The 56,804-nt window shown below is 69.0% G+C and carries 53 protein-coding genes (2 of these 53 running past the window's edge); 30 read left to right on the forward strand and 23 right to left on the reverse strand.

The annotated features are described in order from the left end of the window. The 3 genes from ACWCOV_RS08970 to ACWCOV_RS08980 all read left to right on the forward strand — a co-directional run. Positions 1–451: the 3' portion of an ArgE/DapE family deacylase gene (locus ACWCOV_RS08970; protein ID WP_449828676.1), read on the forward strand. It extends 788 nt beyond the left edge of the window; the window shows 451 of its 1,239 coding nt (coding positions 789–1,239); its start codon lies beyond the left edge, outside the window; it ends in the stop codon at positions 449–451. A 13-nt stretch (positions 452–464) separates the two neighbouring features. Then, a complete protein-coding gene (locus ACWCOV_RS08975; RefSeq protein WP_449828677.1) occupies positions 465–3,053 on the forward strand; it encodes an ATP-binding protein in 2,589 nt (862 codons plus the stop codon). 128 nt (positions 3,054–3,181) lie between these two features. After that, positions 3,182–3,886, forward strand: coding sequence for an alpha/beta fold hydrolase (locus ACWCOV_RS08980; RefSeq protein ID WP_449828678.1), 705 nt, complete (start codon positions 3,182–3,184; stop codon positions 3,884–3,886). A gap of 136 nt (positions 3,887–4,022) precedes the next feature. Here the strand turns inward: ACWCOV_RS08980 and ACWCOV_RS08985 are convergent, their stop codons facing one another. Further along, a complete protein-coding gene (locus tag ACWCOV_RS08985; RefSeq protein ID WP_449828679.1) occupies positions 4,023–4,865 on the reverse strand; it encodes an aminoglycoside phosphotransferase family protein in 843 nt (280 codons plus the stop codon). A gap of 69 nt (positions 4,866–4,934) precedes the next feature. Here ACWCOV_RS08985 and ACWCOV_RS08990 point away from each other — a divergent pair, with 69 nt between their 5' ends. From ACWCOV_RS08990 to rsgA, 4 genes are all read left to right on the forward strand, one after another. Then, positions 4,935–5,660 (forward strand): DsbA family oxidoreductase, encoded by a 726-nt coding sequence (locus ACWCOV_RS08990; protein WP_449828680.1) that lies wholly within the window; start codon positions 4,935–4,937, stop codon positions 5,658–5,660. Between the two features lie 60 nt (positions 5,661–5,720). Then, positions 5,721–6,293, forward strand: coding sequence for a DoxX family protein (locus ACWCOV_RS08995; protein WP_449828681.1), 573 nt, complete (start codon positions 5,721–5,723; stop codon positions 6,291–6,293). A 64-nt stretch (positions 6,294–6,357) separates the two neighbouring features. Continuing rightward, a complete protein-coding gene (aroA, locus tag ACWCOV_RS09000; RefSeq protein ID WP_449828682.1) occupies positions 6,358–7,632 on the forward strand; it encodes a 3-phosphoshikimate 1-carboxyvinyltransferase in 1,275 nt (424 codons plus the stop codon). Between the two features lie 162 nt (positions 7,633–7,794). Next, positions 7,795–8,796: a ribosome small subunit-dependent GTPase A gene (gene rsgA / locus ACWCOV_RS09005; protein WP_449828813.1), complete on the forward strand. Its 1,002-nt coding sequence runs from the start codon at positions 7,795–7,797 to the stop codon at positions 8,794–8,796. Positions 8,797–8,873: 77 nt separating this feature from the next. On the opposite strand, the gene ACWCOV_RS09010 is transcribed toward rsgA, so the two are convergent. After that, positions 8,874–9,365: a DUF2231 domain-containing protein gene (locus ACWCOV_RS09010; RefSeq protein WP_449828683.1), complete on the reverse strand. Its 492-nt coding sequence runs from the start codon at positions 9,363–9,365 to the stop codon at positions 8,874–8,876. Positions 9,366–9,509: 144 nt separating this feature from the next. Between ACWCOV_RS09010 and hisN the strand changes: the two genes are divergently transcribed. Then, on the forward strand, positions 9,510–10,289 hold the full coding sequence (gene hisN / locus ACWCOV_RS09015) for a histidinol-phosphatase (RefSeq protein WP_449828684.1): 780 nt from the start codon (positions 9,510–9,512) through the stop codon (positions 10,287–10,289). Here the strand turns inward: hisN and ACWCOV_RS09020 are convergent. Next, positions 10,273–11,505 (reverse strand): RNA polymerase sigma factor, encoded by a 1,233-nt coding sequence (locus tag ACWCOV_RS09020; protein WP_449828685.1) that lies wholly within the window; start codon positions 11,503–11,505, stop codon positions 10,273–10,275. The genes hisN and ACWCOV_RS09020 overlap by 17 nt on opposite strands. After that, the gene (locus ACWCOV_RS09025) at positions 11,498–11,845 is read right to left on the reverse strand and encodes a YciI family protein (protein WP_449828686.1); all 348 of its coding nucleotides are present in this window, start codon (positions 11,843–11,845) and stop codon (positions 11,498–11,500) included. Before ACWCOV_RS09025 ends, ACWCOV_RS09020 begins: the two co-directional genes overlap by 8 nt. Positions 11,846–11,959: 114 nt before the next feature. Here ACWCOV_RS09025 and ACWCOV_RS09030 point away from each other — a divergent pair, with 114 nt between their 5' ends. From ACWCOV_RS09030 to ACWCOV_RS09040, 3 genes are read left to right on the forward strand one after another with little or no spacing between them, the layout of a single operon-like run. Beyond that, positions 11,960–13,246, forward strand: coding sequence for a M16 family metallopeptidase (locus tag ACWCOV_RS09030; RefSeq protein WP_449828687.1), 1,287 nt, complete (start codon positions 11,960–11,962; stop codon positions 13,244–13,246). Continuing rightward, on the forward strand, positions 13,243–14,592 hold the full coding sequence (locus tag ACWCOV_RS09035; protein WP_449828688.1) for a M16 family metallopeptidase: 1,350 nt from the start codon (positions 13,243–13,245) through the stop codon (positions 14,590–14,592). The genes ACWCOV_RS09030 and ACWCOV_RS09035 overlap by 4 nt, the downstream gene beginning before the upstream one ends. A 53-nt stretch (positions 14,593–14,645) precedes the next feature. Beyond that, a complete protein-coding gene (locus ACWCOV_RS09040) occupies positions 14,646–15,008 on the forward strand; it encodes a DUF4190 domain-containing protein (protein ID WP_449828689.1) in 363 nt (120 codons plus the stop codon). On the opposite strand, the gene ACWCOV_RS09045 is transcribed toward ACWCOV_RS09040, so the two are convergent. Next, positions 15,005–15,430, reverse strand: coding sequence for a CBS domain-containing protein (locus ACWCOV_RS09045; protein ID WP_449828690.1), 426 nt, complete (start codon positions 15,428–15,430; stop codon positions 15,005–15,007). The two genes, ACWCOV_RS09040 and ACWCOV_RS09045, sit on opposite strands and share 4 nt — an antisense overlap. Positions 15,431–15,907: 477 nt before the next feature. Here ACWCOV_RS09045 and ACWCOV_RS09050 point away from each other — a divergent pair, with 477 nt between their 5' ends. After that, on the forward strand, positions 15,908–16,585 hold the full coding sequence (locus ACWCOV_RS09050; protein WP_449828691.1) for a hypothetical protein: 678 nt from the start codon (positions 15,908–15,910) through the stop codon (positions 16,583–16,585). 493 nt (positions 16,586–17,078) lie between these two features. On the opposite strand, the gene ACWCOV_RS09055 is transcribed toward ACWCOV_RS09050, so the two are convergent. The 4 genes from ACWCOV_RS09055 to ACWCOV_RS09070 form a co-directional block, all read right to left on the reverse strand. Further along, positions 17,079–17,906 (reverse strand): carbohydrate ABC transporter permease, encoded by an 828-nt coding sequence (locus ACWCOV_RS09055; protein ID WP_449828692.1) that lies wholly within the window; start codon positions 17,904–17,906, stop codon positions 17,079–17,081. A 115-nt stretch (positions 17,907–18,021) separates the two neighbouring features. Beyond that, positions 18,022–18,963 (reverse strand): carbohydrate ABC transporter permease, encoded by a 942-nt coding sequence (locus ACWCOV_RS09060; protein WP_449828693.1) that lies wholly within the window; start codon positions 18,961–18,963, stop codon positions 18,022–18,024. Positions 18,964–19,014: 51 nt separating this feature from the next. Further along, positions 19,015–20,409 carry an extracellular solute-binding protein gene (locus ACWCOV_RS09065; RefSeq protein ID WP_449828694.1) on the reverse strand — a complete coding sequence of 465 codons (1,395 nt, stop codon included), beginning with the start codon at positions 20,407–20,409 and terminating at the stop codon, positions 19,015–19,017. A gap of 185 nt (positions 20,410–20,594) precedes the next feature. Further along, positions 20,595–21,638, reverse strand: a complete 1,044-nt coding sequence (locus ACWCOV_RS09070) for a hypothetical protein (RefSeq protein WP_449828695.1) — start codon at positions 21,636–21,638, stop codon at positions 20,595–20,597. A gap of 103 nt (positions 21,639–21,741) precedes the next feature. Between ACWCOV_RS09070 and ACWCOV_RS09075 the strand changes: the two genes are divergently transcribed. From ACWCOV_RS09075 to ACWCOV_RS09085, 3 genes are all read left to right on the forward strand, one after another. Beyond that, entirely contained in the window at positions 21,742–22,338 is a 597-nt protein-coding gene (locus ACWCOV_RS09075) for a TetR/AcrR family transcriptional regulator (RefSeq protein WP_449828696.1), read from the forward strand. 74 nt (positions 22,339–22,412) lie between these two features. Further along, positions 22,413–23,204, forward strand: coding sequence for an ABC transporter ATP-binding protein (locus ACWCOV_RS09080; protein WP_449828697.1), 792 nt, complete (start codon positions 22,413–22,415; stop codon positions 23,202–23,204). After that, entirely contained in the window at positions 23,201–25,672 is a 2,472-nt protein-coding gene (locus ACWCOV_RS09085) for an FtsX-like permease family protein (RefSeq protein ID WP_449828698.1), read from the forward strand. The genes ACWCOV_RS09080 and ACWCOV_RS09085 overlap by 4 nt, the downstream gene beginning before the upstream one ends. A gap of 469 nt (positions 25,673–26,141) precedes the next feature. On the opposite strand, the gene ACWCOV_RS09090 is transcribed toward ACWCOV_RS09085, so the two are convergent. Then, a complete protein-coding gene (locus ACWCOV_RS09090; protein ID WP_449828699.1) occupies positions 26,142–26,756 on the reverse strand; it encodes an NADPH-dependent FMN reductase in 615 nt (204 codons plus the stop codon). Between the two features lie 58 nt (positions 26,757–26,814). Next, the gene (locus tag ACWCOV_RS09095; RefSeq protein ID WP_449828700.1) at positions 26,815–27,492 is read right to left on the reverse strand and encodes a DedA family protein; all 678 of its coding nucleotides are present in this window, start codon (positions 27,490–27,492) and stop codon (positions 26,815–26,817) included. A 133-nt stretch (positions 27,493–27,625) separates the two neighbouring features. Here ACWCOV_RS09095 and ACWCOV_RS09100 point away from each other — a divergent pair, with 133 nt between their 5' ends. Together ACWCOV_RS09100 and ACWCOV_RS09105 are read left to right on the forward strand one after the other, a co-directional pair. Beyond that, on the forward strand, positions 27,626–28,909 hold the full coding sequence (locus ACWCOV_RS09100; protein WP_449828701.1) for a sensor histidine kinase: 1,284 nt from the start codon (positions 27,626–27,628) through the stop codon (positions 28,907–28,909). Positions 28,910–29,009: 100 nt separating this feature from the next. Further along, positions 29,010–29,669: a response regulator transcription factor gene (locus tag ACWCOV_RS09105; RefSeq protein ID WP_449828702.1), complete on the forward strand. Its 660-nt coding sequence runs from the start codon at positions 29,010–29,012 to the stop codon at positions 29,667–29,669. A 329-nt stretch (positions 29,670–29,998) separates the two neighbouring features. Here the strand turns inward: ACWCOV_RS09105 and ACWCOV_RS09110 are convergent, their stop codons facing one another. Further along, entirely contained in the window at positions 29,999–30,760 is a 762-nt protein-coding gene (locus ACWCOV_RS09110; RefSeq protein WP_449828703.1) for an SDR family oxidoreductase, read from the reverse strand. Between the two features lie 18 nt (positions 30,761–30,778). Here ACWCOV_RS09110 and ACWCOV_RS09115 point away from each other — a divergent pair, with 18 nt between their 5' ends. Together ACWCOV_RS09115 and ACWCOV_RS09120 are read left to right on the forward strand one after the other, a co-directional pair. Continuing rightward, entirely contained in the window at positions 30,779–31,351 is a 573-nt protein-coding gene (locus tag ACWCOV_RS09115) for a TetR/AcrR family transcriptional regulator (protein WP_449828704.1), read from the forward strand. A gap of 25 nt (positions 31,352–31,376) precedes the next feature. After that, positions 31,377–31,682: an ArsR/SmtB family transcription factor gene (locus ACWCOV_RS09120; RefSeq protein WP_449828705.1), complete on the forward strand. Its 306-nt coding sequence runs from the start codon at positions 31,377–31,379 to the stop codon at positions 31,680–31,682. Positions 31,683–31,731: 49 nt separating this feature from the next. On the opposite strand, the gene ACWCOV_RS09125 is transcribed toward ACWCOV_RS09120, so the two are convergent. Next, on the reverse strand, positions 31,732–32,355 hold the full coding sequence (locus ACWCOV_RS09125) for an antibiotic biosynthesis monooxygenase family protein (RefSeq protein ID WP_449828706.1): 624 nt from the start codon (positions 32,353–32,355) through the stop codon (positions 31,732–31,734). 110 nt (positions 32,356–32,465) lie between these two features. On the opposite strand from ACWCOV_RS09125, the gene ACWCOV_RS09130 reads away from it, so the two are divergent. Then, complete coding sequence (locus tag ACWCOV_RS09130) at positions 32,466–33,224, forward strand: AlkZ-related protein (protein WP_449828707.1); 759 nt, start codon at positions 32,466–32,468, stop codon at positions 33,222–33,224. Here ACWCOV_RS09130 and ACWCOV_RS09135 read toward each other — a convergent pair. From ACWCOV_RS09135 to ACWCOV_RS09150, 4 genes are all read right to left on the reverse strand, one after another. After that, complete coding sequence (locus ACWCOV_RS09135) at positions 33,221–33,574, reverse strand: VOC family protein (protein WP_449828708.1); 354 nt, start codon at positions 33,572–33,574, stop codon at positions 33,221–33,223. The two genes, ACWCOV_RS09130 and ACWCOV_RS09135, sit on opposite strands and share 4 nt — an antisense overlap. A 3-nt stretch (positions 33,575–33,577) precedes the next feature. Continuing rightward, positions 33,578–34,399 (reverse strand): MerR family transcriptional regulator, encoded by an 822-nt coding sequence (locus tag ACWCOV_RS09140; protein ID WP_449828709.1) that lies wholly within the window; start codon positions 34,397–34,399, stop codon positions 33,578–33,580. Between the two features lie 138 nt (positions 34,400–34,537). Beyond that, positions 34,538–35,908, reverse strand: coding sequence for a ricin-type beta-trefoil lectin domain protein (locus ACWCOV_RS09145; RefSeq protein ID WP_449828710.1), 1,371 nt, complete (start codon positions 35,906–35,908; stop codon positions 34,538–34,540). Next, a complete protein-coding gene (locus ACWCOV_RS09150; RefSeq protein ID WP_449828711.1) occupies positions 35,908–37,800 on the reverse strand; it encodes a ricin-type beta-trefoil lectin domain protein in 1,893 nt (630 codons plus the stop codon). Before ACWCOV_RS09150 ends, ACWCOV_RS09145 begins: the two co-directional genes overlap by 1 nt. A gap of 214 nt (positions 37,801–38,014) precedes the next feature. Here ACWCOV_RS09150 and ACWCOV_RS09155 point away from each other — a divergent pair, with 214 nt between their 5' ends. Next, the gene (locus ACWCOV_RS09155) at positions 38,015–39,247 is read left to right on the forward strand and encodes a ricin-type beta-trefoil lectin domain protein (protein ID WP_449828712.1); all 1,233 of its coding nucleotides are present in this window, start codon (positions 38,015–38,017) and stop codon (positions 39,245–39,247) included. On the opposite strand, the gene ACWCOV_RS09160 is transcribed toward ACWCOV_RS09155, so the two are convergent. Next, positions 39,244–40,437: an ROK family transcriptional regulator gene (locus ACWCOV_RS09160; protein ID WP_449828713.1), complete on the reverse strand. Its 1,194-nt coding sequence runs from the start codon at positions 40,435–40,437 to the stop codon at positions 39,244–39,246. The genes ACWCOV_RS09155 and ACWCOV_RS09160 overlap by 4 nt on opposite strands. A 231-nt stretch (positions 40,438–40,668) precedes the next feature. On the opposite strand from ACWCOV_RS09160, the gene ACWCOV_RS09165 reads away from it, so the two are divergent. From ACWCOV_RS09165 to ACWCOV_RS09205, 9 genes are all read left to right on the forward strand, one after another. Further along, the gene (locus ACWCOV_RS09165; protein ID WP_449828714.1) at positions 40,669–41,718 is read left to right on the forward strand and encodes a LacI family DNA-binding transcriptional regulator; all 1,050 of its coding nucleotides are present in this window, start codon (positions 40,669–40,671) and stop codon (positions 41,716–41,718) included. A 163-nt stretch (positions 41,719–41,881) separates the two neighbouring features. Continuing rightward, entirely contained in the window at positions 41,882–43,564 is a 1,683-nt protein-coding gene (locus ACWCOV_RS09170) for an ABC transporter substrate-binding protein (RefSeq protein WP_449828715.1), read from the forward strand. 88 nt (positions 43,565–43,652) lie between these two features. Then, positions 43,653–44,690, forward strand: coding sequence for an ABC transporter ATP-binding protein (locus tag ACWCOV_RS09175; RefSeq protein WP_449828716.1), 1,038 nt, complete (start codon positions 43,653–43,655; stop codon positions 44,688–44,690). After that, positions 44,687–45,667 (forward strand): ABC transporter permease, encoded by a 981-nt coding sequence (locus ACWCOV_RS09180; protein WP_360538645.1) that lies wholly within the window; start codon positions 44,687–44,689, stop codon positions 45,665–45,667. The genes ACWCOV_RS09175 and ACWCOV_RS09180 overlap by 4 nt, the downstream gene beginning before the upstream one ends. A 1-nt stretch (position 45,668) precedes the next feature. Next, positions 45,669–46,700: an ABC transporter permease gene (locus ACWCOV_RS09185; RefSeq protein WP_449828717.1), complete on the forward strand. Its 1,032-nt coding sequence runs from the start codon at positions 45,669–45,671 to the stop codon at positions 46,698–46,700. Beyond that, positions 46,697–47,701 carry an ABC transporter ATP-binding protein gene (locus ACWCOV_RS09190; RefSeq protein ID WP_449828718.1) on the forward strand — a complete coding sequence of 335 codons (1,005 nt, stop codon included), beginning with the start codon at positions 46,697–46,699 and terminating at the stop codon, positions 47,699–47,701. Before ACWCOV_RS09185 ends, ACWCOV_RS09190 begins: the two co-directional genes overlap by 4 nt. A 10-nt stretch (positions 47,702–47,711) precedes the next feature. Next, entirely contained in the window at positions 47,712–49,109 is a 1,398-nt protein-coding gene (locus ACWCOV_RS09195) for a GH1 family beta-glucosidase (RefSeq protein WP_449828719.1), read from the forward strand. 478 nt (positions 49,110–49,587) lie between these two features. Next, positions 49,588–50,760, forward strand: a complete 1,173-nt coding sequence (locus ACWCOV_RS09200) for an NAD(P)/FAD-dependent oxidoreductase (RefSeq protein WP_449828720.1) — start codon at positions 49,588–49,590, stop codon at positions 50,758–50,760. Between the two features lie 13 nt (positions 50,761–50,773). Further along, positions 50,774–51,340, forward strand: coding sequence for an OsmC family protein (locus ACWCOV_RS09205; RefSeq protein WP_449828721.1), 567 nt, complete (start codon positions 50,774–50,776; stop codon positions 51,338–51,340). Here the strand turns inward: ACWCOV_RS09205 and ACWCOV_RS09210 are convergent, their stop codons facing one another. From ACWCOV_RS09210 to ACWCOV_RS09230, 5 genes are all read right to left on the reverse strand, one after another. Beyond that, a complete protein-coding gene (locus ACWCOV_RS09210; protein ID WP_449828722.1) occupies positions 51,341–52,876 on the reverse strand; it encodes an alpha/beta fold hydrolase in 1,536 nt (511 codons plus the stop codon). A 21-nt stretch (positions 52,877–52,897) separates the two neighbouring features. After that, a complete protein-coding gene (locus ACWCOV_RS09215) occupies positions 52,898–54,559 on the reverse strand; it encodes a bifunctional metallophosphatase/5'-nucleotidase (RefSeq protein WP_449828723.1) in 1,662 nt (553 codons plus the stop codon). A 113-nt stretch (positions 54,560–54,672) separates the two neighbouring features. Beyond that, a complete protein-coding gene (locus ACWCOV_RS09220; protein WP_449828724.1) occupies positions 54,673–55,365 on the reverse strand; it encodes an FG-GAP repeat domain-containing protein in 693 nt (230 codons plus the stop codon). Next, a complete protein-coding gene (locus tag ACWCOV_RS09225; RefSeq protein ID WP_449828725.1) occupies positions 55,296–56,069 on the reverse strand; it encodes an FG-GAP repeat domain-containing protein in 774 nt (257 codons plus the stop codon). The genes ACWCOV_RS09220 and ACWCOV_RS09225 overlap by 70 nt, the downstream gene beginning before the upstream one ends. Before the next feature lie 185 nt (positions 56,070–56,254). Then, positions 56,255–56,804, reverse strand: the 3' end of a protein-coding gene (locus ACWCOV_RS09230) for an NPCBM/NEW2 domain-containing protein (protein WP_449828726.1). 1,526 nt of this gene lie beyond the right edge of the window; the window shows 550 of its 2,076 coding nt (coding positions 1,527–2,076); its start codon lies beyond the right edge, outside the window — the gene reads right to left on this strand; it ends in the stop codon at positions 56,255–56,257.

Here is a 56,804-nt window from a genome sequence, read left to right on the forward strand (position 1 = left end):
CGGCACGATCCATTCCGGCGACTGGGCCAGCACCGTCCCCGACGTACTGGTCGCTGAAGGCAGGTACGGCGTACGCCTCGGCGAATCGCTTCCCGCTGCCCGCGCGGCCTTCGAGTCCGCAGTCGCCGAGGCGTGCGCCAAGGACGACTGGCTCCGCGACCACCCGGTCAAGGTCACCTGGCCCGGCGGCGCCTTCGCCTCCGGGCTGCTCCCGGCCGACGACCCACTCCTCACCGACACGCTCGCAGCGGCCGGTGATCCCGCGCCCGAGGTCAAGGGCGCGCCGTACGGCTCGGACCTCCGTCAGTACGCCGCCGCAGGCATCCCCACGCTGCAGTACGGCCCTGGCGACGTCCGCTACGCCCACGCGACCGACGAGCACGTCCGCCTCGACGAAGTCCTCCACGCGGCCCGCACTTACGCCCTCTTAGCCCTCCGGCGCTGCGGCTGATACAAAGTCGGCCATGGGACCGTTGCGGGGGCGTTCACAGGAGCTTGGACGGCTCCTGGAGGCGCTGCGCGCGGCCGGCGATGGGCAGGCGTCCCTGGCCGTCGTCACCGGCGAGCCAGGGATCGGCAAGTCCGCACTCCTGCGGGCAGCAGTCGAGCAGGCTGAGCGCCGCGGCTTCCTCGTTGCCACCGCGGCCGCACAGCAGACCGACAACATCAGCCCACTCGCCTCCCTCGCACCCGCCCTCCGCGCCGGCCAGCACCCACTGATCGACACAGAGCACTTCCTGGAGTTGGCCAGCCTCAACACGCAACCACTCTGGCTGGCTGAGCGCCTGGCCGACCTCATCGGCCGCCGCCTGGCGAGCAGCCCCGCGCTAATCGTGCTGGACGACGCTCAGTGGTCCGACCCGCTCACAGCCTTCGTGCTGCGCGTCGTCATCCCCCGCCTCTCCAGTGCGCACGTCCTCTGGCTCCTCGCGACCCGACCACACCCTGGCGGTGTGACGGACCAACTGATGGACGCCGTCCGCGCCCAGGTCCCCGTCCACGCCATCGATCTGACCCCACTGCCCCCGGAAGCCATCCAGGACATCGCGGCCGACCTGCTGAACGGCCCGGTCGATCCAGCTCTCGCTGTGCAGCTGGCCGGCGTCCACGGCATCCCGTTTCTCGCCGAGCAGCTCATCGCCGGCCTGTACCTCGACAACCCCGCAGCCCCGACCGGTCCGCTCCCGCCCGGTCTGGTCGACGGCGTACGGCGTCGTACCAGCGGACTGTCCGAGCAGAGCCGAGCGCTCGTCCGGGCAGCCGCGGTCTTCGGCAGCGAGTTCCGGCTGGAGGACGTCGCCGTACTCATGGCGGAGCCGGTGGCGAGGCTGACGGTGCCGCTGGACCAGGTGATCCAGGCCGGGTTGCTGACCGACACCGGCTCGGTACTGCGGTTCCGCCACGAGCTACTGCGGTCCGCTGCGTTGGCCGACGTACCGCCGTCCGCCCAGCGCGCGTTGCACGGCGCCATTGCCGACCAGCTGATCTCGGCCGGACGCGGAGCGGCTGCGGCGGCTCCGCACGTCATTGCGGTCGCCCAGCCCGGCGACGCCTCCGCTGTGGGCACCCTGCGCAAGGCAGCCCAGGACCTGCTCGCCACGATGTCGAGCACTGCCGCCGAGGTCATCCAGGAGGCCTTCGACCTCACCCTGGTCGACGAGCCGCTCCGGGCTGAGGTCGGCGCAGACGTGGTGGGCGTCCTGCTCGCAGCGCGCCAGTACGACCGGGCAAAGGCCTTCGCCGATGACCTGCTGAGCGGTACGGCGCTCTACCGCGGCCCGATCACCCCTGACCTCACCGCATCACTTCGTCTGTTGCTGGCACCCCACCAGTGGGCGACCGGCCGACTGGACCCTCAAGAGCTCACGGTCCGCAACGCTGCACCGCATCTCGCCGAGCGCCTGGCCGCCTACCGAGTCCTGGCCGGCGCAGAGGCTCCTGGCACAGCAGAGGACGCCGTAGCGCGTGCTGTCCTGCAGGTCGCCGCAGCCGAGCGTGCACGCGCTGAGGGCAGGTACGTCGAGGCCCGCGACCTGTACGCCGAAGCGCGGCAAGCCGGCACGGACCTGCCGGACACACTGGTCGAGGTGGGCGAGCTCTACTGCCGCGCCGAGACCGACGAGCTCCCGGCAGCGTTGGAGCGCGTACGGGAGCTGCTAAGCGCGGGCGACTCGTGGTCGGCGCCCCAGCTCGCCGTACTGCGGGCGCGGCTCGAGCTGGCCGCGGGCAACCTGCCACAAGCGGAGTCAGCCGCCAAGACCGGTCTGCGTTGGATGGCCGATCTGGGCGACTCGACCCAGGCGCCGGTGGCTCACCAGGTGCTCGCCTTGATCGCGCTGCTGCGTGGCCACCTGACCGAGGCCAGGGAGCTTGCGGGGCACGATCCGACGATCAGCGGGCTGCTCGCCATCGCCGACGGCGACACCAAGGCGGCTGCGCGGCTGCACGACGTACCGCTCGATTTTCCGGAGCGGACCGACGTGCTGCTGCAGGTTGACGCCGGGGAGCAGTTGGCAGCGCAGGCAGCTGCCACGCCGTCCGCCGCCTTCCGTGGCGCCGCTGAGCTGGTGGCGGCTGGCAACGACCGGCAGCGGTTGAAGGCCGCCACTGAGCTGTTGCGCGAGGCGCACCGACCGCTGCTGCTGGCCAGTGCCGAGGAGCGCTACGGCCGGGCTGAGCTCGAGGGTGGCGACCGCTCCACCGGCGTTGAGGTGCTGGAGCATGCACTCGACACGCTGACCGGGCTCGGCGCGACCGCGCCGGCTGGGCGGATCCAGGCGAGGCTGCAGGCGGCCGGAGTACGGCGACGTCGCTGGGCCGCCGTACCACCGCGGGCGCAGGAGGGGTGGGAGGCGCTCACTCCGATGGAGCGCCGGGTCGCGCTGCTGGTCGCCGAGGGGCACACGAACCGCTCGGCGGCGGAGGAGCTGGTGGTGTCCGCGAGCACGGTCGGCACGCATCTGCGGTCGGCGTTCGGCAAGCTGGGGGTCAACTCACGGGTCCAGCTGACCCGGCTCGTGCTGGAGAGGTTCACCCCTCCCCCAAACGCATGAGATTTGGGTGCAGGCACGTCCCGGCCGACCAGTTCGGGCGGTGAGAAGTTCAGCTGTTCGCTCGATACGGCGGATCGGCTTCAAGCGGTTTCCTTCTACACAAGCCAACCAGAAGGAGATCGAGAGCAATGACTGACAAGACCCCCACTGTCGTCCTGGTGCACGGCGCGTTTGCGGATGGGTCGGCGTGGGCCGAGGTGATCGCGGAGCTGACCAGCCGGGGTATCCCGGCCGTGGCCGTGGCGAACGAGCTGCGTGGCGCGGGGATCGACGGCAGCCGAGTGGCCGCGCAGGTCCGCGAGATCGACGGCCCGGTCGTCCTGGTCGGGCACTCGTACGGCGGCGCCGTGATCACCAACGCCGCGAACCAGGCCGACAACGTGACCGGGCTCGTGTACGTGGCCGCCTTCGCGCCCGACGAGGGCGAGAGTCTGCAGGACCTGATCGGCAGCTTCCCCGCCAACGACTTCGCGTCCGGGCTCGTCCCGCACACCCTGCCGACCGGGGACGGCGGCGAGGAGACGTTCCTGAGCATCTCGCTGGACAAGTTCCCGGCGCTGTTCGCGGCCGACGTGCCGAACGCCGAGCTGCTGGGCCGGTTCCAGCGGCCGATCGCGGCCGCGGCCTTCGAGGAGAAGTCCGGCGCGGCGAGCTGGAAGCGCCTGCCGGTCCACTTCCTGGTGGCCACCGGCGACCAGGCGATCCACCCGGACGGGCAGCGCAAGATGGCCGCCCGCGCCGACGCCACCACGATCGAGGTCGACGCCTCGCACGCCGTCTCGGTCTCCCAGCCGAAGGCCGTCGCCGACCTCATCGCCCAGGCAGTGCGCTGACGCTGAGTGCCGAACCGCCAGGCCACCACAATCGCGTTCCCAGCGCCCGCGTCACGCTCACGGGGCAGCTGGTCGCGAAGTTGTGATGGCCTGGCGCTCCGCACCCCGGCGGATCCGGATGGCCCGCACAACCCGCTTACAGCAATCGGTCGAGGGCCGCGTGCCCGGCCGGTCCCCAGTGCGGCTTGCCGCCGGGGAGGCCCTTGTCGCCGTTGATCCCCATCGCGATCAGGAACAGCGCCCGGGTCACCGCCCAGCCGCGAGCTCGCCGTACCGTCGCCTCGTCCACCGGGTAGAGCTCGAAGAACCGGCCGGCGGCGCCGTCCGGGAGCAGGATCCAGGCGGCCGCGAGGTCGGTCGCCGGATCGCCGGTGCCGATCTCCTCGAAGTCGACGACACCGGCAAGCGTGCCGTCGGCAACGACCACGTTCGCCGGGTGCAGGTCGCCGTGCAGCCACACCGGTGGCCCGTCCCAGGCCGGCGCCGCGATCGCGTCCTCCCAGACCGCACGGATCTCGTCGAGGCGGCCGACATACTCGTGGACATCTTCGAACCCCAAGCCGCGCGGCAGATCGGATCGGTCGCTCACGGGCGCGTCCGGCGGTGCCTCGGTGTGCAGTGCCTGCAGGAAGCCGGCCAGGACGTCGGCGGCGGCCGGGTCCGTGATCGGTGCGTGGTCCGCGGGCTCTCCGGCGACCCAGGTGGTGATCGTCCAGGTCCGCGGGAAGCGGTCCGACGGTTCGCTGAGGCGCAGTGGGGTCGGGACCTGGAGGGGAAGGCGGGCGGCGAGCTCGGGGACCCAACGGTGCTCTCTGCGGAGCGATTCGGGAGCCTGGTCGAAACGGGGCAGCCGGACCGCCAGGTCGTGGCCGAGCCGCCACATCTGGTTGCCCCAGCCGCCGTCGACCTCCTTCAACTCCAGGTGCGCCAGGTCGGGATGCTGCTCCTCCAGGAGGGTCCGTACGAAGTCTTCGTCCATGGAGCGTCAGACGCGTCACATCCGGAGCTGGTTGGGAATAGCCGCGGATCAGGTCAGGTTGCCTCGGGCATGCGTATCGATGTGTGGTCCGACGTGGTCTGTCCGTGGTGCTACATCGGCAAGCGCCGCCTGGAGCAGGCGCTGGCCGCGAGCGGCGAGCAGGCCGAGATCGTCTGGCACAGCTTCCAGCTGGATCCGTCGGCCACCAACGACGACCCCCGGGACCTCCCGACCCGATTGGGCGAGAAGTACGGCCGCGGCCGCGAGTGGGGCGTGCAGGCCAACGCGCACGTGACCGAGATCGCGGCCGAGCTCGGTCTTGAGTACCACCTGGACCAGGCGAAGGCCGCCAACACCGTCGACGCGCACCGCGTCCTGCACCTGGCCCGCGAGCTGGTCGACGCCGGCCAGGTCCCGGCCGACACCCAGGACCGCCTCAAGGAGCGCCTGCTCAAGGCCTACTTCACCGACGGCCTCCCGGTCGGCGACCACGCCACCCTGACCAGCCTGGCGGAAGAGGTCGGTCTGCCCGCCGAGCGCGTCACGGCCGTCCTCGCCGCGACGACGTACACCGAAGAGGTGGCCGCCGACCAGGCCCAGGCCATCGCGTACGGCGCCAACGGCGTGCCGTTCTTCGTCATCGACGAGAAGTACGGCGTGAGCGGCGCACAGCCCGTGGAGGTGTTCCAGGAGGCGCTCCGCCGGGCCAACGCGGACCGGAAGCCGGTCACCTTGATCACCGGCCCGAGCGACAGCGACGACCCCGCCTGCGGGCCCGACGGCTGCCCGATCTGAGCCTGGACGGTTGAGCCGTGGGTACCGGAAGACATCCGGAACGTGGTGTATGAAGGAGGCATGACTGTCGTGCGCGCACTGGCCAGGCCGTTGCTGTCCATGATCTTCGTCGTGCAGGGTGCGAATTCGATCCGCAACCCCGAGCCGCTGGTGCCCAAGGCCCAGCCGGTGACTGACCGTCTGGTGCCGATGGTGAAGCGGGTCGCGCCGCCGCAGGTCGGCGACCGGATCCCGGAAACCACGGTGAACCTGGTCCGCCTGAACGGCGCCGTCCAGGTGCTCGGCGGGCTCGCGCTGGCGACCGGCAAGGGCCGGAGGCTCGGTGCGGCGACGCTGGCGACCACGCTGCTGCCGGTGACCGTCGCGGGGCACCCGTTCTGGCAGGTGAAGGACAAGGAGGCCCGCGCCGCGCAGCGCGTCCAGTTCATGAAGAACCTCGGCCTGCTCGGCGGCCTGCTGCTCGCGGCAGTCGACACCGAGGGCCGGCCGGGTCTCGCCTGGCGGGCATCGCACGGCGCCCGGGCCGCGAAGCGCGAGACGAAGCGCGGCGCCAAGGCGGCCAAGCGCGAGGCCAAGCACCTCGCCCACGAGGCCAGGCAGGCGGCCCGGCTCGCAAAGGCGGAGCTCACCTGAGCTGAGGTGCGATGACGCTCATGCCCTAGGCTCGGGGCAGGGAAATCCGAGTCGAGGGAGTGGGATGAGCGAACTGCAGGGCTGGCCGGCGCCGCGGGCCGAGGGTCCGGTCACCGGCCGGGTCACGGTGCCCGGATCGAAGTCGATCAGTAACCGTGCGCTCATCCTCGCCGCGATCGCGGACGGCCCGTCGCACCTGACCGGCCTGCTCACGGCCCGCGACACCACGCTGATGCGGTCCGCGCTCGTCTCCCTCGGCGTCGGCATCACCGAGAACGGCGGCACGGTCACCGTCACCCCCGGCTCGCTCAAGGGCCCGGCGAGCGTCGACTGCGGCCTGGCCGGCACCGTCATGCGGTTCGTCCCGCCGGTGGCCGCGCTGGCCGACGGTGTCGTCGAGTTCGACGGCGACCCGTACGCGCGGGAGCGGCCGATGAACGTGATCCTCGGTGCGCTGCGCACCCTCGGCGTCCAGATCGACGACAACGGCACCGGCCGGATGCCGTACGCCGTGTCCGGCGCGGGCTCGGTCCGCGGTGGCAAGGTCACGCTGGACGCGTCCGGCAGCAGCCAGTTCGTCTCCGCGCTGCTGCTCGCCGGCGCCCGGTACGACGAGGGCGTCGACATCCGCCACGACGGCAAGCCGGTGCCGTCCCAGCCGCACCTGGACATGTCGGTCGGGATGCTGCGCGAGCGCGGCGTCCAGGTGGACGACAGCGAACCGAACCGCTGGGTCGTTGCCCCCGGCCCCATTCGCGCGACGGACACGGCGATCGAGCCGGACCTGTCGAACGCCGCACCGTTCCTGGCCGCCGCCGTACTCACCGGTGGCGAGGTGACCGTGACCGGCTGGCCGGCGCGGACCACCCAGCCGGGCGGCCAACTGCCCGACATCCTCACCCGCTTCGGCGCCGAGGCGACCCGCAGCGACGATGGTCTGACCGTGCGCGGCACCGGCCGCGTGCAGGGGGTCGACCTGGATCTGGGCGAGGTCGGTGAGCTCACGCCGGTGATCGCCGCAGTGGCTGCGCTTGCCGACGGGCCGTCGTACCTGCGGGGGATCGCGCACCTGCGCAACCACGAGACGGACCGGCTGGCGGCGCTCGAGCGGGAGCTCAACGCGCTCGGCGGCGACGTGACGCAGACGGCGGACGGGCTGGAGATCCGGCCGAAGCCCTTGCACGGTGGGCTTTTCGGCACGTACCACGACCACCGGATGGCGCACGCGGCCGCCGTACTCGGCCTGCTCGTCGACGACCTGCTGATCGAGAACATCGGAACCACGGCGAAGACCCTGCCCGAGTTCCCCGAGATGTGGTCGGAGCTAGGCCGTGCGTGATGGTCCCGCGCCTACTGCGCGGCACTCGGCACGGCATCTCGCCGCACTGGAGCAAAGGCCACGATGGATCCGCATCGAGACCTTCGCTCCAGCGCGCCGAGCTACCGCACCGAGCACCTGCTCGCTACGGCGCGAGACCATCACGCACGGCCTGGCCGGCTGATGTCGCGGTACGACGAGGAGGCCCGGTACGACCGGCCGAAGCGCCGGACCCGGCCGCGGACCAAGGACCGCCCCTCGTACGACGACGCCGTCGTCGGCTTCGTGATCACCCGCGACCGCGGCCGCTACACCTGCTGGGTCGAGCCCGGCGATCGAGTCGTCACCGCGATGAAGGCCCGGCAGCTCGGCCGCAAGGGCGTGATCGTCGGCGACCGGGTCAAACTCGACGGCGACGCCAGCGGCACCGAAGGCAGCCTGGCCCGGATCGTCGAGGTACTCCCCCGGACGACGCTGCTGCGCCGCTCGGCCGATGACGACGACCCGGTCGAGCGCCCCCTGGTGGCGAACGCGGACCAGCTCGTCATCGTCGTCGCCGTCGCCAACCCCGAACCGCGGACCGGCCTGATCGACCGCTTCCTCGTCGCCGCGTACGACGCCGGGATGCGCCCACTGCTCTGCCTGACCAAGACCGACCTCGCCGACCCGGATCCGTTGCTGTCGATCTACCGCCCACTCGGGGTGGAGTCGGTGGCGACTCACGAAGGCGGCGACCTCAGCGAGCTCCACGAGCAACTGGACAACCGCACCAGCGTCCTGGTCGGCCACTCGGGTGTCGGCAAGTCCACGCTGGTCAACGGCCTCATCCCCGGCACCGACAGGGCGATCGGCGTGGTCAACGAGGTGACAGGTCGCGGGCGTCACACGTCGGTCAGTGCGCTGGTTCTCCGGTTGCCCGAAGGCGGCTGGATCATCGACACCCCGGGCATCCGCTCGTTCGGTCTGGCGCACATCGATCCGGACAAGCTGATCCACGCGTTCCCCGACCTGGCCGAGGTCGCCGAAGGCTGCCCCCGAGGCTGCACCCACACCGAATCAGCCCCCGACTGCGCCCTGGACGAAGCCGAAGGAGTAGACCGCGAACGCGTCGCCTCCTTCCGCCGCCTACTCGCCAGCCGCGAAGGCCGCGACACCACAAACCCCCAGGACCTCACCCCCGGCTAGGCTCGCCTTACAACTACCCGCGCCCCGCCGCGCGCAGCGCGGCGGGGCGCGGTCAAGCGTCCGGCAGGAGCCAGCAGTTACTTGGGCAACTGCCCGTCCCAGACTGCTTTGGCGCCTGCGTCTCCGGTGCGGATGGTCTGGTAGATGACGAGTACGCCGATGACCACGACGGCTGCGCTCGTGACCAGCTCGAGCGGCTTGCTCTTGGTTGCCTTGGCACCCTTTCCGCTGGCCAGCGCGGACGGCCCGCCGAGCAGCAGAACCGCAGCTACCGCCACCACCGCGAAGATCAGGCAGAACCAGAACAGCAGGTCACCCCGCTCCTCGTGCTCCCGCACCGCCTGCTCCAGCGTCGGCACGGCGGCGACGAACGCCTCCCCGCTCTCCTTCGCGACGTACGCGAGCACCAGGGCGCCGAGCCCGAGCAGCAGCGCCGGCCACCGGAGCAGCCACCGCCAGCGCGGCAGCAGCGCGAACGCGATCAGGGTGAGGGCGGCCACCGGCAGTACGACCACCGCGGCGTGGATCACCAGCACGTGCAGCGGCAGGTCCCCGAAGCGCTCGAACATTGACGCCTCCATGGCAGTCGTGAACGTGATCAGACACTAACTGCACGTTCAACGACCGGATTCGGTTCAATGCGCGCCGCAACCGTTCCGCAACCTTTGCGGACACCTCCCCCGCTGGGCGGCCGGTCAGGCTAGCCTTCCGGCATGCCTTCGCACACGGATGACCTGCGGCTCGCCCACATCCTGGCCGACGACGCGGACTCGACCACGATGGACCGCTACAAGGCGCTCGACCTGCACGTGGCCACCAAGCCGGACCTGACCCCGGTGAGCGAGTCGGACAAGAAGGTCGAGGACGTGATGCGCAAGACGCTCGCCCGGGCACGCCCGCGGGACGCGTTCGTGGGCGAGGAGGACGGCACCTCCGGCTGGGGTGTGCGCCGCTGGGTGGTCGACCCGATCGACGGCACAAAGAACTACATCCGTGGCGTCCCGGTCTGGGCCACGCTGATCAGCCTGATGATCGAGGACCAGGTGGTCGTCGGCGTGGTGTCGGCTCCGGCACTCGGGAAGCGCTGGTGGGCGTCGTACGGCGATGGCGCCTGGACCGGCCGCGCCCTGCACTCGTCCCAGCCGTGCCGGGTCAGCGACGTCAGCAAGATCGAGGACGCCTCGCTGTCGTACGCCTCGCTCAAGGGCTGGGAGAAGCTCGGCAAGAAGAACCAGTGGGCCGACCTGATGGACTCCTGCTGGCGGACCCGCGCGTACGGCGACTTCTGGTCCTACATGCTGGTCGCGGAGGGCGCGGTCGACATCGCCGCCGAGCCCGAGCTGAACCTGTACGACATGGCCGCCCTCGCGATCATCGTCGAGGAGGCCGGCGGCAAGTTCACCTCGGTCGACGGCGTCCCCGGCCCCAACGGACCGAACGCGGTCGCCACCAACGGCCGCCTGCACGACGAGGTCCTCAAGCGCCTCGAGTGATCCGCCGGACCAGGAAGTCGGCTTCGACCGCGTTGCTGGTGAAGGCCAACGCCTCCTCGTAGGCGGCGACGGCCGCGGACCAGTCGCCGGTACGGCGCAGCAGTTCCGCGCGGGTGGACGCGAGATACGGGTACGTCGCCAACGCGGGATCGTCGGCCAGCTCCGACAGGGCCCGCAACGCGGCCGCAGGTCCGTCGACATAGCTGAGCGCGACCACTCGATTGAGGGCGACCACCGGAGACGGCCAGCGAGCAAGCAGCAGGTCGTACAGCCCCAGGATCTCGGGCCAGTCCGTGTCCTCCCACCGCTCCGCCTCGGCGTGCACCGCAGCAATCGCCGCCATCAACCCGAACCGCCCAGCCGGCCACCCCAACGCCTCCCGCACCAGCCCGAGGCCCTCACCGATCAGCGCCTGGTCCCACACCGAGCGGTCCTGGTCCTCCAACAGCACCAACTGCCCGGCGTCGTCGACTCGAGCCGCCTGCCGCGCCTGCGTCAGCAGCAGCAACGCCAGCAGTGCCGTCGCCTCCCCGCTGTCCGGCAGCAGCAACCGCACCATCCGCGCCAGGTCGATCCCCCGCCGGGCCAGGTCCGGCCGCGACAGCTCAGCACCGTCCGCAGCCGTGTGCCCCGCCGTGTAGACCAGGTGTACGACGTCCAGCACCGCGTCGGTCCGCTCCGGCAGATCAGTCAGCCGGGGCACCCGGTAGGGAATCCCGGACCGGGAGATCTTGTGCTTCGCCCGGGTGATCCGGGCCTGCATCGCGGTCTCCTTGACCAGGAACGCCTTCGCGATCTCCGCCGACGACAACCCGCACACCAGCCGCAGCGTGAGCGCGATCTGCGCCTCCTGCGCCAGCGCCGGGTGGCAACAGGTGAACACCAGCCGCAGCCGGTCGTCCGGGAACACCTCCGCACCGGAGTCGTCGATCGGATCCGTCACCAGCAACGGCAGCTTGCGCTCGGCGACCGACGCCCTGCGACGCAGCTCCAACGCCCGCCTGGTAGCGACAGTCGTCAGCCAGGCACCCGGCCGCCGCGGCACACCCTGTTCCTTCCAATGCACCAGCGCCTGCGCGTACGCGTCCTGGACACAGTCCTCGGCCAGGTCGAGATCGGCCGCGACCCGGGCCGTCGCGGCCAGGACGAAAGCCCACTCCGACGAGTGGGCCTCCGCCACGGCCTGTGCGACGACGCCGGCGACCGGATCAGCCACCGTTGACGATCGGCCGGACCTCGACCCCGCCCATCGGCGCCGGCACCTGCTTCGCGATCTCCAGCGCCTCGTCCAGGTCGGCCGCCTCGATCAGGTAGTAGCCGCCCATCACTTCCTTCGTCTCCACGAACGTCCCGTCGGTGACGACGTACCCGCCGTTGCCGTCGGAGCGGATCGAGGTCGCGGTGTCGCTCTCACCGAGTTGCGCGCCACCGCGCAGCGCCGCCCCGTTGGCCGCCGCGAACGCCTGGTGCCGCTGGTGGTTCGCCTCCGCCACGTCCGGTCCGGCCGCCGCCCACATCGCCTCGTTGTCGTAGATCATCACCAGGTACTTGCCCACCGATGTCACCTCTCCTGTGCAGGTCGGAATCCAGCATCTACCAACCCGATGCGCGAGCACCGGCGAGATCGACATCTCACGCGGGGAATTTCCGGACCACGTAGGGTGGCTGGCATGCCCTTGACCTACCCCATCGCGGAGCAGACGCTCGACAACGGCCTCCGCGTCGTCGTCAGCTCCGACCGCGCCGTCCCGATCGTCGCCGTGAACCTCTGGTACGACGTGGGATCCCGGCACGAGCCGGCGGGGCTGACCGGGTTCGCGCACCTGTTCGAGCACCTGATGTTCCAGGGGTCACGCAACGTGGCGTCCGGCCAGCACTTCAGCCTGCTGGAGACCGCCGGCGCCAGCTTGAACGCGAGCACCTTCTTCGACCGGACGAACTACTTCGAGTCGCTGCCCAGCGGCGGTCTCGACCTGGCGCTGTGGCTCGAGGCCGACCGGATGGGCTACCTGCTCGACGCGGTCAACCAGGAGAACCTGGACAACCAGCGCGACGTGGTCAAGGAGGAGAAGCGGCAGAGCTACGACAACCGCCCGTACGGCGACTCCTACGAGCGGCTGGTCAAGCTCACCTTCCCCGAAGGCCACCCGTACGCGCACATGACGATCGGCTCGATGGCCGACCTCGACGCCGCCTCGGTGGAGGACGTGCACGCGTTCTTCCGGCAGTACTACGGCCCGAACAACGCCGTCCTGACGATCGTCGGCGACGTCTCGGAGGAGGACGCCTTCGACGCCGCCAAGCGGTACTTCGGCCACCTGCCGGCCATCCCGAAGCCGCCGGCCGCGCCGGACGGCACGATCGGCCCGCTGACCGAGGTGCTGCGTGACGACGTGGTGTCCGACGTACCGTCCGACCTGGTCACGATGATGTTCCGGCTGCCGGTCGACGGCACGCCGGAGCTCGACGCGGCCGGTCTCGCGCTCGACATCCTCGCCGCCGGCCAGAGCGGACGCCTGAACCGCCGGCTGGTCCGCGACGAGCAAATCGCGCAGTCGGTGTCCGGTGGCGCGCTGCCGCTGATCGGCGGGGTCTCGTTCGGCACGCTGACCGGGATCGCCTCGGACGGCGTGGACCTGCAGAAGGTCGAGGACGCGCTGCTCGAGGAGATCGAGCAGCTCGCCGAGAACGGCATCACCGAGGACGAGCTCGCCACCGTGCAGGCACAGGCCGAGCGGGACTGGCTGGAGCAGCTGGCCACCTGCGCCGGCCGGGCCGACGAGATCTCCCACCACGCCCTGCTGTTCGGCGACCCGAACCGGATCAACACCCGGATCGACCAGGTCAAGGCGGTCACCGCCGACCAGGTCCAGGCCGCGGCCGCGAAGTGGATCCGCGCGTCCGGACGCGCTCAGGTGACCTACCGCCGTACCGAGTCGGCAGGAGAGAACGCATGAATCAGGTCCTGACCACCCCGCCGCCCGTCGGCGCGCAACGCCCCTGGAAGTTCCCGGACGCGACCACCACGACGACCGCGGCCGGGACCCCGGTGCACGTCTTCGACCGCCCGGGTCAGTACGTCGCCACCGTCCGGGTGACGATCGCGATGCCGCTGATCGCCGAGCCGCGCGAGCTGGAAGGCGTCGCGACGATCATGTCCCGGACCCTCGACGAGGGCACCGAGCTACGGTCGGCCAACGAGTTCGCGGCCGCGCTGGAGCGGCACGGAGCGGCGTACGGCGTGGACGTGAGCTCGGACGCCTTGCACGTGGAGATCTCGGTGCCGGTGTCCCACCTGGCCCCGGCGGTGAAGCTGCTCGCCGAGGCGGTCACCCGGCCCGCGTTCAACCAGGCCGACGTCGGCCGGCACGTGACGATCCGGCTCGGCGAGATCAACCAGGAGCGGGCGAACGCCGGCTACCGGGCCCGGGAGGCGTTCGCGGCCAACCTGTTCGACGCCGCGACGCGACGCTCGCGCCCGACCGCCGGGACGCCGGACACGATCCGGCCGTTGACGAACGTCCAGGTGGCCGAGTTCTACCGGGACAACATCGGCCCGGGCCGCGCGCAGATCCTGTTCGCTGGTGACGCGACCGGCGTGGACGTGGCCGGCGTCATCGACGACGCGTTCGGCGGCTGGACCTCCGCGTCCGGCCCCGCGCTCGAGACGCCGGAGCCGATCTACATCCCGGGCGACCGCGTCGTCCTGGTCGACCGGCCCGGCTCCGTGCAGAGCCAGCTGCTGATCGGCTGCGCCGGCCCGGACCGCCGGGACCCGGCCTGGGGCGCGGCCGCGGTCGCGAACCACGTCGTCGGCGGCACGATCACGTCGCGCGTCGACACCGTGCTCCGCGAGGAGAAGGGCTACACCTACGGCACCCGGACGAGCTTTGCGGCTCCGCGCAAGGGCGGCACGTTCAGCCTGGGCGGCGCCGTACGCACCGAGGTGACCGGCGCCGCGATCAGCGACGCGCTCCGGATCCTCCGGGAGGCCCGCGACGGGCTGACCGAGCAGGAGGTCCAGGAGGCGAAGGACAGCCTGATCCGGACCGCCCCGCTGCGGTACGAGCAGGCCGACTCGGTCGCCCAGCAGGTCGGCAGCAATATCGCGAACGGGGTCCCGATCGGCTTCGCCGACACCTACCTGGCCCAGATCGCCGCCACCACCGCCGAAGAGGCCACCGAGGCCTACCGTCGGTACGTCGGAACCAACGGCCTGCTGGTGGTCGTCGTAGGGGAAGCGAAGGACGTCCGGCCGCAGCTCACCGAGCTCGCGCTGGGCGACCTGATCGAACTGGGCTGAGAGCGCCTCGCTCCTCTGCTCAGCGCCTGGGTTCTGAGCAGAGGAGCAAGACCATGTCGTTCACCGAGCGGCCGACCGACGCGACCGATCGCACCCACACCTTCTGGTCCCCGTCGTACCCGCTCCAGCCGGGCTTCCCGGACCAGCCGGCGTACGGCGTCCTGCGCGACCACTCGCAGGCCACGGTCGCACTCGTGCTCGGTGCGATCGCGCTGTGCACCGGCCTGCTGATCGTCTCGCCGGTCGCCTGGTGGCTCGGCAGCCAGGCGCTCGCCGAGATCGACGCGTCGCCGGGCGTCTACAACAACCGCGGCATGGCCCAGGCCGGGCAGATCTGCGGCCTGATCGGCACAGCGCTGCTCGCCATCGGCCTGCTCTTCGTCGTGGCGATGGTGGTGCTGACGCTCGCCGTCTAGCGCGTGATGTAGTTCGAGAGTTGCTCGCGTTCGAACTCGAGCTCACCGATCCGGGACTTGACTACGTCACCGATGCTGACCAGACCGGCCAGCGAACCCTCGACCACCACCGGCACATGCCGGATCCGGCGATCCGTCATCAGCCGCATCAGGTTGTCGATGTGGTCGTCCGGGCTGCAGGTGGCCACGTCGGCGGTCATGATCGAGCTGACCCGGACGTCTCCCGCGTCCGGAGTGCCGTTCCAGAGCCGCACGACGTCGCGCTCGGAGACGATGCCGGCCACGGAGGACCCGTCGGGGCTCACCACCACGGCGCCGATGTTGTGGTCGGCCAGCAGGGCGAGCAGGTCGGTGACAGTGGCTTCTGGGGAGATGGTGACGACCTGGTTGCCCTTGCCGCGCAGTACGTCGTTGATCTTCACGGAGCCTCCTGCAAATCGAGGGACCAATACCCCAAGGTAGCGAAAACCCCGCCCCAACGGCAGCCCTCACCGATCACAGGTTGTGATGAGTCCTACTGCGTGAACCCCTTCACAAAATCACTCTCCGTATCCAAGAGCGCCCACCTCCCGGTCCCGCAACCGACCGCGAACCCAGCCAGGCCAACCCAGCGCCACCGACAACGAAGGACACCTGCGGCGACCACCCAACCGCCCGACTCGCCCGACTCGCCCGACTCGCCCGACCGCCCGACCGCCCGACTCGAAGCATCTGCCCACCGCCCGCCGGCCGGACCAACTATCGGGTCCATGAACACCATCTGGTTCCCGTGAACAGCAAATATCCTGTTCAAGCCCCCCGGACCCCGTCCAACCCCCCAACTGTTGCCCCTGCCACCACCCCACTGGTGTCGGCGGCGACGCCAGCTCCCGCGCCCGACACCTGCGTAGGGTGGAAGGGTGAGCTCAATCGTTCCGGGTCCGCAGAAGAAGATCGAAGAGGAGATCGCCGCTGCACTCGCCGGTGGCAAGCCTCTGAATGCGGGCGACCTCAACCCGTCTGCTGCCCCCAAGGAGGAGCTGGCCGGACTCGACGACTGGCCACAGTCGTTGCGTACGACGGTCGAGGCCGACCATGCACGCGTCACCGCCCTCGCCGGCAACCGCCGCAAAACCGCCGACCTCGCACTGCCTGCCGTCGTGCGCGGCCTGGACGAACTGCTCAACCAGATCGCCGAGCACCTCCAGGCCGACAAACCAGGTCTGCTGCGCAAGTCCACCTCCCCCGCGCCGGAGGTCCCGCTGTCTGACCTCGCCGAACTCCTCGGCATCCCAACCGACGATCTCACCCCAGCAGGCCGGTCCGAACACCGCACCGCCCTGCGCACCATCAAACAACTCCGCAGCCAACTGAAAGACATCGAAGCGTCGAACGACCACCCCCGCCTCACAAGACTGGCCACCTTCACAGTCCGCCTGGCCCTAGTACTGGACGCCGTCCCAGCCGCCACCGGCTCCCTCGCCCCCACCGCCCTGACCCGCTTCGCCGACGCAGCCCCCGACTACCAGTGGGACTGGGACTTCAACCAAAAACTCGACTTCTGGAAACAAACCCACCGCAACCTGACCGACCGCTAGGCCAACGATCCTCGGCCGTCTGCAGTCGCCGGCCCCTCACGCTCCCTGCAGTAGCTGCGCCGACCACGCTGGCAACTCAGCACACCCGCGCACGCTGGCGAAGCCAGCCAACAACCGCCGCCGCCGTCGCCGCCGCCGTCGCCGCCGCCGCCGCCGAAGCTACGTCCTTCCCCTGCTGCCCACAGCACCCGCGCCACCAGGCCCACCACTCAATCCCGCCTCACAAGTCAGCCGTCCGGCAGCGGCGTCCTTTGCTACCCGTCCACGGCCCACGGCGCCAACCACCCCGCCCCATCACCACCGAGCGCGCACGCCGCCGCAGGCGCCCGACAAGACAGCCGCCCCGCAGCGGCGTCCCTTCCTGCCCGCCCACAGCCCACGGCACCCCACCACGCCGACCCGTGACCACGACCTGCGCACCCAACAAGACAGCCGCCGCGGAGCGGTGTCCTTCGACCGCCGCGGCGGCGTCCTGTTGCCGACGTACGCCGTACTAGCCCTTGATCGCGCCGCCAAGCGCAAACGCTCCGCCCAGCTTCCTGCTCAGCAGCAGGTACAGCACGAGGACCGGAGTCGTGTAGATCAAGGAGTAAGCAGCGAGCTGGCCGTAGTTGGGTTCGCCGTACTGGCCGAAGAAGGTGAAGATGCTGACCGAGGCCGGGAGCCGCTCAGGGGACAGCAGCAGCATGAACGGGACGAAGAAGTTCCCCCACATGCCGATGAAGGTGAAGATCATCACGACCGCGATCCCCGGCCACATCAGCGGCAGCACGATGCGGCGCAGCGCCTGCATGTTGCTGGCGCCGTCCACCCAGGCGGCTTCCTCGAGTGACAGCGGTACGCCGTCCATGAACGTCTTCGTCAGCCAGATCGCGAACGGCAACGACGAGGTCGCCATGAACATGATCGTGCCGCCGATGGTGTCGACCAGGTTGAGCTGCACGAACAGGCCGTACACCGGCACCATGACCGCGGTGATCGGCAGCCCGGTGCAGAACAGCACGGTGAGCAGGAACGGCCGGTTGAACTTCGACTTGAACCTCGACAGCGGGTACGCCGCCAGCACCGCACAGACCATCGTGAGCAGTGCGGCACCACCGCACAGCACCACGCCGTTCAGAACCGGACGGTACGTCGTGTCGGTGTTGAGGACCGCCTTGAAGTTGCCGAGGGTCGGATTCGTCGGGAACTCGACCCGCAGTCCGGCGGTCCGGTTGATCGACGCGAACAGCACCCACAGCAGCGGCAGGACGAACAGCACGCCGATCGCCAACAGGATCAGGTTGGCGGACAGCTTGCTGATCCGATCGCGGGCGATCATCGGGCCTCCCGGCCTGGACTGAGGAGTGGAGGGAGCGAAGCGACCGGAGCGACGAGGGAAGGCCGGGAGTTACAGCCCGATGATCCGCCGCGCCGGAGGCGTGGCATATGTACTGTCATGCGGCCTCCGAGCTCAGTCCACGCAGGTAGATCAGCGAGAACACCGCGCCGATCGCCAGCATCACCAGGGCGATCGCTGTGCCGTAGCCGATCTGGGAGAAGCTGAACGCCTGCTCGTACATGTACAGCGGCAGCGTCTGGCTCTTGGTGCCGGGCCCGCCGCGGGTCATTGCGTAGATGAGGCCGAACACGCTCAGGGTCTGCAGCGTGATCAGCATCAGGTTGGTCATGATCGCCCGGCTGATCATCGGCAGCGTGACCCACAGCAGCCGCCGGCCGCCGCGGGCGCCGTCCATCTCGGCGGACTCCTCGATCTCCTTGGGGATCTCGCTGAGCGCGGCCGAGTAGACCAGCATCGAGAACGCCGTACCGCGCCAGATGTTGGCCAGCGAGACCGCGATGATGGGTGCCGCGTACAACCAGTCCTGGCCGGGCAGGCCGACCGCGTGCAGCATCACGTTCAGCGTGCCCTCGTCGTTGAAGAACGCGCTGAGCAGGTACGCCGCCACGACTTCGGGCAGCACCCAGGCTCCGATGACCGCCGTACCGACGAAGTTGCGGACCAGCTTGGTCGACCGGCGCATCAGCAGCGCGAGGCCGAGGCCGAGGGTGTTCTGGCCGATGATCGCGGAGATCAACGTGAACACCAGGGTCAGCCAGATCGCGTTGGTGAAGGCGCCGCTGCCGAACGCCTTGCGGAAGTTGTCGAGGCCGACGAACCTGACCTCGGCCGCACCGGTGCCGGTGAGCGCCATGTTGGTGAACGCGGCGTACAGGCAGTAGATGATCGGGCCGGCCAGGAAGACCAGCATCAACCCGATCGCCGGTGTCAGCGGCAACATCCTGAACAGCTTGGCGGCGCGCGGCCGCCCGCTCGGCCCGGAGTGCTTTCCGGACGGAGCGGGCTTGGCCGCCGCGGGAGCGACTGTCGTCGTCACAGGGAGGGATCCTTCGTCAGCCGGGGGCTAGTTGACGGGGAAGACGGGGGGCTACTGCCCGCCGCTGTCCGTTGTCGTCTTGTCCTTGCCGACGATGCCTTCGACGGCCTCGTCATAGTTCTTGGCGGCCTCGTCCGGCGTGGACTGCCCGGTCATCACCGCCTCCATCGCGGTGATGATCTCGTTGGAGACCTTCGGGTACTCGGCGTACGCCGGCCGGTACACGGTGACCGAGACAAGGTCGGTGAAGAACTGGGTGCTCTTCGCGGACGACTTGTAGGTCTCGTCGGAGGCGACGTCCTTGCGTACGGCGATCTGCGCGCCCTCGGTGGCGTACTTGGCCGCGTTCTTCTGGGTCTGCAGCGTCTTGATCAGGTTCCAGGCCGCGTCCGGGTTCTTCGACTTGGCCGGGATCGCCCAGGTCCAGCCGCCGGAGAGGCTGACCTTGCCCTTGCCGCCGCCGTCCTGCGTCGGCATCGCGGTCTGGCCGAGCACCTCGCTCCACTGCGGCCACGGCTTGGCGCCGGTCTTCTGCCAGTTGCCGTAGATCCAGGAGCCGTCCAGCGCGATCGCCAGCTTGCCGCCCGGCAGCAGCTCGGTGCCGACCTTGCTGCCCATGTTCGGGTCGAGCGCCTGCTTCGGCGTCGGCGCGAGGCCCTCGGAGTAGATCGTCTTGATGAAGTTCAGCGAGTCCTTGAAGCCCTGGCTGCCGACGACCCACTTCTGCTGGTCGTTGTTGTACAGCGAGTCCTTGGTGCCGTACAGCAGCATCTCGAATCCCTGCATGGCCGAGGCCTCACCCATCGGCTTGCCGGAGTACACGTTCAGCGGGATGACACCCGGGACCTTCTCCTTGATGGTCCGGGCGGCGCTGAGGACGTCGTCCCAGGTCTTCGGCTGCCAGTCGGCGGGCAGTCCGGCCTTCGCGAACAGCTGCTTGTTGTACCAGAGCGCCCGGGTGTCGGTGCCGTCCGGGACGCCGTACGTCTTGCCGTCCAGCGCCTTGGCCGCGCCCTTGGCGGTGTCCTCGAACTGGCTCCACTGATCCCAGTTCTTGATGTAGTCGTCCAGCGGACGCAGGTAGCCGGCTGTGATGTCGGAGTTGATCAGGAACGTGTCCTCGTAGACCACGTCCGGCGCCGTGTTCGGCGACCGCATCATCAGCTGCAGCTTGGTGTAGTAGTCGTTCTCACTGGCCACGATCGGCAGGATCTCGACGGTCGAACCGGGATTGGCCGACTCGTACTCGGCCTTGACGCCGGTGAGGAAGTTCTTCATCACCGTGCCCGGGCCCCACTGCTGGTACGCGATCTTGATGTTCGCCGGGCCGGCGCTCTGCGAGCCACCCGCCTCCGGCTCCTTGGTCGTCGACCCCTGACTGCAGGCCGAGACCGCCAGCAGCAACGCACTCACCGCGGCGGCTGCTTTGAAACGTTTCCTTGTCACCATCACGTCCACCTTCGGGCAATCGTTGTCATCCCGGTACCCCGACCCAATACCGCTGGGCTTCTTGCGACCGTAGGAGGCCGGGGCGGCCGAAGTCAATGCTTGACAGACAACGTTGTCCCGGTCGGAACGCAGCTACGCGGTGACCGGCACGTAACGATCCGGTCACCGCGTTGTCATGACATTCAGACAGTAGCCGCTTCGAGCTCGTGGCGGGGGTGTACGACGCGTTGTGACTTGAGTGCGCCGAGTACGCAAAGAACCAGTCCGGCGACCAGCCAGCAGCCCAGTACGACGAGCGGTCGCCCGGCTCCGGCGCCGTCGAAGAAGCTGACCGAACGAAGCGCCGTACCTGCCGCTCCCGGTGGCAGCAGCTGCCCCAACGCGCCCCAGCCGCTCGGCAGCATCTCGGGTGCACTCGTCAGCCCGGACAGCGGGTTGCCGAGCAGCATCATCACGGCCGCCCCCAGAGCGAGCCCTGCCCGGCCGAGCAGCCACTCCAGTCCGAGCAGTGTGAGGCTCACCGCGCCGATCGACAGCGCGATCACGCCCGCGTTGCCCCAGTAGCTCCCGTCGAACGACCCCAGCCAGAACTGCAGTACGGCGGCCAGCGCCAGCCCGCCCGTGATCGCGAACCCGATCGCCCCGACCATCCGCCGCGAGCCGGACTTGACCAGCTGGGTCAACGCCGCGGCGGCGATGATCCCGCCGAGCACCAGCGGCAGCGCACCCGCGGCCAGCCCAGCACCACGCGGATCGTCAGCCGGCAGCGGTACGACGTCCGTCACCTTGGCCGGCGCCTCGGGCGACAACCGGGTCGACAACTGCGTGAGGATCTGCGCGACCGCGGGACCACCGGCCGACGCGGTCAGCACCTCGGGCTGCCTCGGGTCGAGCACGATGGCGCCGTACACGTCCCGATCCTCGATCAGCCGCACGGCAGCAGCCCGATCCGGTACGGCGGTGACCTCGAAACCACCCGGCATCGCCTGCTCGAGCCCCTTCTCCACCTCGGCGACAGCCGACTGTGGTCCGGCGACCGCGAGGGGGACGTCGCGCGGCTCAGAGCGCGCGGCCGGCCACGCGAACGCGATCAACAGCACGGTGAGCAGGACGGTCAGCAGGGTGATGACGGCGACCACCGGCGGCCGCTGCCGGTTCTCGGCGGCATGCTCGGGGGTGTGTTCGGGCGCTTGCTCGGGGTGGTGCCCGGTCAGCTGAGCGGACATGAGGAAGACTCCTTATAAACCGAATGACCGTTCTTTATTGGATCGAGCGTGACCCCAGAGCGGCCCACTTGTCAAGAACGGACATTCGTTTTATGTTCCGGGCATGCCGAAAGTCACCGAGGAGCACCGCCTGGCCCGCCGCCGGCAGATCGTCGCGGCGGCCCGCCACTGCGTCATCGAGGAGGGGTTCCACAAGACGACGATGGCCGACGTGATCCGCGAGTCCGGCCTGTCGGCGGGGGCGGTGTACGGCTACTTCAAGAGCAAGGAGGAGATCGTCGCGGCCATCGCCGAGGAAGCACTGAGCGCGGTCGACGAACTGTTCGGGAAGCTGCTGGCGTCCGAGGAGCCGCTCAGCCCGTTCGCCGCGCTGGAGGCCGCGCTGAACCACGTCGTCACGATCGCCGAGCGTCCCGGCGGCGACGTGACCCGGGTTGCGATCCAGGCCTGGTCGGAGGCGCTCCGCAACCCCACCATCATGGCGGTGGCGCAGGGCAAGTACTCCCAGCTCCGCAGCCACTTCGAGGACGTCGCCCGGCGCGGCCAGGCCGACGGCACCGTGGACCCCTCGGTCGACCCGCGCCACATCGCCCAGGTCCTGTTCGGCATCGTCCCCGGCTTCGTGCTCCAGCGACTGATCATCGGCGACGTCTCCCCCGACACCTACATCGCCGGCCTGCGCGCCCTGGTCCGCTCGTAGGTGGAGTTTCACCCACCTACGGCGGCGGTCCAGCACCCTGGGGAGCGCGGCTGACGCTCCGTAGCGTCTTGCGCATGAAGAAGAAGACGCGACGGTCGCAGGAATCAGTCGGCGGACCCGAGTACTCGGTCGTCCTGCACGACGTACGACGGGTCTACGGCCGTGGCGCCAACGCCGTCACCGCCCTCAACGGCATCTCCATCAACTTCGCCCCCGGCACCTTCACCGCGGTGATGGGCCCGTCCGGCTCGGGCAAGAGCACGTTCCTGCACTGTGCGGCCGGTCTGGACCGTCCCACGTCGGGCAGCGTGTTCATCGCCGGCCAGCCGCTTGCCGACCTGAACGAACGCAGGCTGACCGAACTCCGCCGTGAGCGCATCGGTTTTGTCTTCCAGTCGTTCAACCTCCTTCCGGCCTTGACCGTCTGGCAGAACGTCTGCCTGCCGCAGGAGCTCGACGGCCGCCGCGCCAACCGCGCCGCCGTCCGCGACGTCCTCGACCGCGTCGGGCTCGGCGATCGCCACAAGCACCGCCCCGGTGAGCTCTCCGGCGGTCAGCAGCAGCGCGTCGCCATCGCCCGCGCGCTGGTCGCCCGGCCCGCGGTGATCTTCGCCGACGAGCCCACCGGCGCTCTCGACACACAGACCGCCGCCGACGTCCTCGAGTTGCTTCGTGAGCCGGTACGCACCCAAGGCCAGACGGTCGTCATGGTCACTCACGACCCGGTCGCGGCCTCGTACGCCGACCAGGTCGTCTTCCTCGCGGACGGCGTACTGGCGGGCAGCCTGGTCGCGCCGACCGCGGAGCAGGTCGCCGACCGGATGACTCATCTCGGCGCGCGTGCCCTGTCGGCGGTGGCGGGATGATGCGGCTCGCGGTCCGCACTCTGCGCTTCCGCAAGGGCGGCTTCATCGCAACCTTCGTCGCGGTCGCCTTCGGCACCGCGATCGTGATGGCCTGTGGCGGCCTGATGGAGACCGGCATCCGCTCCAATGTCGCGCCGGAACGCCTCGCGGCCGCTCCGATCGTTGTCACCGGCAATCAGTCCCACCTTCGTCCTGGTGCGGAAGACGCGACTCCGCTTCCCGAGCGCGTCGGCGTTCCGACCTCGCTACTGGCTCAGATCCGTTCTGTAGAAGGCGTTTCGGACGCGATCGGCGACTACACGTTCCCGGTCTTCGGGGCTGGGGCCACCGAAGGTCACAACTGGAGCTCCGCCGCTCTGGCGCCGTATCAGCTGACCGCAGGCCGGGCACCGACCGCCGGTCAGGTCGTCACGACTGCCCCCGGCGCGAAGGTCGGCGACCGCGTCACCTTCCTCCTCGATGGCACACCGACTGCTTTCACCATCAGCGGCATCGCCCAGGGTCCTGCCGGTCACGCGTTCTTCTCCGACCGCGATGCTCGTCGCCTTGTCGACAATCCGGCGCGTTTCGCGGATGTCGGCGTACTGCCGGCACCCGGCGCCGACATCGACGCGGTGAAGGACCGGATCGAGGCGCTCGACGGCGGCATCACCGTCCGGACCGGGATCGACCGCGGCCTGGCCGAGCACCCCGGGAGTGAGTCGCAGGCGGTCGCGTTGATCGCGATCGCCGGCTCGTTCGGCGGGATCGCGACGATGACGATGATGTTCGTCGTCGCCTCCACGCTGGCCTTGTCCGCGCAGCATCGCGAGCGCGAGTTCGCCCTGCTCCGCGGCATCGGCACGACACCCGGCCAGGTACGGCGGATGATCCTCGGTGAAGCGTTGCTGGTGTCGCTCCCCGCTGTGCTGCTGGGCGTCGTACCTGGTGTCTTCCTTGGCCGGTTCCTGTTCGAGGAGCTCGGCGCGCACGGTGTTGCGTCCCCGGTCGTCGAGTTCTTCCAGGGCTGGATTCCGTTCGCCGCCGGCGCGGGAGCCGCCGTACTCGCGGCCATCGGCGCCGCCCTGATCGCGGGGCGCAGGTCGGCCAAGATCCGGCCGGTCGAGGCGTTGATGGAGGCGTCGCTGCAGCGCAAGTGGTTCAGCTGGCTGCGGCTGCTCTTCGGTGTGCTGTTTCTCGGCGGCGGTCTGGCTCTGCTGATCGTGACCGCGACCGTGATGACCGGCCCGCTGGCCGGTGCGACCGCCGGCCCATCGATCCTGTGCTGGGCGATCGGAGTCGCGTTGCTCGGTCCGTTCTGGACGAAGGCCGCGCTGCTGGTGTGGCGGTGGCCGGTTCAGGCGCTGACCCGGGTCAACGGACGGCTCGCGATCCGCAACGTCACGGCGCGGTCGGTGGCGCTGTCGGCCGCCGCGATGCCGGTGATGCTTGCCGTCGGCATCTCCACCGCGAACCTCTACATGCAGACCACGCAGGTCCACGCCGCCTCCGAGGCGTTCACGCGGGACCTTCGCGCGGACGCCGTACTGGTCTCCTCGGCAGGCCTGTCACCTCAGTTGCTGACCGCGGTCCGGGAGACTCCTGGGGTGGCGAGTGCTTCGGCGTTCGTCCGCAGTACCGGCGTGATCGACGAGCCGCGCAACGCTCCCTTCGACGAGGAGGGCGCTCCGCTGATCGGCGTCGACGCACAGGGCGCGGACGGTACGGCGCCGGTCCGGTTGACGGAGGGCTCATTGTCCGGACTCACCGGATCGACCGTGGCGCTGCCGGAGTATGTGGCCGAAAAGATCGATCGGGGTGTCGGCTCGGAGATCGACATGACATTGGGCGACGGTACGGCGGTGAAGCTGCGGGTGGTCGCGACCTTCGCGGCCAAACGCGGCTACGAATCCATCATCCTGCCGGCATCGCTCGTCGCGGCTCACACCACCGACGGGTTGATCACGCAGCTGCTGGTCCGCGCTGAGCCCGGCACCGACGTACGCGCAGCTCTGACAACACTCGCGGCCAAGCACCCCGGCGTACAGGTCGCGGACCGCGACTCACTCGTCGCGTCGAACGCGGAAGACCTGCAGACACAGGCCTGGGTCAACTACATGCTCGTCGGCATGCTGATCGCGTACACAGCAGTCTCGGTCGTCAACACCCTGGCCTCGACCACGCTCCGCCGACGCCGCGAGTTCGCCCTCCAACGCCTCACCGGCTCGACCCGCGGCCAAGTCCTGCGCATGCTCACCACCGAAAGCACCCTGGTCTGGCTCACCGGCATCACCCTGGGCACCCTCGTCGCCCTGGCCTGCCTGATCCCCTTCTCCGCCAAGGTCTCCGGCTCGTCCCTCCCCACCGGGCCGCTGTGGATCTACCTGCTCATCGTCGCAGCCGCAGCCGTCCTGACCTTCCTCTCAACCCTCATCCCGGCCACCACAGCCCTCCGCCACTCCCCCACCCAACCCACCCACACCGACTAGCTCTTACACACGGCTCGGGTGCCCGGCCGCCGCCAAATGCCAGCGCCATCCCCGGATGGCGCTGGCGCCGGTCCACCAGCACTTCCCCCAGCCGCTCAATCCGCAACCCACCGCCGACCAACGCCGTCACCAACCCACGAACCGTCCACCGCCAGTGCTTTGCACATGCACAGGAACTCCGGCCCGCCTTGAATCCCGCAACGTCGTAGAACCCCGCCCCAACATGCCCCCCGCCCCCACAGATCCCGCCCCACCGATTCCGCGCAAACCCGCTCACGCACATCCACCCCAACCGTCGAACCGACCACCGCCGACCGCGTGCGACAGCTGAATCCGTTGGCCCCGCGCCAACTCCAGGGCGCGGAAAGCGGCTCCGCGAGCCCGACGACAGCCCGAATGCGCGCTTGACTCCGCGTGCCCGACGACAGCCCGTAGGCGCGGGCTTGGCTCCGCGAGCCCGGCGGCGGCGCTAGCGTGCAGGGGTTGGCTCGGCGACCGGTTGTAGGGCGATGGTGGTGGCCTGGACGATGCCGGCGTTTTCGCGGATCCAGCCGGAGAGGACTACCTGCAGGTCCTCGAGGTCTCGCTCCTCCAGGATCACGCCGGGCACCGGCACACTCGCGCCCAACTCCGCAAGCACCGGGCGCAGGTGCTGATCGGCCAGCAGTTTGTGGCTGGGCGCCGCGGACACGGTGACCGGCACCACCACCGCCCCCGCCAACGCCTGCGGCTTCAGCACATCCAGAAAGCTCTTCAGCAACCCCGTATAGCTGCCCTTGTACACCGGCGTCCCCACCACCAGCACCGACGCCGACGACACCAGATCGATCGCGTTCTCCAGCGCCGCCCGCTGCTCCTCTCCCGCGTGATCCCCCTCGAAGATCGCCGGCGCGAACGTCACCAGATCCACGAGCTCATCGATCCGGTACGGCGTACCGAGCTCAGACGCGAGCAGTTCGGCAACGGACGCGGCGGCCACCGCTGTCCGCGAGCCGGCCCGCGGGTTGCCCACCACGGTGACGACAGACTGCGGCCACACCGGCGGATCCGGCACGACCTGCGGTTCGAACGCGACTGAGGGCATCTGACCCATCTCCTGAGCTTCGGCAGTGATGGATCGAGACTAGCTAAAGTCGAGCGTCCTACTTGACTTTCTCAGATTCCGAACGCATGGCCCGAACCTTGACAACCACGAACCACGTCACCGCCGCCACCGCACCCGCGATCACGACCCATTGGAAGACGCCCACCGAGGACTCGACGACGTGCCACCGCTCACCGAGTTGGTACCCGGCGACGATCAGCACTGAGTTCCAGGTCAGGCTGCCGACCGCGGTCAGCATCAGGAACAGCGGCACCGACATCCGCTCCACGCCTGCCGGCACCGAGATCAGACTCCGCACCACCGGCACCAACCGCCCGATCAGCACCGCCCTCGGACCGTGCCGGTTGAACCAGTCCTCGGCCTTGTCGACGTCCTCCACCTTGACCAGCGGCAACTTCGCCGCCAGCGCCCGGGTCCGATCGCGCCCCAATCCCGCGCCCACGCCGTACAGAGCCAGCGCGCCGACGACCGAGCCGATCGTGGTCCAGATGATCGCGTTGATGAGGCCCAGATCACCCCGGCTGGCGGCGAAGCCGGCCAGCGGCAGGATCACCTCACTGGGCAGGGGCGGAAACAAGTTCTCCAGCGCTACCGCGAGCCCGGCGCCCGGCGCACCGAGCTTCTCCATCAAGCCGATCGCCCATCCGGCCACTCCTCCGGTCGGCTCGTGCGTCGCTTGCAGCGCGGTCATCATCACCTGATTCGTCGTGAACATGCCGACGACGGTAGGCGCGCGGATGATGTCCGCACATTGAAGCCAACCGCCGTCTTTTGCTGGGATTTTCCACAGTACAGAACTGAGGAAAACCGCAGTTTCTTCTTGTCCTGTGCCCACTACTCTTGCGGGCATGCGGCAACGACAAGGCCTCCTGCGACGGAGCATCGCGACCCTGGCGGGTCTGATGTCCGGCACGCTCACGGCCGTCGTCGAGCTGTGTTTTGTTCTGCTGTCGGCTCTCGTACTGGTTCCGGTCGTCGCGACACCGCGCGCGCGGCGCTCGGTCGAGGCCTTCAATCATCGTTGCGCACGGCAACTTGCGAGGGTGGAGCAGCGCCGGCTCGGCACGTTTCACGGCATCGGAGACCTCGGCCCGTTCACCGACCGTTCGGCGTATGGGTATGTGCTCAGAAGGTGGGCGATCGGCGGGCTCGGCGGCCTCGTGGTGCTGCTACTTCTGTACGGGCTGGTGGTCGCGGGGACGATGATCAGCGCCTGGGCCCTGGACGGGACCTGGGGCTTCATCGAGAGTGCCGGCCGGGTCAGCACCGCCACGCTCGCGGTTGCCGCGGTTCCCGGCGCCCTACTGTTCTATCTGAACGTGATGGGCCTGATCGGCGTCGTCGACCTCGATACCCGGCTCGCCAGGCGCTACCTGGTGCCGTCCGTGGAGGAAACGCTGACCCGCCGGATCTCCGAGCTGACCGTGAGCCGGGCCGAGGTGGTCGAGGTGGTGAACGACGAACGCCGCCGGATCGAGCGCGACCTGCACGACGGCGTCCAGCAACGCCTGGTCGCCCTCGGCCTGCTTCTCAGCCGCGCCCGCCGGACCCGCGACCCGGCCCAGGCCGCCGAGTTGGTCCGCCAGGCCCACGAGGAGTCCGAGCTTGCGCTCGCGGATCTCCGCGACGTCGCGTGGCGGGTCTACCCAACCGTCCTCGACCAACTCGGCCTCCGCGACGTTATAGCCGTCCTCGCCGAACGCTCGAGCATCCCGGTGCGGCTGAGCTACGACCTCCCCGACCGCCCAGCACCCGACCTCGAAACGGCGGTGTACTTCGTCATCTCCGAGGCACTCACCAACGCCACCAAACACTCCAACGCCACCCACATCGACCTCACCCTCACCAGTACGGCGCTCGCCGCCGACTCCACGCACAGCGCCGACTCCACGCACGGCCCGGACGACGCGCGCATCCTGATCACCATCACCGACGACGGCCGCGGCGGCGCCGACCCCCATGGCCGCGGCCTCACCGGCCTGGCCGGTCGAGTCGCTGCCACCGACGGCCACCTGACCATCACCAGCCCACCCGGCGGCCCCACCACCATCCACGCCGAGTTCCCGTGCACCATCCCCAAACCCGCAGACCCGCAGGTGGCAGCCATCCCAGCAGACCGGCCGACCGCATGAACCCGACCATGACACCGCGTGTCCCTCTCGGACGCCCGATCTGCCTGCCCAGAAAGCACTCATCGGCTGCTCCTTCGGCGGCTGGACCGGAGGAGGACCTGTGCGGGTGATCTTGGCGGAGGACTCGACGTTGCTGCGGGAAGGTCTGGTTCGGCTGCTGGTCGAGGAAGGGCATGAGGTGCCGGCGGCGGTCGGCGACGGGGATGCGTTGGTGGCGGCGGTGCGGGCGGGTGCCGATGACGGGGTGCTGCCTGATGTTGTGTGCGTCGACGTACGCATGCCACCGACCCACACCGACGAAGGACTGCGGGCCGCGCTGGCGATCCGAGAGACCTGGCCGTCGGTGGGGGTTCTCGTGTTGTCGCAGTACGTCGAGCGGTCGTACGCGAGTGAGCTGATCACCTCTGGGCAGGCGCGGATCGGTTACCTGCTGAAGGATCGGGTGATGCGGGTCGAGGAGTTCCTCGAAGCGCTCGAGCGGGTCGGATCCGGTGGGGTAGCACTGGATCCGGAGGTGGTGCGGCAACTCCTGTCCCGCACCACCCACACCGATCCGTTGGAGCGGCTGAGCGCGAGAGAGCGCGACGTCCTCGCCGCGATGGCCGAGGGGCACAACAACAGCGCGATCGCCGAGCGCCTGTTCATCTCCTCCAGCGCCGTCGAGAAACACGCCAACGCCATCTTCGACAAACTCGGCCTCACCCACACCCCCGGCTACAACCGCCGAATCCGAGCCGTAGTCACCTATCTCACCAGCTGACACCGCCCCAGCCCAAGCGCGGAAGTTGCAGCGTGCCCGCAGGCTCCCATGCGCCGCCGCGCCGAAACGAACGCGCAGGTCCTACGCGACACTGAGCCGCAACAAGGCCATTCAAGAACAGCGGCAACGAGGTTCCGCGCGGCGCAGCGGTGATGGGGCAGCCGCGCGAGGAGGCCAAGCGCGTTGCGGCAGCCGCGCGAGGAGGCCAAGCGCGTTGCGGCAGCCGCACGAGGACGCCAAGCGCGTTCCGGAGCAGGTGTCGTGAGCCCGATCCCGCAGCCCCAGCTCGGCCAGCCGGTGCTCGGGCTGTGTGATGCGGCGGGAGTGGGTTAGGAGGTTTGGGGGCCGAGGAAGAGGCCGCCGGAGGCTTCCAGGGTTTGGGCGGTCAGCCAGCGGGCCTGGTCCGAGGCCAGGAAGGCGACGACGTCGGCGACGTCCTCGGCGCGACCGAGGCGGTTGAGGGCCGTCAGGGCGGTGATGGCGTCGGTCAGGCCGGAGGCGTCGAAGAAGGCCGCGTTGGCGTCGGTTTTGGTGGCGCCGGGGGCTACGGCGTTGACGGTGATGCCCCGTGGCCCCAGGGCCTGCGCGAGGGTGAGGGTCATGGTTTCGAGGGCGGCCTTGGTCATGGCGAAGGAGGTCTGGGTTGGGTTCGCCATGCGGGTGGCGACCGAGGAGACCGAGATGATCCGGCCGCCGTCCCGGAGCAGCGGCAGCGCGCGCTGGACGAGGAAGTACGGCGCTCTGACGTTGACCGCGAACAGGTGGTCGAACGCCTCGACGGTGTCAGTCTCGATCGGACCGGCCGGAGGGGCGGCGGCGTTGTTCACGAGGATGTCCAGCGGCCGACCCGCCAAACCGGCCTCGAGCCGCGACACCAGGTCGTCGACATCACCAGGCACCCCGAGCTCCGCCCCGATCAGGAACCCGCGACCGATCCGAGTCAGCGTCTCCTCGGCTCCGGCCTTGTCGCTGTTGTAGTGCACAGCGACCTCAACCCCGTCCGCGGCCAGCCGCTCCGCAATCGCTCGCCCGATACCCCGCGAGGCTCCGGTCACCAACGCCACCCGGCCAGAAGTGTTAGATACTCTCATGATGTTAGTATCTATCACATGAACCTGAGGGCACGTCGTCGCAGCGAGACGCGGCACACGATCCAGCGACAGGCGATCCGGCTGTTCATGGAACGCGGGTACGACGCGACCACGGTCAACGACGTCGCCGAAGCGGCCGGCGTCTCGGCGATGACGGTCTACCGGCATTTCGCCACGAAGGAGGACCTGGTCCTGTACGACGACTTCGACCAACAGGCCGCCGCGATCGTCACCGAACTACGGGCCGATGAGCCCCTCGTCGTACGCATCGCTCGGACCCTGACCAAGACGTACGACCAGGCGATCGCGGACAAGGAGTTTCACCTCGCCCGGTTGCGGCTGATGATCGCGACCGAGGCTCTGCGGGCCCGCCACCTCGACAGCCAGTACGCCACCCAGGAGGCGCTCGTCGCTGCTTTGACTGCCGGGTCTGACGATCCCGCGAGCGAGTTCCAGGCGCGCGCCGCGGCGAGCGCGTGTCTGGGAGTTGCCCACATCGCGCTGCTCCGGTGGGCTGCCGAGGATGGTGAGCCGGACCTGCGCAGGCTGTTCGAGGAAGCGTTCACGGCGACGTTCGGCCACCCGCTCTGAGGGTGGATCGACGTATATTCCTTGTATGGCAAGTACGTTCGAAGTGCTCGCGGAGGGGCGGCGGCGGGAGATCCTGGACCTGCTGCGGAGTGGAGAGCGCCCGGTCGGCGATCTGGTCGAGGAACTGTCGATGAGCCAGCCGGCCGTGTCGAAGCATTTGAAGGTACTGCGTGATGCCGGGCTGGTCGAAGTCCGCCAGGACGCCCAGCGCCGCTGGTACCGGCTGCGACCGGCCCCACTGGCCGAGATCGACGCCTGGCTCGAGCCCTACCGCGACCTTTGGCGCTCCCGCCTGGATGCCCTCGAAGCCCACCTCGAAACGATGGACTGAACGACGAACGGCCCGGAGGGGGTTCCGGGCCGTGCGGGGTGCGTGGGGGTCAGGTGAGTTCGGGGACGCGGAGGTGGGCGATGGCCAGTTCGAACTCGCAGACGTCCAGGACTTCGGCGCCGGCTTCCTTGGTGGTGGCCGACCGCATCGAGGCAGCGGCTTCGCGGTTGCTGTCCATTGCCTCCTGGCTGTCGTACGTGACCGACGAGACCGCCCGACCGGAGGCGCGGTCGATGAGCAGGCTGGCGCTGCAGAAGCCGGCCAGGTCTTCCATCCGCGGCAGTGAGGCCATCTTGTAGACGTCGATCGACCGGTCCAGGTTCGCCGGGTCGACCTTGACCCAGGTGGCGCGGACGCAGGCGCCCTCACCCGAGCGGTGGTCGCGGTGCAGTACGGCGATCTCCCACTCCTCGACCTTGGGGCTGCCGGCGCCCATCGTCTCGGCGATCCGTTCGCGGACGGACCGGAGCCCTTCGTCGGTGGCCCGCATCGCCTCCTCCGACTGCCAGGCGCTGGTGGCGATGCACCGGCCCGACTCCCGGTCGGCGAGCATGGACAGCCCGATACAGCCGTCCATCTCGAGGATCATGGGCATCACTTCGTCGCGCACCTGCGCGATGCCGGCGTCCATCGACCCCGGCTTTGCGTAGATCGTGGTGGAACGCGCGTACACGATCCACCCCCTTACCCCTCAGGGCAGCGCCCCGGTGGCGCCACCGGTCGGAACCCACACTGCTCCGCTCACCCCGCCGTGGCAATCCCCAGCAGTGATTGACTGGGCCGATGACAACGGACGTCGAGCTCGGCCGGGCGCGCGCCACCCGCTGGTGGGTCCGGGGGCGGAGGGTCGGGTCGATCAAGCGGGCCGCCGCGTTCGTCGACGACGTCGGGTTCGCGGCCTTGTTCCCGGCACCGCGTGCCGCCGTACCGTCACTGTGGGAGGCGGTGGCCGGCGAGGACGAGCCGCCGTTCGGCGAAGGCATGGGGACGAACGAGCAGCGCATCTGGACCTGGAAGGACGAGCTCCCACGCCAGGGACTTGCCTGGTACGGCGCCTATCTCGGCGGCCGAGGATCGTTCCTCGCACCGGATCTCCTCAAAGCGCTCTACCCGGCCGCCGGCGACCCCAGCGACCACGAGTCGCTCGAGTTGTCGCCAGCAGCCCACGAGATCGCCAAGGCGGTCGCCGCCGAGCCGTTGCCGAGCGCAACCCTCCGCGCCCTGATCGGCGACCGCGGCCGCTACCAGCGAGCGATCACCGAGCTCCAGCGCGGCCTTCTCATCACCACAGCCGGCGTCCACGAGGGCGCCTCCGGCTGGCCCGCCGCCCTGATCACCCTCACCTGCGACCAGTTCGAGGTAGGCGGCGGACCCGACCACGCCCGAGCCACCGAGCGCTTCCTGAACACGATGCTGCAGACGACGCCCGGCGAGCTCGGCCGTGCCTTCCGGTGGCCGGTGGCACAGGCACGAGCTCACCTCGACGACTTGGTCGACGAGGGCCGGGCGACGCTCGACGGCAACCGCTACCGAACGGCCTAGCGGATCTCGGCGAGGTCGAAGAGGTTGCCTTCGGGGTCGGCGAAGGTGATCCAGTGGGTGCCGAACTCGTCGTACTCGTCGAGGCGCTTGGCGCCCAGGCCGACGAGGCGGTCGATCTCGGCGGACCACTCGGCCGTGGCGAGGTCTAGGTGCAGCCGGTTCTTGCCGTTGCGGCCCTCGGGGACCTTGATGAACATCAGCGGTGTGCCACTCCCGGCGGCCCGGCCCACAGTGGCGACGAACTCGTTCCCGTAGTCGTCGATCTCCTGCTCGAGTACGGCGGACCAGAACGCGGCGAGGTCGCGCGGGTTGTCGCTGTCGATGGTGACCTGTGCGATGGAGACGGACATGTTTCAGCCTTTCGGTGCGGGGATGCGCTGGATCGGCCAGCAGATTTCGGTTCGCCAGGCGGCTGGGTCGTCGACGTCGCCCGGACTGACGACGTACAGCTCCCGGATCGGTCCGGGGGCGACCTCGCAGTGTTCGGCGACGTGACTTCCGAGCGCGCCGTACGTGCGGTCGAAGTCGGTCAGGGGTCCGGTGTGTACGGCGATCGCGAAGAACCCACCAGGGAGGTCGACCAGCTCGACGCCGTCAGCCGGCTCCTGGTCGGGGGCGACCGGGAGGAACGCCACCACCTCGCCGGTGTCCTCGGTGAAGAACTCGTCGCTGTACGTCGCCCCGGACGTGGCGAAGATGCCGCGCGCGATGCCGACCTCACCCAGCCGGCGGAAGGTTCGCTCACACCACGGACCGATCAGCTCGCGCTCGACCTGGTCGCGGACGCCGTACGCGCGGAACGCGGGGATGAAGCGGTACTCCACGTCGAGCGCCGGCTGGCCCGGGGTGAGCATCTCGCGCAGGGAGGTGACGACCTCGCGGGTGTGGGCGAGCTCTTGCTCCATGCGCCCGAGGTGGCCGCGGAGCGTCTCCTCGCGGTCGGAGTCGTTGCTCGTCTCGACGAGCTGGCGGACCTCGGGAAGCGGCATGCGGAGCTCGCGGAGCCGGCGGATCAGGAGGGCGGTGTCGACCTGAGCTGTGTCGTAGCGGCGGTAGCCGGACGACGAGTCGACGGAGGCGGGCGCGAGCAGCCCGATCTCGTGGTAGTGGTGCAGGGTCTTCACGCTGAGATGCGTCAGGCGGGAGAACTCGCCCACGGTCACGGTCGCCGTCATGCCCTAACCTTCCACCCTCCGGTAGCCGGAGAGTCAAACAAACCCCGCCCCACGACGCTGCGCGTCGCGGGGCGGGGTGGAAAGAAGGAGCTGCTCCCACCGGATGGCCGGTCTGCCCGGTGGCCGGTGGCCGGTGGGTCAGCCGCGGTAGCGGCCGATGACCTTGGTGAAGTCCCAGGGTTGCTGGGGGACTCCGGAGCAGCTGTCGGCGGGGCCGCCGGTGCAGGGGCGGTCCCGGTTGACGGACCAGAAGGTGAACCGCGCCAGGTGGTGCTGCGACGCGTAGGACAGCATCGACTCGAAGTCGGACAGGTTGACCCGCTCGCCGGCGACGTCGGTGGTGCCGTTCATCGAGGAGATGCCGATCTTCCGGTACGCCGCGTCGTCACTCAGCCCGTACGCGTCCCGGACCCGGTTCTTCAGCCCGTCGGCCGCCTGCCGGGTCAGCGTGGCCATGTTCGTCGTACCGCCGCCGAAGTTGAACGGCATGATGACCCAGCCGTCCAGGTTCAGCCCGGACGCCGCACCGCGCCGGATCAGGTCCTGGCCGTCGCCGTCCGGCCCGGTGGTCGACGTACCGAAGGTGAGGTACGTCGCGATCCCCGGGTTGTTCTGCTCGACGATCTTCAGCGCGTCGATCACCCGCTGCCGGACGGTCGCGTTGGTGAACTCGCCCGCCTCGATGTCCACGTCGAACGCCTTCAGCGACAGCGCATTGATCACCTTCTGGTACGCCGCCGCCAGCTCACCGGCACTACTGCAGCTCTGACCGAGCTTGTTCCCGGACCAGCCGCCGACCGACACCACGACGTCTCCGCCGTTCGCACGGATCGCGTTGATCGCCTGCTGGTCGACGCCACCGGTGAGCGGCCGCTGACCGTCCCACATCGGGTTGCAGTACCCGTTGGACAGGATGAACGCCATGGTGAACCACTTGACCCCGGTCGCGTTCATCACGGTCGCCGGGTTCGGCGGGCTGCCCCAGCCCTGATAGAGGTACGGCGCCGCCGCCATCGGCGCGCCACCGGTCGGCGGCGGGCCGTCGTCGGCTGCCGGCACGTTCCACTTCTGGTTCGCCGCGCCGGTGCACGACCACAACTGCAACGGTGTCGCGTTGGCCGAGTTGTTGCCGGTCACATCGAGACACTTGTTCGCCTGCGGATTCACCAGGTCGCGCCCGGACGTGTAAGTCCACTGCTGGGCACCGCTCCCGTTGCACGTCCACAGCTGAACCCGAGCGCCGTTCGCCGTCGAACCGCCACTCACATCCAAACACTTGCCGAGGGCCCGGATCGTCCCGTCACCAGAGCGGCTCCACTGCTGAGCCGTCGTACCGTTGCAGTCGTACAGCTGTACGGCGGTCCCGTCCGCACTGTTGGCGCCAGCAACATCAGCGCACTTGCCGGCCAGCCCGGTGATCGTGCCTGTCGCCGCCTGAGCCGGGGATGAAACAACCAACAGCCCGGCGCCAAGCACGACGGCCGCGGCTGCCGCCGCTACCCGCCGCATCAGACGGTCCACTTCTGGTTCGCAGCGCCTGTGCAGGTCCATGTCTGCAGCGGTGTCGCATTGGCGGAGTTGTTGCCGGTCACGTCAAGACACTTGTTCGCCTGTGGATTCACCAGATCTCTTCCGCTCGTATAGGTCCATTGCTGAGCACCACTGCCGTTACATGTCCACAGCTGCACGCGAGCACCGTCGGCGACCGACCCGCCGCTCACGTCCAGGCACTTGCCGAGGGCCCGGATCGTCCCGTCACCAGGCCGAGTCCACTGCTGGGCCGTCGTACCGTTGCAGTCATAGAGCTGTACGGCGGTCCCGTCCGCACTGTTGGCTCCGGCCACGTCGATGCACTTCCCGGCCAGTCCGGTGATCGCCGTACCCGTGCCGCCACCGCTCTGCGAACCCGACCAGGTGAACGTCGCGGACGTCTTCGTCGGCAGCGTGTAGATGAAGGACTGCGATCCCCAGTTCACCCGCACCGACTGCGAGCTCCCGGTGGTGTTGAACGCGATCAGCGCCTTCGACCCGTCCGGGTTCTTCCAGGCCACGTTCTTCACCGCGCTGTTGGCGTTCGACTCGATCCGGACGGCGCCCGGCTTCACGAACTTCGTCAGGTGGCCCATCGTGTAGTACTCGACCGTCTTGTCCACCTGGCCCGCGCGGCTGCCGCCACGCTGCACCGTCACCAGACCCGTGCACACGTTGCACCCGGCGCCGACGTACGGCAGGTGGTTCTGGTCGAGGGCGAGGCTCCACTTCACCCAGGACTTGCTCCAGTTCCGGGTGTAGTCGATCAGGTTGTTCATGTCCTCGACCTGCTGGTTCGCGATCCAGGTCCCGCCGGAGTGCTCGGTCATGTAGTGGTTCACGGCCGGGTACTGGTTGTGCACCTGGGTCTGCAGGTTCACGTCACCGCCGTACCCGTGCCACGCGATGCCGCCGAACAGCGGGTCATTGCGCAGCGCAGCGTCGGCCAGCGGCACCGAGCCGAGGTCGTTGTAGTTGCCCCAGTTGTAGTCCAGGATCATCACCTTGGTGGTGAGACCGGCGGCTCGGAACGCGGGGATCAGGTGGTTCTTGGTGAACTCGAGCAGGCCGGAGCCGTTCCAGTTCATCGACGCGTAGCCGGTGTCGTCGGTGCCGCAGCAGGTCGGCTCGTTCTGCACCGAGACGTAGTCGATGTGGTTGCCCTGGGCCTCGTTCTGCTGGACGTACTTGACGAAGTACTGGGCGTACATCGGGTAGTACTCCCACTTCAGCCAGCCGCGGTTGGTGAACTTGTTGTTGTCCTTCATCCAGGCCGGCGAGCTCCACGGCGCGCCCTTCACCTTCAGCGCGGGGTTGAGTTGCCGCGCCTTCTTGGTGAGCGGTACGACGTCTGCGAGGTCGTGGTTGATGCTGAAGTCGTTGAGGTCGCAGCACGTGTCGTCGTACGAGTAGTTGAAGCGGGCCAGGTCGGACGCTCCCATCGGGTTGCGGGTGAAGGCGAGCCCGATCCCGTTCACCGGGTCGAACAGGTCGCGCATCACCTGGTCGCGGGTGGCCGCGGTGATCGTGTTGCTGCTGTTGAGCAGCCAGGCAGCGCTGTCGGTGAACGAGGCGCCGCCGCCTTCGAAGGACTGGTACGTCGTGTTCTCGTTGACCGTGATGGTCTGGTTCGCGGTGCCGCCGGCCGGGCCGAAGGTGACCGGCGTCTGCTGCTGCAGGCCGCGGGTGACGTTCCGACCGGCCGAGTCGTTCGTGGTGGTCAGCCAGATGTTCACCTGCTCACCGGCGGCCTGGGCGGGTGGCGGATTTCCGACACTGAGGACAGCGGCGACGCACGTGGCGGCGACCGCGGCCGGCAGGAGGCGTCGTCGCCAGGGGCGGGCGCGACGAAGTATCCCGTTCGCGGGCATGGGGCGGTTCTCCCTTGGCTAGAAGGGTTTCAGAGGTTCCGGCGTCTGCCCGCGCCGCAACAGGTGGTCAGCAAGAGGTAACCATCCGTATATGAACGTGTCAACGGTGGAACCGCGCTTTTTTCACGTCTTTTATTTAGTCCCGACCTTGACGTGAAAGCGTTCTCACAGCAAGATCCGGCCGAGCCCTGTCTCCCGACCGCCCCCGCGAGAAATGAGGCATCATGAGCGTTCCCGCATCACGGCGCTCGTCGCGATCGGTGCCGCGCTGGTCGGCGCCGCACTGCTCCAGTCCCCCGCCAACGCCGATCCCCAGGCGGCCGCCGCACCGACGGCGACCATCTGGGAGGACAACTTCGACGGTCCCGCCGGCCAGGCGCCCGACCAGTCGAAGTGGCGGTACGACATCGGTGGCTCCGGCTGGGGCAACAACGAACGCCAGTACTACACCAACAGCACCCGCAACTCCGCGCTCGACGGCAACGGCAATCTGGTGATCACCGCCCGCCGCGAGAGCGGCGGCCACCAGTGCCACTACGGCACCTGCGAGTACACGTCGGCCCGGTTGCTCACCGCGCAGACCTTCACCCAGACCTACGGCCGGTTCGAGGCAAGGATCAAGATCCCCAGGACCCAAGGGATCTGGCCGGCGTTCTGGATGCTCGGCGGCGGCAACTGGCCGAACGACGGCGAGATCGACATCATGGAGAACATCGGCCGCGAGCCCGCGACCGTGCACGGCACGATCCACGGCCCGGGGTACGCGGGCGCCGGCGGCATCGGCGCGGCCTACAACCATCCGAACGGGTGGGCGTTCGCCGACGACTTCCACACCTTCCGCGTCGACTGGGCGCCGGACTCGATCACCTGGTTCGTCGACGGCGTGCAGTACCAGCGCCGTACGCCGGCCGACCTGAACGGCAACCAGTGGGTCTTCAACCACCCGTTCTTCATGATCATGAACGTCGCGGTCGGCGGGAACTGGCCCGGATACCCCGACGGTACGACGGTTCTGCCGCAGACGATGACGATCGACTACGTCCGCGTCTCCACGCTCGGCAGCAGCTCAGGCGGCACACCGATCACCGGCCTGGCCGGCAAGTGCGTCGATGTCGCCGCCGCCAACACCGCGGACGGCACACCGGTCCAGCTCTACGACTGCAACGGCACCAACGCCCAGCAGTGGACCCGTCCCGGTGACGGCACCATCCGCGCCCTGGGCAAGTGCCTCGACGTGAACGCCGGATCGGTTGCCGACGGCGCCAAAGTGCAGCTCTGGACCTGCAACGGAACCGGTGCCCAGCAATGGGTCTACACGTCCGGCCGGGACCTGGTGAACCCACAGGCCAACAAGTGCCTCGATGTCACCGGCAACAACTCGGCCAACGCAACCCCACTGCAGACCTGGACCTGCAGCGGAGCAGCCAACCAGAAGTGGAACGTCTAGTTACGCGCTGGCACAACGCCGCCGTCGCGTAGCAATCGGAGGACCGGCAGGGTCGCGGCGCCCAGGGCGACCGCGTCCCTGCCGAGTTCGCACAGCTCGATGGACACCTGCGAGTACGGTTGCCGCAACGCGTGCTGACCAACAGCCGACCGCAGGTCGTCCAAGTACCGCTCCCCCAGCAACAGTCCGGCCCATCCGCCGAGCACGATCCGCTCCGGGTTGACCAGGTTCACCAGATTCGCGACGCCCGCGGCCAGGTACCCGACCGTCTCGTCCACGATCGTTGCCGCGACCTCCGACGTACCGACGGCGTCGAGCAACTCGACGAAGGCAGCCTCCTCGTCGGTCGCCGAGATGGTTCCGCCGGCCTCCCGGTACCGCTCGAGGACGGCCTCGGCGCCGGCATAGGCTTCCAGGCAGCCAAGCGCCCCACACCGGCACTGGCGACCGCCGTACGCGATCGTCATGTGGCCCCATTCGCCTGCGCTGCTACGGGTTCCGCGATAACTGGAGCCGTCGGCAACCAACGCCGCGCCGACCCCGGACCCGACCAGCGCCACCACCGCATCCGTCGCGCCACGACCGGCGCCGAACCACATCTCGGCCTGGCCCAGCATGTTCGCGCCGTTGTCCACCTGGATCGGGATCTCGGTGCCCTCGGCAATCATCTGCCGCAGCGGTACGGCGTCCCAGCCGAGCGTCTGCGCATCGACGACGGCGTTGCCCTCGACCACACCGGCGACCCCGACGCCGACCCCGAGGATCAGGTCGGACCGGACGCCGGACGAGGCGATGACCGTCGAAAGCCCTTCCAGCACGTGCTTCACGACCACCGAGGGCTGCGGTGCGTCGATCGGGTGGTCGGCACTCGCCAGGACGTTCATCGCGAGGTCGAACAACTCGACCTTGACCCGGGTCTCGCCGACCTCGGCGCCCACGACGTACCGGAACGTGGGCGCGACCCGCAGCAGGACGCGCGGGCGACCGCCTTCGGAGTCGACCGATCCGGCCTCCTCGACCACGCCCTCGGCGATCAGCTCGCTGACCAGGTTGCTCACGCTCGCGGCGCTCAGCGACGTGCGCAGACCCAGCTCGTGCCGGCTGAGCGGGCCCTCCCGGTAGATGGTGGTCAGCAGCGCCGCCCGGTTGGACCGCCGCATGTCGCGCACAGTGGTCCGCCGTACATCCATGCCGTCTACCCCTACCTGGTCCGGCCTCAGGCAGGCCGCTCACGCGAAGTTCATCACGCCGCACCGGCAGCCCGGAAGACGGGCTTCGTACAGGTCGTGAACTAAGACCTGATTCGTTACCGTCCCGTGATTGACGGCGGCCGAGCCCTCGGATTCACTCTACGGAACCGCTTCCGAAACCGGTTCCGGCCGACCACGCCGGCGCCCCACCCGCCCGAGGGGAGCAGTGCCGTGTCGATCACCATCGCCGATGTCGCAGCGCGTGCCGGCGTCAGCAAGACGACCGTCTCGCGCGTCCTCAACGGCAAGGGTGAGCTCGATCTGCGCACCGCCGAGCGGGTCCGCCAGGTGATCGCCGAGCTCGGCTACGTGCCGAGCGCCCGCGCGGTCGGACTGGCCCGCGGCCGGACCCGGATCGTCGGCATGCTCGTCCCGTCGCTGACCTGGCCGTGGATGGGCGAGGTCCTGCAGGGCGCCGTCGACGTGGTCGAGAGCGAGGGCTACGGCCTGCTGCTGTTCACGTTCAACCGGGGTGAGGAGTCGATGCACCAGTTCGCCTCCCAGGTCTCGGCCCAGTCGTTCGACGGCCTGCTGGTGATCGAACCCGAGGGCACGCTCACCTACATCGAGCAACTGCACGCGCGCGGCCTGCCCGTCGTACTGATCGACGACCGGGCCAAGCGGCCGCAGTTCCCGTCCGTCGCCACCACCAACCGGGCCGGCGGCGAGTCGGCGGCCCGGCACCTGATCGAGCTCGGCCGGCACCGCCCGCTGGTGATCACCGGCGTCGAGCGGTTCGGCTGCACGCACGAACGCCTGGACGGCTTCCGCGACACCTACGCCGAAGCCGGGATCGAGCTCGACCAGCGGCTCGTGTTCGAGGGCGACTTCACCCACGAGAGCGGCCGCCGCGGCGTCCAGCACGCCCTGGACCAGAAACTCGGGTTCGACGCGATCTTCGCCCACAACGACCTGTCCGCCGGCGGCGCCATCCAGGCCGTCCGGGAGGCCGGGCGGAACGTGCCGGACGACGTCTCGGTGGTCGGGTTCGACGACATCCCGTACGCCGAGCACACCGAGCCCCCGCTGACCACGGTGCATCAGCCGATGCGCCAGATGGGCCAGGCGGCGGCCCGGATGCTGATGGGGTACTTCGGCGGCACCCCGCTGCCCGAGGACCCCCAAGTGCTGCCGACCACGCTCGTGGTCCGCAGCTCAACCGCCCCGAAGAAGACACCGTCGAGATCGCCGAAACCCGCCCCGAGACACCGGCGTTCCTGAGACTCCGGCGGCGGGGCAGCTGCCCCTGTCCCGCCGCCGGCGAACCCCCGAGATCGATCCGTTAAGGCGTTCGCTCTTCCCATGAGAGCGTTCTCACGCCACGATGCACTCGCTCACGCGGCTCAGGCGTGAGCATCCGCCAACAGATGCACAGGAGGAACCGATGCGAGCACGACGCACAGTCGCGCTGGCCCTGACGGGCCTGCTCGCGGCAGCCACGCTGGCTGCCTGTAGTAGCGGGGACGGGAGCACCACGACCAGCGGATCCGGCAGCGCCGCCACGGTGCTGAACGTCGGGATGCCGAACGGCCCGCAGACCGAGAACCACAACCCGTTCCTCGGCTCCTCCTCGGGTGCCTCGCTGGGGTACCGGTGGATGATCTTCGAGCCGCTGGTGATGATCAACGGGATCAAGCCCACCGAGCCGGGCAAGCCCTGGCTGGCCACCGAGTGGAAGTGGGCCGACAACTTCACCAAGCTGTCGCTGACCATCCGCGACGGCGTGAAGTTCTCCGACGGCAAGCCGATGACGGCCGACGACGTCGCGTACTCGTTCCAGCTCCGCAAGGACAACGAGGGCCTGAACCAGGACGCCATCCCGTACGGCACGATCACCGCCGCCGGCAACAAGGTCGACCTGACCTTCACCCGGTCCCAGTTCGTCAACCAGAACAAGATCCTGACCGTGTTCGTGGTGCCGAAGCACCAGTGGTCGACGCTGAAGGACCCGAGCCAGGACACCCTGAAGAGCCCGATCGGCACCGGCCCGTACACGGTGAAGTCGTTCACCCCGCAGACGACCACGCTGACGGTGCGCGACTCGTACTGGCAGGACCTGCCGAAGGTGAAGGAGCTGCGCTACACGTCGTACAACGACAACAACGCGCAGACCACCGCGCTGGCCAACGGCGCGTCGGAGTGGAGCTTCGTCTTCGTCCCGAACGTGAAGGCCGTCTACCAGGACAAGGACCCCGAGCACCACAAGCTGTGGTTCCCGGCGAACCTCGGCATCCACGGACTGTGGATCAACACCACCCGCAAGCCCTTCGACAACCCGGCGCTGCGGCGGGCGATGGACAAGGTGATCAACCGCGACGACATCTTCATGCAGGGTGAGGCCGGCTACTTCTACCCGAAGGTCGAGTCGATCACCGGGATCCCGACCCCGGCCGGTGAGTCGTTCATCGCGCCCGAGTTCAAGGGCAAGTTGCACTCGGTCGACGTCGAGGCGGCCAAGAAGGAGCTGGCCGACGCCGGCTTCAAGCTCGAGGGCGACGTGCTGAAGGACCCGACCGGCAAGCCGGTCACGATCACGCTGACCGACCCGGCCGGCTGGTCCGACTACATCACCGACCTCGAGATCATCAAGGACAACCTGTCCACGATCGGCATCAAGGCGACCGTCGACAAGGCCAACCAGGACGCCTGGTTCAAGGCGTTCGACGAGGGCAACTTCGATGCCGGGATGCACTGGACCAACGGCGGCGCGACGCCGTACGACATCTACCAGAACATCATGGACGGCAAGATCCTGAAGCCGGTCGGCAAGGGTGGCGTGAGCGGCAACTACGGCCGGTTCAACAGCCCGGAGGCGACCAAGGCGCTGGACCAGTACGCCAACGCCACCGACGACGCGACCAGGACCGCGGCGCTGAACACGCTGCAGAAGATCATGGTCGAGCAGATGCCGGTCGTGCCGACCTCGGCCTCGAACGTCGGCGGTCTCTACAGCACCAAAAACTGGGAGGGCTGGCCGGACGAGCAGAACCAGTACGCGCCTGCCCAGCCGACCCAGCAGAACGCGCTGCAGATCGTCCTGAACCTGAAGCCCGCCGGCGCCCAGTGACGCCGACCGCGACGCCGGGGCCGGTCCCCGGCGTCGCGGTGCCCTGCTACCACACCCGGCGAGCGGAGCGAGCCGTGATTGGAGTTTCATGACGGTCACCGACTCTGAGGTGGTCCTCGAGGCCGAAGGCCTCACCAAGCATTTCCCGGTACGGCGGGGGATGCGCGACCTGCTCACCAAGGAACGCAAGGTCGTGCACGCGGTCGACGACATCCGGCTGACGCTGCGCCGGGGCCGGGTCACCGCGCTCGTCGGTGAGTCCGGCTCGGGCAAGTCGACCGTCGCCCGCCTGCTCGCCCAGTTGTACGGACGGACAGCGGGAGACATCCGCCTGCACGGCGAGACCGTCACGGTGAAGGGCGGCCGCAAGTTCCGCGCGTACTGCCGCCGGGTGCAGATGATCTTCCAGGACCCGTTCGCGTCGCTGAACCCGACGCACACCGTCCGGTACCACCTGACGCGTTCGCTGAAGATCCACGGCCGGGCTGGTGAGTCGGCCGCCGAGCTCGAGCAGAACCTGCGCGACCTGCTGCTCCGGGTGCAGCTCACTCCCCCGGAGCGGTACCTGGACAAGTTCCCGCACGAACTGTCCGGCGGTCAGCGTCAGCGAGTGTCGATCGCCCGGGCACTCGGCGCCGACCCGGAGGCGCTGCTCGCCGACGAGCCGGTGTCGATGCTCGACGTCTCGATCCGGCTCGGTGTGCTGAACCTCTTGCGGGACCTGAAGGAACGGCTGAACCTGGCCATCCTCTACATCACCCACGACATCGCCTCGGCCCGCTACTTCGCCGACGAGACGCTGGTGATGTACGCCGGCCGGATGGTCGAGGGCGGTGACTCCGAGACCGTCACGCAGAACCCGGCCCACCCGTACACCCGGCTGCTGATCGAGAGCGCGCCGGACCCGGACCGGCTGGACCGCGTCGGCGACCTCCAGTCCGAGGAGGATCGGGGCAGCGGCGAACCGCCGAGCCTGATCGCTCCCCCGACCGGCTGCCGCTTCCACCCGCGCTGCGTGTACGCGATGCCGAAGTGCTCGACCGACCTTCCGCCTCGCTTCGACCTGCCCACCAACCACGGTCACTGGGCGGCCTGCTGGCTGTACGAGGAAGGAGCGGCGAAGTGAAGTTCCTGCTGCAACGCGTCGCCTTCTACCTCTTCACCGCGTGGGCCGCGCTGACCATCAACTTCTTCATCCCGCGGATGATCCCCGGCGACCCGGTCACCTCGCTGATCAACAAGTTCCAGGGGCAGATGAGCACCGAGGCGATCAACTCGCTCTACGTGCTGTTCGGCCTGGACAAGGACGCCAGCCTGTGGAGCCAGTACGTCGACTACTGGGGCCAGGTGTTCCGCGGCGACCTCGGGCTGTCGTTCACGTTCTTCCCCACGCCGGTCTCGGAGATCCTGAGCCAGAGCCTGCCGTGGACGATCGCGCTGGTCGGGATCACCACGTTCGCCAGCTTCATGATCGGTACGTCGCTCGGCGTGCTGGCCGGCTGGCGGCGCGGCTCCTGGCTGGACGGACTGTTGCCGGTGACAACCTTCCTGTCGTCGATCCCGTACTTCTGGCTCGGCCTGCTGGCGATCACGCTGCTGGCCGGCCCGGGCAGCATCTTCCCGTCGTCCGGCGGCTACGAGCCCGGCCTGGTGCCGTCCTGGAACGGCGAGTTCATCGGCAGCGCGATCCAGCACAGCCTGCTGCCGGCGGTCACCATCCTGATCTCGTCGGTCAGCGGCTGGATCCTGAGCATGCGGAACATGATGGTGACGGTCGCCTCCGAGGACTACATCACCGTCGCGCACGCCAAGGGCCTGCCCGAGCGCCGGGTGATGGTCAGCTACGCGGCCCGCAACGCGCTGCTGCCGAACGTCTCCGGCTTCGCGCTGTCGCTCGGCTTCATCGTCGGCGGCACGCTGCTGGTGGAGATCGTCTTCTCCTACCCGGGCATCGGCTACAACCTCTTCCAGGCGGTCGGCTCCAAGGACTACCCGCTGATGCAGGGCATCTTCCTGGTCATCACGCTGTCCGTCCTGGTCGCCAACCTGATGGCCGACATCGCCTACCTGCTGCTCGATCCGCGTACCCGGAAGGAGGGCTGACATGTCCGCACCAGCCAGCACCATCACCGCGGTGACGCCGGAAGGTCCCGAGGTCGCGGCCGCGCCGGCCAAACGCCGCCGGCTGCGGTTCGTCGCCAACCCGAAGGCCGCGACCGGCCTGATCGTGCTCGCCTTCTTCTGCGTGATCGCGGTCATCGGGCCGTGGATCGCGCCGTACGACCCGTCGGCGCGCAGCAGCGACCTGATCCAGCCGCCGTCCGGCAAGCACTGGTTCGGCACCACGCACCTCGGCCAGGACATCTTCAGCCAGGTGCTCGTCGGCACCCGCGGCGTGATGTTCGTCGGCCTGCTGGCCGGCATCGTCGCGACCGCGCTGTCCGTGCTGATCGGGGTCAGCGCCGGCTTCCTCGGCGGCGCGGCGGACGAAAGCCTGTCGGCGTTGTCGAACGTCTTCCTGGTCATCCCGGCGCTGCCGCTGATCATCATCGTCGCCTCCACCATCCCCAGTGCCGGCGACCTGATGGTTGCCCTCGTCATCGGTCTCACCTCGTGGGCCTGGGGTGCCCGGGTGCTGCGAGCGCAGACGCTGTCGTTGCGGCGGCGCGACTACGTCGAGGCCGCGCGGGCGACCGGTGAGAGCACCTGGCGGATCATCACCGCCGAAATCATGCCGAACCTGACCGCGATCATCGCCTCCGGTTTCGTCGGCACGGTGATCTTCGCGGTGATGTCCGAGATCACCCTGGCGTTCATCGGCATCTCGACCATCTCCGAGTGGAACTGGGGCACGATCCTGTTCTGGGCGCAGAGCCAGCAGGCGCTGGCCCAGGGCGCCTGGTGGTGGTTCGTCCCGGCCGGTCTCGCGATCGCGATCCTCGGCACGGCGCTGTCGCTGATCAACTTCGGGATCGACGAGTTCGTCAGCCCGCGGTTGCGCAGCAGCGGCCACACCCGGGTGAAGACGAAGGACGGCCACTCGGTCCGGATGCGGGTCGGCTTCACCCCGGTGCTCGGGTCCAAGGCCGGTCCTGCGACTCCCGTCGTACGGCGTAAGAAGGAGGAGGCCGCATGAAGGAGCCGGTGCTCGAGATCAAGGACTTCTGCGTCGACTACGGCCTCGGCGACCAGGCCGTCCAGGCGGTCCGCGACGTCACGCTGACCCTGCATCGCGGCGAAGTGCTAGGACTCGCGGGTGAGAGCGGCAGCGGGAAGTCGACGCTCGCGTACGGCGTGACGCGTCTCCTGCCACCGCCGGGCGTGATCAGCGGCGGCTCGGTCGTCTACCGCCCGCCGAGCGGCGACGCGTACGACGTGATGGCGCTGACGGACCCGGAGTTACGGGCGTTCCGGTGGGCCGAGACGTCGATCGTGTTCCAGGGCGCGATGAACTCGCTCAACCCGGTGCACAAGGTCTCGACCCAGATGCTCGACGTCATCAAGGCGCACGAGCCCGGGCTGACGCCCCAGGCACGGACTGCCCGGGCCGCCCAGATGCTGAAACTGGTCGGGATCTCGGCCGACCGGATGGACGCCTACCCGCACCAGCTGTCCGGTGGGATGCGGCAGCGGGTGATGATCGGGATGGCGCTCGTCCTCGAGCCACAGATCGTCATCATGGACGAGCCGACCACCGCGCTCGACGTGGTGATGCAGCGGCAGATCCTCGCCCAGCTGGTCGAGTTGCGCGAGCGGCTAGGGTTCTCGGTCCTGTTCATCACCCACGACCTGTCGCTGCTGGTCGAGTTCTCCGACCGGATCGCGATCATGTACGGCGGCCGGATCGTCGAGGAAGCGCGGTCCGCGGACCTGTACAAGGACTCGTTGCACCCGTACAGCGAGGGACTGCTGAAGTCGTTCCCGGCGCTGCGTGGCCCACGGCGGGAGCTGGCCGGGATCCCGGGATCACCGCCCGACCTGCGCGGGATGCCGTCCGGCTGTTCGTTCCATCCGCGGTGCCCGCACGCGTTCGACCGGTGCTCGGCGGAGATCCCGGTGCTCGGGGTCCCGTCGGCGCGCAACGATCCCAGCCGGTCCGTCGCCTGCTGGCTCCCTGGCCGCGTACCAACCTCCTGAAGGGTGATGCATGAGTACGACTTCTGTCTCGGGGGACGCCGAACTGATCGCGGGGCTGCCGGCCGGATTCCGGTGGGGTGTCGCGACGTCGGCGTACCAGATCGAGGGCGCCGTCGCGGTCGACGGACGAACGCCGTCGATCTGGGACACCTACTGCCGGGTGCCGGGTGCGATCGACAACGGCGACACCGGTGACATCGCCTGCGACCACTACCACCGGATGCCGGCCGACGTCGCGATGATCAAGGACCTCGGCCTGGACACCTACCGGTTCTCGGTGGCGTGGCCGCGGGTCCAGCCGCACGGCAAGGGTCCGGTCAACCTGGCCGGTATCGACTTCTACGACCGGCTCGTCGACGAACTGCTTGCCCAGGGCATCGACCCGTGGGTGACGCTGTACCACTGGGACCTGCCGCAGGACCTGGAGGACGCCGGCGGCTGGCCGGTGCGCGACACGGCGTACCGGTTCGCGGACTACGCGATGCTCGTCTTCGACACGTTGAACGATCGCGTCGACACCTGGACCACGCTGAACGAGCCGTGGTGCTCGGCGATGCTGGGTTACGCGTACGGCGCCCACGCGCCGGGCCGGCGGGAGTACCCGGCGGCGTTGGCCGCCGTACATCATCTGCTGCTCGGGCACGGTCTGGCCACGACCCGGATGCGGGAGGCGTCGCCGCGGAAGCTGGACATCGGCATCACGTTGAACGTGGCGACGGCGTACCCGGCTTCGGATGCGCACCCCGACGTCGACGCCGCCCGGCGGGCAGACGGGATGGGGCGGCGGATCTACCTCGACCCGTTGGTGTTCGGGCGGTATCCCGCCGATGTGGTTGCGGATCTTGCCGCTGAGGGTGTCGAGCTGCCGGTTGTCGATGGCGACCTCGAGGTGATTGCTGCGCCGATCGACGTACTCGGGGTGAACTACTACTTCAGCCAGAAGTTCACCGGGTTCGGTGCGGACGGCCGGACGGTCGACGACGACGGGCGGCCGGTCAGCCGGACCGTTCCGCTGGACAAGCCGCGCACCGCGATGGACTGGGAGATCGTGCCGGAGGGCTTCACCGATCTGCTGGTCGGGATCGCCCGGGACTACCCGGGGCTGCCGATGGTCATCACCGAGAACGGCTCCGCCTTCGAGGACCATCCGGACTCGTCCGGCTTCGTGGACGACACCGACCGGGTCGCCTACTTCACGTCGCACTTGGCGGCTGTCGCCTCGGCCATCCGCCAAGGTGCCGACATCCGTGGCTACCTGGCCTGGTCCCTGATGGACAACTTCGAATGGGCCTACGGCTACGCGAAACGCTTCGGCATCGTCCGAGTCGACTACGAAACCCAAACCCGAACCCCCAAAGCCAGCGCCCTGTACCTCAAGGCCCTCGCCCAACACTACCGCTCCAGGTAACCCCCGCGGCTCCCTCGACCACGCCCGGCGTGGTCCCGGCGACTGGTGTCGGGACCACGCCGCCGCTAACGCTCGCTGCTCCGTCGCGAGCACGCGGCTGCTCAACCGCCCGTCACGGGGAGGCGTAGCCGGTCCGAGAACCCAGTGAGAGGTAGCCGATCCGGCACAACCGGCCTCGCGTTGGACCTGCCCCGTGCGCACCCGAGTCTGGGGCCCCGGCAGAGCGTCCGGCCGTGAACACCAACTGGTTCCCGTGAACAGCGAATAACCGGTTCAAGTCCCCCAGGCCCCGTCCAAGCCCCCGATTGTCCGCACGCACGCCGCAGCAACCCGGCCGGCGGCCCGACCACCGGCCCCATCCCGCCGCGCAGACCCTCCGTGGAATGTGGAGGATTTGTGGAGACGGACCTCCATTCGGCCTCCAAGTTTCGTGCGTTGTCCAGGCGCAGAGTCGTCGTATCGACGATGGGGGCGGGAGATGTACGACGTAGTGGTCGTGGGGGCGCGGTGTGCGGGGGCGGCGACGGGGATGTTGCTGGGCCGGATGGGCCACCGCGTGGTGATGGTGGACAAAGCCGGGCTGCCGAGTGACACCTTGTCGACGCATGGTCTGCTTCGGGGCGGGGTGGTTCAGCTGTCCCGCTGGGGACTGCTCGATTCCGTCCTGGCGAGTGGGACGCCGGCGGTGACGAAGGTACGGTTCGAGCTTCCGGGTGAGACCAAGGTACGGCGAATCAAGCCCCGCGACGGTGTGGACGTCCTGGTCGCGCCGCGTCGCCACATCCTCGACAGTCTGCTTGCCGACGCTGCCGTGGAGTCGGGCGTGGAGCTCCGGACCGGCGTGACCGCGACCGGCTTGCTGCGAGCGCGCGACGGACGAGTCACCGGCATCGTCGGCCGCGACCGGAACGGCGATCGCATCGAGCTGCCCGCCCGGATCGTCGTCGGCGCAGACGGTCGCCGCTCGCGGATGGCCGACCTTTTCAGCGCCAAAACGTTGGAGCACTACACGTCTCCCTGCGCGGTGTTCTTCACCTACGTGACCGGTCTCGCGCCGGACACCTACGAGTTCCACATCGCGCCGGATGCGTTCGCCGGTGTCTTCCCGACGCATCACGGCGAAGCGTGTGTCTGGCTGATCCGGCCGACACCTCTCCTTGATCCGATCCGTACGGCGGGCGCCCGCCGTACGGCTGTCTTCGTCCGGCAACTCGAGCAACTGGTGCCGAGCCTCGGCACCCGGGTTCGCGCCGGGCGCATCACCGAACGACTGCGTGGAGCGGCCGATCTGCCGAACTACCTCCGCCAGGCCCACGGTCCCGGCTGGGCGCTCGTCGGCGACGCCGGCTACCACCGCGACCCGATCACCGGGCACGGGATCACCGACGCCTTCCGGGACGCCGACCTCCTCGCGTCGGCGATCGACGCCGGTCTCCGCGACCCGTCCACCGAGCGCGCCGCGATGTCGTCGTACCAGGACACCCGGGACTTCATGGCGCGCGAGGTCCTCGACCTAACGCGAGCACTGACCGCCTTCCCAGCACCGGAACGCTTCGTCGACCTGCAGGTCCAGCTCAGCGAAGCGCTCGAACAAGAGGCCGACCAGCTGGCCTCGTTTCCCGGCCGGCAGGCCGTCACGTCAGCAGCTTGAAGGGACAAGCATCATGACCACCACCACCGAGAATCGCCGCAACGGCGTCGACACCGCGACCTTGTTCGCCACCCTCGACGCGGTCAAGGCGCAGCCCGAGCTCGCCCGCTTCCAGTTCCGCGCCACCAACAAGTGGATCAGCGGCACCCACAACCGCGGCACGATCAGCGGGTTCTACGGCGCCGGGCAGGAGAACAGCCACGCGGCCGCCTTCACCTTCGACGCCGACCACCCGCCGGTACTGGTCGGTGGCGACAACGGTCCGACCCCGGCCGAGCACCTGCTGCACGCGTTGGCCGCCTGCCTCACCAGCGGGCTGGCGAACATCGCCGCCGCCCGCGGCATCGACCTCGAGGAGGTCACCTCGACGGTCGAGGGCGACATCAACCTGCTCGGCATCCTTGGCCTCGACCCCGAGGTCCGCAACGGCTACGAGGCGATCCGGCTCGTCTTCCACGTCAAGGGCGATGCGGCGGCCGAAAAGCTCGCCGCGTTGGTCGACCAGTCGCGTCGGCGCTCCGCGGTGTACGACGTGATCACGCACGGCGTCCCGGTGTCGATCGACGTCGCGACCGCCTGATCACCCCTCGCCTGCCACCGCCCGGAACACCGAGTCGGCCGGCTCCGTCGCCACCCCGGAGCCGGCCAGCAGGTCGCGCACCCCCGGGGTGATCCACAACGCCCCCGGGGGAGCCTGGTCGGCCAGGCTGATCGCGACCTGGACGCCGTACGCGTCGAGCTCGCTCGCATCGCGGGGGACCTCGGCGATCGCGACGCCCAGCGTGTCGGCAGGATGCAGGAGGGCGAGCCCCGCGCGCACCGCGGTGGCAGGACCGTCGAACAGCACGATGGCTCGTGCTCCCGGCCCTGAACACGGGCGCCCGCCGGCCGCGACCAGGCTCGAGACCAGGTCGTCGGCTCCCGGCCCGGCGGGCGCAGTGACGGCAGTCAGCGCCAGCGGCCGGGCGGCCGTCTTCGGCAGGTCGGCGACGAACCGCTCGATCGGGTCGAGGATCTGGTCCGGGTTCCCAGAGACGAAGTGGTCGGCGCCCTCGAGCAGTTCCAGCCGCGCGCCGGGAATGCGGTCGGCGATGAAACGAGCTCCACCGACCTCGATCAGGGCGTCGCCGACCCGGTGCAGCACGAGTGTCGGAACGCGGACCGCGGGGAGCGCGTCCCGGACGTCCACGAGCGAATTCATGTCCAGCAGCGCCCGCACGGTGGACGGCGTCGCTGCCGCTCGCATGCGCTGTGCCCACCACCGCTGCATCGGTACGTCGGCCGACGGGCAGCGCAATCGCATGTCCGCCTCCCAGTCCCACCCGTTCACGAGCTGATCGGTGTAGACCCGCCACGCGTCCTGGGTCTGCGCCCACGGATAGTCCTGCGACTGGATCCGCTTGGCGTAGGCGCCGTACAGGACGAGTCCCGCGACCCGCTCGGGATGGGTCGCCGCGCACAGGATCGCCATCGGCCCGCCCTCGGAGTACCCGACGAGCAGCGCCCGCTGCGATCCGACCGCGTCCATCACCGCGAGTACGTCGTGCATCCGCGTCTCGAGGTCCGGCAGGCCGGACGGCCGGTCCGACATCCCGGTCCCCCGCTTGTCGAACCGGATCAACCGCCCCATCGACCCCAACCGGTGCAGGAAGTGCGCGTGCCGCGGATCGGCCCAGTCCAGTTCGAGGTGCGAGACGAACCCGGAGATCAGCACGAGGTCGAGGTCGCCGCCGCCGCTCACCTGGTACGCGATGTGCAGGCCGTCGCTGACGGTGTAGCGGACCGGTTGGGCCGCGCGCGGCTCCGACACTTCGACCGGCGCGACGAACCGGTAGCCGCGGCCGTGCAGGGTCCGGATCATCCGCTGACTGTGGCCGTCGTCGCCGAGCGCCCGCCGTACCTGCTTGATCCGGCTGGTGACGGCCGTCTCGCTCACGAAACGGCCGCCCCAGACACCGTCCATCAGTTCCTCTTTCGCGACCACCCGGTCACGGTGCGAGACCAGGTAGGCGAGCACGTCGAACGCCTGCGGCTCCAGCGGCACCGGAACTCCACCCCGGCGTACCTCGAACAACGCCGGGTCGAACTCCAGATCTCCCCCGAACCCAAGCACCACACATCGACTATGCCACCGCGGCTACCCCTTCTGAACCACTCGCGTGAGCGGCGCCGGGGTCAGCGTCTTGTGGGTTCTGAGGTACGACGCGAAGGTCTCGTGGTCGGTGTTGTTGCGGACCGGGTTGGTGGAGGCCTTGAACGCGGAGTAGCCGTCCGCGCCGATCACGGTGTAGGCCAGCGCGGCAACCCGGTAGGTCTTGGCCGGATCGAGTACGGCGCCGTCGATCTTCACGTCGGCCGGGTCGACCCGGTCACCCACCGGGCGACTGGCGTCGAAGGCGTAGTTGACGTTGCCCGAGACCGCGAGCGGCGCGAACTTCACCGTGCCGCCGGGTTGCGCCTGCCACTGCTGCTCGAGTACGGCGTCCAGTTGCGCACCGGTCAGGCTGACGGTCAGGACCGGGTTGCCGTACCCGTACGCGTCCCACGACTCCCCCAGCAGCACCCGGCCGTCCGCGTCACCCGGCTTGTTGCTGTTGGCAACCAGGAGGTCACCGCGGAGGGCGGTCGAGCCGGTGGCGGGCTTGGCGGCGATCAGGCCGAGGTCGGCGGGGCCGTTCTGGCGGGCGGTCCACAGGTGGACGTCGGCCGCGAGATCGGCGAAGGTGCTTTCGCCGGCTGCGTTCGCCGTACGCGTGAAGTCGCCCGTGATCGTGGCGACGGGCTCGGCGTACTTGCGGTCGCCGGCCGCCGTCCAGTAGTCGACGATGCGCTGGATCTCCGGGTCGGGTGTGACGTCGCGGGTGACCGCGTGGTTGGTCGACGTGGTCCGGTCCCGCAGTACCTCGCCGGTCGTGCGGTCGAGCTGGACGTTGATCTCGTTGATCAGCCGGCCGTGGTTCGCGGCCTCGACGACCGGGCGCGGGTTGCCGGCCGGGTCCGGGATGCTGCAGTTGAACGCCGCGTGCCAGTGGCCGGTGACGATCGCGTCGATCTCCGGCGTCACCTTGCGGGCCAGGTCGATCGCGGGACCGCTCGGGTTGACGCAGTTGTCGTACGTCGCCGAGCCGTCGGTGCCGCCGTCGTGCATGTTGAGCACGATCGCCTTCACCCCACGCCGGGTGAGCTCGGCCGCCGCCCGGTTGGCGGACTCGACCGGGTCGAGCGCCTTGAGATCAGGCTGGTACGACGTGGAGCCGACCGGGGTGTCCGGGACGGTCAGGCCGATGAAGCCGATTGGGTAGGTGCGTCCGTGGTCGCGGACCCAGCGGATCGTGTACGGCGCCACGATCGTGCGGCCCTTGGCGTCGACGATGTTGGCCGATTGGAAGCTGAAGTCGGCGCCGTGGAAGCGGCGGCCGGTGGAGTCTGTGAAGCAGCTGTCCACGCCGACCTTACCGAAGCACTTGCCCTTCGCCATGTGGTCGACGAGGAAGCTCTTCGAGACGTCGAGCTCGTGGTTGCCGACGCTGGAGAACTCGACGCCGAGCGCGTTCAGCACCTCGACGGTCGGCTCGTCCGCGTGCGCGTCCACCTCGAACGGCCACCCGGAGAAGCTGTCCCCGTCAGCGAAGAAGATCGAGTTGCTGTGGCCGGCGCGGATGCTCGTCAGATGAGTCGCCAGGTACGCCGCTCCACCGACGACCTGAGGCTTCCCATCCGGGCCGGCGATCGTCCCTCCGTCCGCGGGCGACGGCGGCCGCAGATACCCATGAAAGTCAGTAATAGAAACCAGCTGCACCGGGATGGTCCCATCACCAGCGTGATCGACCGTTGGACTCCCGGCCGGCGGGGTCACATCAGCAGCCGCTGGGCTCGCGGCCGCTGAGCTCGCGGCTGCTGGAGTGACGCCGGCTACGAGGACCGCGGCGATGGTGACGGCGAGAGCGCGGGGGCGGAATCTGCGCACAAATGTCTCCTCAACTGTCCGAACAAGCACTTTCCGACAAGATGAGACTGCCCCAGAATGAACAACATGTCACCACCACACGGCGAGTCCCCAAACCCCGTAAGAATCTGACAACCCCGCCCCACCAAACCCGCCCCACCACCCCCTCCGCCCGCGCGCGCCCCCGCGTCGCTCACGCGAGGGGATAACCCCGCGCGTTGTGCCTTCTCCCCTCGTATACCGAGGGAGAAGGCACTAGTTGAGGGGTTCTCCCCTCGAACGCCGGTCAGCTGTTCCCGCCGGAGCCTTGGAGGGTGCGGGGCTAGGCCGTTCTTCTTTCCGATGTAGGAGTACATCTCGCCGGAGGTGTTGAGGACGGTGATGAGGTCGGGGATCTTGTCGGCGTTGAGGTCGCCGGCCGGGGTGAGGTTGCGCAGGCCGTTCCAACCACCGCTGCCGATCTCGACTCGCGCCGTACCTCCGGAGAAGCTCAACCCCTTGTAGAGCCACAGCTTCCCGGTCTTCGAGTCGACCGTGACGAAGTCCGGCTTGCCGTCGCGGGACAGGTCGCCGACCGCGGTGAGCTTGGTCAGCCCGGCCCACTTGGTACGTCGCCGAGGATGTTCCCGATCCCCATCAGGTCCCGCATCCCGTTCCACCCGCTCGCGCCGACCTGCACCCGGGTCGACCCGGACAAGTTCGGCCCCTTGAAGAGGAACAGCTTCCCGGTCGACTTCTCCACCGCGACCACATCCGGTACGTCGTCCCCGGTCAGATCGCCGGCGGCGGAGATCTCGGTCGTCGCGTTCCACCCGGTGCTGAGCTTGACCGCGTTGCCGCCACCGGAGAACCCGCCGTTCCCGTTGTTCGTGTACCGGTAGAGCGCGCCGTCCTGCCGGTCCACCGCGACCAGGTCGTCACGCCCATCACCGGTCAGGTCACCGGGGTTCGTCAGGTCGGCGTCGGCATGCGCGGAGACATACGACAGGCCGTACTCCTGCATCGTCTTGTTCAGCGTCGCGGCCGACAGCGTGTGCGTGCCACCGGTCGACTTCCACGGGTCCCACACGGTCAGCGTCTTCTTGTCCAGGTCGTACCCGTAGACGAGGATGGCGTGGCCGTAGTGGCCCTTCATCCCCTTGTTCCAGAGCAGCTTCTCCATCCAGACGCCGATCTTCGGCGCGCGCTTCAGGATGCCGAGGTCGTGCGCGGCCCAGTTCAGCAGGTTCGTCGCGCTGTCGGTGGTGTTGGCGTCCCAGACGGAGTACCCGAGTGAGTTGACGTACCCGTTGATGACCGGCAGCGCGGTCCGGTCGTACGTCCCGGACGTCGTCGTCTTCCTCGGTCTCCGCCGTCGCGACATGCACCACACCACCCACGACGAGCCCCAGGCCCACAACCAGCGCAGTACCAAGCTTCAACTGCCGACGCTTCATCCAGTCCTCACCCAGCCGGATAGACAGACCGCCGCCCACCCAAACACAACGAGAGGGCCAGACCGACAATCGGTCTGGCCCTCTTGGGTGCAGTGCTAATCAGGTTGCTGATTCAGCAGGTAGCGGTGGGGTCGGCCCAGTCGGCTCGGTCGTTGTAGCCGCCGTCGCCTGCGTCGCCGACGAACAGGTCGAGGACGCGTACGCCGGTCAGGTCGACGTCGATCGACTTCGGGTTGTCGCGGTCGACGACCCCGCTGTCGTACAGCACCTTCCCGTCACCGATCACCTGGAACGTCGCCGTCCCACCCTCCGGCCCGACGTTGCGCACGGCATCGTCGATGCCGACGGTCGCGGTCAGCCGCGTGCAGGCCTTGCCCAGGTAGTAGCGCACGGTCGACGGCGAGGCGACGCCGATCCCGGTCGGGTACGTCGTGCCGACCAGCTTGATCGGGTTGCCGCCACCGACGCTCTCGTCGATCGTCGGCGACATCCAGCCGCTGGTGGCGCTGATCCAGTCGTGGTGCGAGAGCGCGACCGTTCCGTCCGGCGGCTCCGGCGCCACGATCACCGGTGACACGGTGGTCTGCCGCTGGACGCCGTACCCGAGGGTCTCGTACGTCGTCGTCGCCGTGAGGCTCGCGGATCCGGCCGGGGCGCCGGCG

Source organism: Kribbella sp. NPDC002412 (assembly GCF_053592935.1).

Coding starts and splice junctions, on each gene's coding strand:
- ACWCOV_RS08975 (WP_449828677.1), top strand. CDS start 465: ATGGGACCGTTGCGGGGGCGTTCACAGGAGCTTGGACGGCTCCTGGAG.
- ACWCOV_RS08980 (WP_449828678.1), top strand. CDS start 3,182: ATGACTGACAAGACCCCCACTGTCGTCCTGGTGCACGGCGCGTTTGCG.
- ACWCOV_RS08985 (WP_449828679.1), bottom strand. CDS start 4,865: ATGGACGAAGACTTCGTACGGACCCTCCTGGAGGAGCAGCATCCCGAC.
- ACWCOV_RS08990 (WP_449828680.1), top strand. CDS start 4,935: ATGCGTATCGATGTGTGGTCCGACGTGGTCTGTCCGTGGTGCTACATC.
- ACWCOV_RS08995 (WP_449828681.1), top strand. CDS start 5,721: ATGACTGTCGTGCGCGCACTGGCCAGGCCGTTGCTGTCCATGATCTTC.
- aroA (WP_449828682.1), top strand. CDS start 6,358: ATGAGCGAACTGCAGGGCTGGCCGGCGCCGCGGGCCGAGGGTCCGGTC.
- rsgA (WP_449828813.1), top strand. CDS start 7,795: ATGTCGCGGTACGACGAGGAGGCCCGGTACGACCGGCCGAAGCGCCGG.
- ACWCOV_RS09010 (WP_449828683.1), bottom strand. CDS start 9,365: ATGTTCGAGCGCTTCGGGGACCTGCCGCTGCACGTGCTGGTGATCCAC.
- hisN (WP_449828684.1), top strand. CDS start 9,510: ATGCCTTCGCACACGGATGACCTGCGGCTCGCCCACATCCTGGCCGAC.
- ACWCOV_RS09030 (WP_449828687.1), top strand. CDS start 11,960: ATGCCCTTGACCTACCCCATCGCGGAGCAGACGCTCGACAACGGCCTC.
- ACWCOV_RS09035 (WP_449828688.1), top strand. CDS start 13,243: ATGAATCAGGTCCTGACCACCCCGCCGCCCGTCGGCGCGCAACGCCCC.
- ACWCOV_RS09040 (WP_449828689.1), top strand. CDS start 14,646: ATGTCGTTCACCGAGCGGCCGACCGACGCGACCGATCGCACCCACACC.
- ACWCOV_RS09055 (WP_449828692.1), bottom strand. CDS start 17,906: ATGATCGCCCGCGATCGGATCAGCAAGCTGTCCGCCAACCTGATCCTG.
- ACWCOV_RS09070 (WP_449828695.1), bottom strand. CDS start 21,638: ATGTCCGCTCAGCTGACCGGGCACCACCCCGAGCAAGCGCCCGAACAC.
- ACWCOV_RS09075 (WP_449828696.1), top strand. CDS start 21,742: ATGCCGAAAGTCACCGAGGAGCACCGCCTGGCCCGCCGCCGGCAGATC.
- ACWCOV_RS09080 (WP_449828697.1), top strand. CDS start 22,413: ATGAAGAAGAAGACGCGACGGTCGCAGGAATCAGTCGGCGGACCCGAG.
- ACWCOV_RS09085 (WP_449828698.1), top strand. CDS start 23,201: ATGATGCGGCTCGCGGTCCGCACTCTGCGCTTCCGCAAGGGCGGCTTC.
- ACWCOV_RS09090 (WP_449828699.1), bottom strand. CDS start 26,756: ATGCCCTCAGTCGCGTTCGAACCGCAGGTCGTGCCGGATCCGCCGGTG.
- ACWCOV_RS09095 (WP_449828700.1), bottom strand. CDS start 27,492: ATGTTCACGACGAATCAGGTGATGATGACCGCGCTGCAAGCGACGCAC.
- ACWCOV_RS09100 (WP_449828701.1), top strand. CDS start 27,626: ATGCGGCAACGACAAGGCCTCCTGCGACGGAGCATCGCGACCCTGGCG.
- ACWCOV_RS09110 (WP_449828703.1), bottom strand. CDS start 30,760: ATGAGAGTATCTAACACTTCTGGCCGGGTGGCGTTGGTGACCGGAGCC.
- ACWCOV_RS09115 (WP_449828704.1), top strand. CDS start 30,779: ATGAACCTGAGGGCACGTCGTCGCAGCGAGACGCGGCACACGATCCAG.
- ACWCOV_RS09120 (WP_449828705.1), top strand. CDS start 31,377: ATGGCAAGTACGTTCGAAGTGCTCGCGGAGGGGCGGCGGCGGGAGATC.
- ACWCOV_RS09130 (WP_449828707.1), top strand. CDS start 32,466: ATGACAACGGACGTCGAGCTCGGCCGGGCGCGCGCCACCCGCTGGTGG.
- ACWCOV_RS09135 (WP_449828708.1), bottom strand. CDS start 33,574: ATGTCCGTCTCCATCGCACAGGTCACCATCGACAGCGACAACCCGCGC.
- ACWCOV_RS09140 (WP_449828709.1), bottom strand. CDS start 34,399: ATGACGGCGACCGTGACCGTGGGCGAGTTCTCCCGCCTGACGCATCTC.
- ACWCOV_RS09145 (WP_449828710.1), bottom strand. CDS start 35,908: ATGCGGCGGGTAGCGGCGGCAGCCGCGGCCGTCGTGCTTGGCGCCGGG.
- ACWCOV_RS09150 (WP_449828711.1), bottom strand. CDS start 37,800: ATGCCCGCGAACGGGATACTTCGTCGCGCCCGCCCCTGGCGACGACGC.
- ACWCOV_RS09155 (WP_449828712.1), top strand. CDS start 38,015: ATGAGGCATCATGAGCGTTCCCGCATCACGGCGCTCGTCGCGATCGGT.
- ACWCOV_RS09160 (WP_449828713.1), bottom strand. CDS start 40,437: ATGGATGTACGGCGGACCACTGTGCGCGACATGCGGCGGTCCAACCGG.
- ACWCOV_RS09170 (WP_449828715.1), top strand. CDS start 41,882: ATGCGAGCACGACGCACAGTCGCGCTGGCCCTGACGGGCCTGCTCGCG.
- ACWCOV_RS09175 (WP_449828716.1), top strand. CDS start 43,653: ATGACGGTCACCGACTCTGAGGTGGTCCTCGAGGCCGAAGGCCTCACC.
- ACWCOV_RS09185 (WP_449828717.1), top strand. CDS start 45,669: ATGTCCGCACCAGCCAGCACCATCACCGCGGTGACGCCGGAAGGTCCC.
- ACWCOV_RS09190 (WP_449828718.1), top strand. CDS start 46,697: ATGAAGGAGCCGGTGCTCGAGATCAAGGACTTCTGCGTCGACTACGGC.
- ACWCOV_RS09195 (WP_449828719.1), top strand. CDS start 47,712: ATGAGTACGACTTCTGTCTCGGGGGACGCCGAACTGATCGCGGGGCTG.
- ACWCOV_RS09200 (WP_449828720.1), top strand. CDS start 49,588: ATGTACGACGTAGTGGTCGTGGGGGCGCGGTGTGCGGGGGCGGCGACG.
- ACWCOV_RS09205 (WP_449828721.1), top strand. CDS start 50,774: ATGACCACCACCACCGAGAATCGCCGCAACGGCGTCGACACCGCGACC.
- ACWCOV_RS09225 (WP_449828725.1), bottom strand. CDS start 56,069: ATGTCGCGACGGCGGAGACCGAGGAAGACGACGACGTCCGGGACGTAC.